Raw genomic sequence first — 56,536 nt, 5'->3', positions numbered from 1 at the left:
ACTTCCGGCCTGTCGTTGCGTTCCGCGCATGGTTGCTGGAAGAGGTCGCGCGTTACCAGGAAGGCATTATCGGCTGATAGCGGGAGCCGATGAAACCATACCTAAGACACCTTTGATAAATCTGGGATGTGCCAGGGGCTTCGCCATCTGTGCGCCTTTCGCTCCTGTTCGTTTGCGAGCGTCGCTTGACTCCTCGGTTAAATCCTGTCAATTTATGCTAACGTTAGCACAAGGAATGCGCATTTGCACCTTCAATTGCAGAAAGCAAGCATGCAGGCGAAACGCCTCACGACCAGCAAGGCTCTGGTGAAGGACGTTCGGCTGCTCGGCCGCCTGTTGTGCGAGGCTATTGAAGCAAGCGACGGCAAAGAAGCCCGTGAGGTCGTGGAACAGGTCCGCAGCCTCTCGGTTACCGGTCACAGAAGGACCGGCCCGCACCTGAACGACAAGCTCGCCCCGTTTTGTGCAACCATGCCTCCCCAAACCCTCAAGCGTGTGATCCGCGCGTTCAGCCAGTTTTCTCAACTCGTGAACATTGCCGAAGACGCACACCAAACCAGGATGCAGCGCTTCAGCATCGTCGATCGTGAACCTGCCATGCCGGGAACAATTGCCAGATCGCTTTCCGTTCTGGCTGCGGCCGGGGTAGAGGCGAAAGATATCCGCAGACTGCTTCTTGAAGCGGTCGTCTCGCCCGTTTTCACAGCGCACCCGACTGAGGTTCGGCGCAAGAGCGTTATCGAAATCGAGCAGGAGCTTGCACGATGCCTGACGCAGCTCGACCAAGCCGGCCTGATTGAGCAGGAGATAGGTCGGTATCAAGAGGACTTGGAAAGGGCGACGACGACGCTTTGGCAAACGAACAGCCTTCGGGGACGGCGACTTCAGGTCGTGGATGAAATCCTCAATGGCTTGTCCTATTACGACAGCACCATTTTCCGGGTGATCCCGGAGGTATACGAGATTCTCGAAGATCAGCTTCGAGACTCACCCTGGAGTATCGGCGAGGACACGCTGCCGCCATTCCTGCGCATGGGTTCCTGGATCGGTGGCGACCGGGATGGCAATCCCTATGTCAACGGCGAAACCCTGAGAGAGGCGCTCCGGTTGCAAAGTGAGAGAGTTTTCTCGTTCTATCTCGGCGAACTGCACAGCCTTGGCGCCGAACTTTCCTTGGATGACCGGTATGTGAAAGTCTCGCAGGAGCTTCAGCGCCTCGCGACCGACTCCCCCGACAGATCGGAGCGGCGCCGACACGAGCCATATCGCCTGGCGATCTCGGGCATGTATGCTTGCCTGGCGGCCACGGCGCGTAAGTTCGGCAGCACGGAACTGGTTCGCGAACCTGTGGCGGCCGCCCCTTCCTACCTGTGCCCTGCCGAATTCGCCAAAGACTTGGCGACGATCAGCAAATCCCTGACAGCCAATGGCGCAGAAAATATCGCAACTGGAAAACTGCGCAGACTCCAACGCGCCGTGGACGTCTTCGGTTTTCACCTTGCCAGTCTGGATTTAAGACAGAATTCCGAGGTTCATCAACGGGTTGTTCATGAGCTTTTCGAGAACGTGCGGCCTGGCACACGTTACGAGGCGTTGGCCGAGAGTGACAAGATCCGCTTGCTCACCGAGGAACTGCGGTCTTCCCAGCTGTTGATTACACCGCTCAGGACCTATTCGGCCGAGACGGTGTCGGAGCTTTCCGTTCTGCGTGAAGCTGCCCAAGCCCATAAGCGCTATGGCCGCGTCAGCGTCCCCAATTACATCATTTCGAAGGCCGGAAGCCCTTCCGACCTTCTGGAGGTCATGGTCCTGTTCCGTGAGACGGGGCTGTTCCGGCCCGATGAGCCCGAAGCGGCGTCAATGAACATCATACCTCTTTTCGAGACGATCTCGGATCTTCGAAGGTCGCATGACGTGATGCAAACAGTTTTGGCCGTCGAAGCCTATCGGACATATGTGGAAGCGCTCGGCGGCAAACAGGAAATTATGCTCGGCTATTCGGACAGCAACAAGGATGGCGGTTATCTGACTTCGGGATGGGAACTGTATAAGGCAGAAACGGCCTTCATCCAGCTCTTTGAGCGTGAAGGCGTTCGCCTCAGCCTGTTTCACGGTCGCGGCGGTTCCGTGGGCCGCGGTGGCGGCCCAAGCTATGAAGCCATCACCGCCCTGCCCTCTGGCGCGGTTGCCGGATCGATACGGCTGACGGAGCAAGGTGAAGTCATTGCGGCGAAATATTCCAATCCGGCACTGGGTCGTCGGAATCTCGAACTTCTTATAGCCGCGACGCTGGAAGCGTCCCTGCTGCCTTCCGACGCACAAGAGCCGGATCCCGAATATCTTGGCGCCATGGAGGAACTATCCGACCTGGCCTTTGGCGCCTATCGCCGTTTGGTTTACGAGACCGAGGGGTTTGAACGGTTCTTCTGGGAAGCAACGATCATCGGCGAAATCGCAAAACTGAACATTGGCAGCCGCCCAGCCTCACGCAGTTCCTCATGTCGCATCGAAGACCTGCGAGCGATACCCTGGGTGTTCGGCTGGTCGCAGAGCCGCATGATGTTGCCGGGTTGGTTTGGATTCGGTTCGGCCGTGCGACAATGGCTGGCCGGACACCCCGACGGATTGCAAATTCTTCAGGGAATGCACCGGGACTGGCCTTTCTTCCAGACACTGATTGCGAACATGGAGATGGTGTTGGCCAAGACCAACATGGCGATCGCGGCGCGGTATGTGGGCCTCACCCCTGATGCATCCACCCATGAGAAGATTTTTGCACGCATAAAAGACGAATGGGAAGCGACGACAACTGCGCTATTCGGCATAACGGATCAGGCCTCGCTGCTCGCGAATAATCCGGCACTCAAGCAGTCGATCCATCATCGCTTTCCCTGCCTCGACCCGCTTAACCACATGCAGATCGACCTTCTTCGTCGCCACCGTGCCGGAGAAGGCGATCAGGACACTGAAGAGGCGCTGCATCTGACCATCAACGGAATTGCAGCAGGGCTACGAAACAGCGGGTAAAGTGCGGCAATGTGGATGGCGTAAGCCTATTTTTCTTGACCTTGACAAAGCCGCTGCGCTAACGTTCGCATAAAATTGGGAGGAAATTCATGACACGAACCGTGCTGTTGACGGACTACGCCTGGCCGGATGACAAAGTGGAGCGGGAGGTAATCGAGCGGGCCGGGCTTACCCTCGTCAGCGGTCCGGCCGAGCCGTCTCCGCCTGCTGAGATCGACGCTTTGGCTGCAAAGCATCAGCCGGACGCGATTCTGACCTGCTGGGCTCAAGTTAGCGAGACGGCAATCGCTGCGTCTCCTAACCTCAAGATCGTTGCTCGTCTCGGAGTTGGCCTGGACAATATTGCAGTCGATGCAGCGACGGAGCGGGGGATATGGGTGACGAATGTTCCCGATTATTGCGTTGCAGAAGTGTCTGACCACGCCGTGGGTTTTGCGATTGCCTGGGCCCGCGGGCTGATCCACTTCGACCGCGAGGTTCGCTGCGGGCGCTGGGACCCGGCTTCGGCAAATCTCCGCAGGCTTTCGGAGCTGACCTGCGGCATCGTTGGGTTTGGTCGTATCGGCCGTGCGACGGCAGCAAAAATGCAGGCGCTCGGATGCCGGGTTAGAGCACATGATCCCCATGCCTCGAATGTTCCTGTGGATGTGGAGCTTGCCGACTTCGATAGACTTCTGGCCTCGAGCGATATCGTCATCGTCCATGCGCCGCTCTCGCCGGCGACGCGTCATCTGATCAACAGGGACGCCATCTCGAAGATGCGTCGCGGAAGCCTGCTGATCAACGTCAGCCGAGGCGGCGTTGTCGATACGGCCGCCGTGATCGAGGGTTTGGAATCCGGCATTCTGAGCGGCGTCGGCCTTGATGTCCTCGAGGATGAACCACGCGTTCCACAGGAGCTGATCGCTCATCCCGGCGCGATGATCACTCCGCACGTCGCCTTCTCCTCGGATGCTTCGCTGATCGAGCTGCGTCGCCGGGCGGCGGAGGAAGTCGTCAGGGTTCTCTGCGGAGAGAAGCCTGAACAACCCCGCAACAGCCCCCGCCGCTAATGCCGCAAGGACACTGGGTTCATGTCTGTAGATGAGATGACGATTTTCGATGAGTTCTTGCTGAAGAGCGGTTTGAGGAGCGCTTCCGAGGAGGCGGTCTACAAGCCTCTGACGGGTGGTGTTTCTTCAGATATCTACCGTGTGGAGCTTCCTGGCCGGCTCATCTGCGTGAAACGCGCACTTCCCAAGCTCAAGGTATCCGCCGATTGGCAGGCGCCGGTGTCGAGAAATGTGTACGAATGGAACTGGATATCCTTCGTAGCGCAACACTTCCCTTCTGCCGTTCCGACGCCTCTCGCACACGACGCGTCGTCTGGCATCTTCGCCATGGCGTTTCTTCCCGGCGATCAATATCCGCTGTGGAAGACCGACCTGCTCCACGGAAGCGTTGACCGAAAAGCGGCAGAGCTAACGGGCCGGCGAATTGGACAGATCCATTCCGTCAGCGCCCGCACATCGGGGTTGTCGGAAAAGTTTGATTCTGGACCGAATTTCTATGCTCTTCGGCTCGAGCCCTATCTGGTGGCGACCGCCGCCAAACATCCCTTCGTCAGCGATCGCCTGGCAGAGCTGGTTCAGCGCACGGCCGAAACAAAGCTGGCGCTCGTCCACGGCGACGTCAGCCCGAAGAACATCCTGCTGGGCAAGAACGGCCCTGTGTTCCTGGATGCCGAATGCGCCTGGTTTGGCGACCCGGCTTTCGACCTCGCCTTCTGCCTCAACCATCTATTGTTGAAGAAGGTCGTCGCCGGACAGGCAGCATCTGAGCTCGCATCGTCATTCGCGGCGTTGACGGCAGCCTACCTGGATCAGGTCGACTGGGAGGATCGGGACGCTCTCGAGGCTCGGGCTGCAAGCTTGTTGCCCGCTCTCTTCCTCGCCCGGGTCGACGGCAAATCGCCCGTCGAATACATAACCGACGAATGCCAGCGCGAAACGGTCCGCAAAGCCGCCATCCCGCTGATCGCATCGCCTCGGCAAAAGCTGGCTGACGTAGCGCAGGCCTGGTTTCCATAACGGAACCCCACTCCTCAGGCAGCGGCATTTTTCTTTGCCGCTGCACCGATAACCGCGCGGCCCTTGTGAAATGGTCAGAAGAGCGAAACAACGACTTTCGGGCAAGAATTCCCATCACCACGACAAAACCGACATGACACTCTCGAAGCGGCGCGCGCGTCACATCGGGCGGTCGAGTAGCATAGGCCGCTGAGGTTTCGCCTGCCAACTGAGGCTTCGCCCGTGAAAGCGGCGCATTCATTAAAAGAGAGTATAATAAGCCATCGCGCTGGTCCCGCGATGGCAGATAAAGACTTTACATCTGCTTCGGCTCAGAACCGAGCGACCCAGCTTTCGAAAGCAACCAGGAAGCTCTCGATGAACTTCTGGGTTCCTTCATTGAGGAAGACCCCGTGATCGCCCACTAATTTGTCGGCCGTGCTCAGGTAAACTTCAGGCTGGGGCATGGTCGGCACGTTGATGTTGGTCAGGATAACCCTGAGCTGAAGTGCCGCGGCTGCGCCGCCGATGAGACCGGGAGAAGCGCCAGTCACCGCACCGGGCTTGTGATCCCACACGCTTTTTCCGAAGGGGCGAGAACCGACTTCGATCGCATTCTTCAATGCCGCGGGTACGGATCTATTGTATTCAGGCGTCACGAAGATCGCGCCATCGCAAGCCTTGATGCGCTCGCGGAAGGATGTCCATTCCGTTGGCGGCGTCTCCGTCTCCAAGTCTTGGTTATAGAGCGGAAGCTCGCCGATCGGCACGATTTCCAGGTTCAGTCCGCCGGGCGCCACTTTCTGCATTGCACGGGCGAACTTCAGGTTGATCGAAGCCTGACGAAGGCTTCCGACCAGGACCGCGATATCTTTCTTGGACATGTTCTCTCTTCTCGCGCGAGGGATGCGCCGGCGATAGCCGGCGCCGGTGATTGTTACTGATAAGAGGCAGGGACCGGAGGAATGACCACATAGTTGCTGAAGCCGCCATCGCGTTCGCCAATGCCTGATATGGCTTCGTTCACCCGCTCAAGCGGATAGATCTTGTGCTCGAGATACGACAGGTCGAGCACACCGGTGCGGACCATGTCTGCCATTTCCTGCCCCTGCGCAGCGCTGAACCAGTTCGAGCCGATGAGTTGAACTTGCTCGTCCATCAGCCACTTCACGTCGACTGGAACATCTTCTGCGACGCCACCAACGACAACCACGCGGCCGCCCCGACGAACTCCGCGCATGGAGTCGACCACGGTCGCGGCGGGGGCTCTCGCGCCCAGCGCACTGATAACGAAGTCCACTCCCTCGCCACCGGTTTGGGCCTTCGCCCATTCTCCGGTCGAGCCTTCGCCGAGCACGATGGTGTCGATGCGGTCAGGGGCAATGGCTTTTACGCGGCCCAGCAATTCCCTGCTTCTGCCGGTGCCCAGTATTTTGGAGATCCCCATCGCAAGACCGAGCTTGGTTGCCGCGACACCAAGCGTACCGGTGATCCCGTCGATGAGGCAAACCTGACCAGGTCCAGCCTGTGCATTCTTCAGGGCGCCGTAGGATGTACCGAGGTAACCGAAGCGGCCGGCCTGCTCGAAGCTGAGGTTATCCGGCAGGCACACGAGCGAGTATTCCGGGGCGGTCATGAATTGGCTGAAGCCGCCGTACGGATAAAGATCAAAGATCCTTTGACCATCGCGGCTGGTGCTGAAGTACCCATTCAAGGTGTAGTAGCGGCATTGGCTGCGGTTGCCTGACCGGCACGCCTTGCAAGAACCGCAGGATCTGAGAGGGCTTACATAGACACGATCGCCAATCTTGACATTGGTGACCGCCTCGCCGACTTCGGCGACGACCCCGGCTGGGTCCAAACCAAACACAGCCGGAAACTTCGGCAGTGGCTGGTGGGGGAACCAGGTTGGCCAATTATTGATGACGTTGGCCATGTTGGGCACGATACCGCAGGCCCTGACCTGCACCAGCACGTCGTTGGGCCGGGGCGTGGGAATCGGAATCTCATCCAGCGACATCGGCTGATGCAGAGCATGCAGCCGAGCGGCGATCATAGTTTTAACCATTAACTCCTCCATAGGGACATCGGTCGGACCGTGCCCGACCGAATGCATTTTTTTGCAGTTTCAGACAGGTGCGCGGCACAGTGCCGAGCGGCATTCGTCAGGGGACCAGGAACTCCTTCCCAGCCGGTCGGAAATCCGCAGGCCAGACAGTCACCCAATCCTTTCCTTGAACTTGCTTGAGCTTCGTCGATGGCTTCCCGGCATTGAACTTGCCGTCGAAAGTCCTTGGTCCGACGACCGTCTCGACGGTATTCGAGCGCAACCACGCAGCCATCGCGGCGTCGTCCAATTTCCCCGCCCCTTCTGCTGCCGCTGCAAGGATTTGCCACGCAGCATATTCGACCGCAGCCTGATACTCCGTACGCGGATAGGGGAAACCCGCCGCCTTCGCCTTGCTGTCATAAGCGCTTACGAATTCCTGGGCGCCGTGATACGTGAGGAACGGCTCGTGCTCTTCAAACCAGGTCAGAGAGGTCAAGCCGTTCGCCTTGGGGTGAGCTGCGGTCGGGCCGGGCGCCGGGAACAGATAGAATTGGTTCCTGGGCTGGTAGTCGATCCGGCTCATTGCATCGAGAAGCTGCACAGCCTCCATGCCGATCGCACCGGACCACAGCAGGTCCGGATCAGCCGCTTTGATGCGGTTCGCGATTGCGCCGAAGTCCTTCGTGCCGAACTCGTATTCAAGGCCCAGCACGTTCTTGATGCCACGCTTCTCAGCAACTTGCTGGCCGCCCTTGGCGATCGTCAGGGCCGACGGGAATTTGCTCGTGACGAACGCGATCGTCTTGGGAGGGGTCGGCAGGCTCGCATAGGCATCGAGAACAACCTCGGTATCCGTCGATTGCGGCTCGGCCCCGATCGGAAGAGACGGGAACTGCAGAGGATATGGGGCGAGACTGGGGTCCCCCAGGCTGCTCTGAACCAGCATCTTCTTGAACCGGGCGGCAACGCCCATTGCTGCGATGATCGAAGACGTGCCATAGGGCCCCATCAGGAGATCGACCTTATCGGCGGTCACCAGCCGCTCATAGAGCGTTCGAGCATTGGCGGGCAGCGATTGGTCGTCGAGAAGGACAAACTCCACCTTTCGTCCGAGAATACCGCCTTTGGCGTTGATCTGCTCGACGAACACTTCTCCGGCGAGCTTGTGGATTGTGCCTACGCCCGCAAGCGGACCCGTTAACGGCAGCGTTCCGCCGACGCGGACCGGCTCTTCTTGGGCAAAAACTCTCGGCATCGAGCTGAAAGCTGCTACTGCGGCTGCAGACCCGAGGAATGCTCGTCTATTCAGTATCATGGAATTCGCACTCATCTCATCCTCCCAGATGCTTCCGGCATGTCATCATCAGTCTCTGCCGCCGGCGGCAGGTCTCAGCTCTTCGCCAGCCCCTCTGCGTAGCGTTCCAGCGTCATAGGGTTCGGCATTTTCTCGGGGTGCGCCAGCGGTACTCCCGTAAACTCGCTGGCCTCGAAGAACCACCTCGAGACGGCCGGCATTCCCCAATGGACATTGGTGCTAAGGGCTGCCGCGTCCCAACGAATGGGCTCCAATTCCGCGTCTATCGTGGTGTAGTGATTGTTGAAGAACTCCACCCGGTGTCCATCGGGATCGCGCAGGTAGACGAATAGGACTCCGGAAGGGCCATGGCGTCCAGGTCCGCGCTCAACGCTGTCCCCATATCCGTAACGACTGGCAAAATCGCACACGGCGAAGATGTCGCTGCTTTCGGGAACCGTATAAGCAAAATGATGCAGCTGCGGGCCGATGCCCGGCACCAACGCCAGATCGAGGCAGACACCTTTGCGATACATGAAGTTCGCAATGAGATTGTCGCCGGCCGCGATATATTCCGAAGTCCGGAAACCGAGTTCGCCGTAGAACGCGCTTAGACCCAACGGATCGGCGACCATGATCTGGCAATGATCGAGCCCCTGGGCTCGGGCGCCACGATGTTCATGCACCTCGAGGAACTTACGGGGATGGACACTCATGCTGGAGCAAAGCTCGATGCGAGCGCCCGACGGGTCGCTGACGAGCAAGGTCCGCCCTTGATTTCGAACGTCGACCCATTCCGCCGGAAGCCCCTTCTCATCAAAAAAGAACTTGGCCTTGTCGAGGTCCTCCTCCAGAAACACCCGATAACCGATCCGCCTGCACGTCGGCTTCCCGACGGCAGGTGCGAGCACGAGACTGTGATGGCAGGCCTCGGACAATCCGCGAAGGTATGAAACACCGTCCGCGAATTCTGTTTCAATCAGTCCGCCGACATTGAGGTAAAAATCTCGGCTACGCTCCACATCATTAACTTCAAGCACGACGTGGCTGAAGCGCGTGATGTTGAAGGGAGGTTTCAAATTAACAGCCGGAAGCATGTCATCCTCATCTATTTTTGCTAACGTTAGCATAAAAGGGCCGGCTCTTTTGTCAACGCCTGTCATTGAGCGCGACCGGCAACCGGCCCATCCAAAATCTAACCTGCAGCAGCAACCGCGGCTGGCTTTTCAGCCAAGTCTAGCGCCGACCAGCCAGCGAACGAAGCCTCTTTTCCAAGGGCCTCCTCGATACGGAGAACCTCGTTCCACTTGGCCATCCGCTCGGAGCGTGAGAACGATCCGACCTTGAGCTGCTTGGCATCCCAGCCGACCGACAGATGGGCGATCGTCACATCTTCCGTCTCACCGGACCTGGCCGAAACAATTGTTCGAAAACCCGCTTTCTTGGCAACAGAGAGCGCTTCGAACGTCTCTGTGATCGTGCCCGCTTGGTTCGGCTTGATCAGCACCGCATTGGCGCTTTTATCCTTGATCGCTTCGGTTACCCGCGCCGCGTTTGTCACGAAGAAGTCGTCGCCGATGATTTGGCATTTGGAGCCGTAGCGAGCGGTAAATTCCTTGAATCCAGCCGGATCGTCCTCAGCGAGCGGATCCTCGATAGAGACGATTGGATAGGCCTTCAACCAGCCGCCAAGCATGTCGATCATCTCGGCCGTATCGAGCTGCCGATCTTCCAATGCCAGCGAATACTTGCCCTCACGACCGAATTCGGAGGCCGCAATGTCGAGCGATATGGCGACTTCGCCGCCTGGCTTCAGACCGGCGGCCTCGATCGAACGCACCAAGGCGTCGAGAGCTTCTTCATTGCTGGTGAAGGCAGGCCAATAGCCTCCTTCGTCCGCCACGCCCTGGAGCTTTCCGGCACGTTTCATAATGTCGCCTGCCGCGCGGTAGACTTCAGCGGTCCACTCCAAAGCCTCCGCGAAAGTCGAGGCAGCAGGGCACATGACCATGAAATCCTGGACGTCTACCCGGCGTGCTGCATGCGCTCCACCTCCAAAAATCTGGATTTCCGGCAATGGCATCGTAATCCCCCTGTCGGAGCCCGCGAGATACCGCCAGATCGGTTGGCCGGCCGCAGCCGCTGCCGCGTGAAGCAACGCCATCGATGTTGCCACCGATGCATTTCCACCCAGTCTGCTCCGGTTCGGGGTGCCGTCCAGCTCGATGATGGCGTGGTCCAGATCGGCTTGATCATTGGCATTCCGGCCAACCAGCAACTTGGCGATTTCTCCATTGACGGCAGTCAGGGCCTTGTTGATCCCCAAGCCGGCAAGGGCGCTGCCGCCGTCACGAAGGTCGAGCGCCTCGCCAGTGCCGGTCGATGCACCAGCGGGTGCAATGGCCCGGCCGGTCGCACCAGAGGCCAGCTCGATCTCTACCTCAACGGTGGGCCTGCCACGGGAATCCCAGACGCGACGGCCCTGCACTTTTCGGATTTCGGTGTTGGTCATGTTCAGTTGGTCCACAAGGTCAGATTGAAATTGGATCATCGGGCCTCACAGGCCGTCATCATAGTCCGTCATATCGGGGGTCCGTGCGCCAACCAGCACCACGGCGATGGTTGCCGGTTTGTCGCTCTTGTTTCGCCAGGCGTGACGCGTTCCGTTCTGTACGAAGGCGTCGAATTGGCGCAAATGGGTCTCATTGCCACCGTCGAGTTCCATCCAGATCTCGCCGTCCAGAACAATTCCATAATCGACGGTGGGAGTTTGATGTTTGCCATCCGGCTCGAAGCGCTCGGCCAAACCTGGACTGACCGCCAGGTTCTCCGCGAGTGCCGCCGGACCATCAAAATCCGGAGACATAAAAACGGCATCTGGTGGGAACGTTAGCACTAGGAAGCGGGTTTCGCCGGGCTCCGGAACGAAGCTTGTGACCAGCGGAGTTGGATCGGTTCCGTTGAATGGAATGGCCGTGGACGTCGAAGTCGACCAGATCATCCGCGATACCAATCCAGGGATCGTCCTGAATATGTCTGTGCGGGGAACGGCGCCGTCCTGGGCGAACCGGGCAGCACCCTGACTGCCGTGTTCCGTCACGACGCGCCGGAGATGTAAGGGAACTCTCCCGTTCGAATTTTCAGATACCAAGATACGCCTCCCTGATGCTTGGATCATTGATAAGAACCTCCGGCGCTCCGGAGGCCGTTACGCGGCCTTGCTCGATCACGTAGGCCTGATGGGCAATTTCTAGCGCCTTGTTCACGTTCTGCTCGACGAGCAGCACCGCTACGCCTCGCTCATTGATCATCTGGATGATTTTGAACATTTCCCCGACGATCAAAGGCGACAGCCCGAGCGACGGCTCGTCCATGAGCAAGACGCGCGGCTTGGCCATCAGGCCACGGCCGATCGCAACCATTTGCTGCTGCCCACCCGACAAGGAGCCCGCCAACGAATCCTGGCGCTCTTTCAGAATAGGGAAAAGCTGAAACACCTCAGCGAGCGTGGCGTCGCGCTCCGCCCGAGCGACCGAGCGGTAGGCACCGAGCAACAGATTGTCGAGGACCGTCATCGCCGTGAAGAGACGGCGCCCTTCCGGGACCACTGCTATGCCGTAATCGCAGACCCGATGGCTCGGCACCTTGGAAACGTCGTTACCCTCGATAACGATCTTTCCTTTGTGCGGCCGGAGAATTCCGGCGATGGCATTGACCAGCGTGCTCTTCCCTGCCCCGTTCGGACCGACGACCGAAACGATCTCGCCTGGTTTTACACTGATAGACAGGTCCCACAGAGCAATCGCATCTCCGTAGCCGACCTCGATCTTATCGACCTCAAGCAGCATGACTGGCCCCCAAGTATACGCTGACCACAGCGGGATCTCTCATCGTTTCGCTTGGATGCCCAAGCGCCAGGACCTTGCCTTGATCCAGTACCGCGACGCGGTCCGCCAAAGCGACAACCGCCCGCATGAGGTGTTCAACGAAGATGATCGTCGTACCGCCAGCCTTGATCCGCTTGATCATTTCAACCGCGTGGTCGACCTCGGCCGGATTCAAGCCACAGAGCACCTCATCGAGCAGAAGCAGACGCGGTTTTGCGGCCAGCGCTCTCGCGAATTCGACAAACTTTCGGTCATGCAGGTTCAATGCTGCGGGGAGCACGCCGGCCTTCTCAGCCAGGCCGGTAAAGGCGAGCGCCTCCCTAGTAACTGCGTCGACCACAGCCGCGCCCATGCCATCTGCGCTACCAAATTTCGCGCAGAGCTGAACGTTTTCGAGGACAGTCAGATTATCGAACAAGCGCGGGATCTGGTATGTCCGCGCCACGCCCTGTTGCGCGATCAGATGTGGTGACCGACCGGAAATCTCCTCGCCTTCCAATGTGATCGTACCGGAGGTCATGGTGTAGTGGCCGCTGATCATGTTGATCAATGTGGACTTGCCGGAGCCATTCGGCCCAACCAGAGCCAGGATTTCACCCCGCCAAACGTCCAGCGTCACGCCAGTCAAGGCGCGGATACCACCGAACGATTTGGTGACATTCTCGCATTTGAGAAGCACCGGACCGGAACCTGCTGCGGCTAGAGGCGCGAACTGGGTAACGGCCTGAGCAGCCGTCTCCGGTGCGCCAGTTCCGCCGCGCCTGTCGGCAAACCTCCGAATAAGGCTGGGGACGATGCCGGACGGCAGCACCAGGATTACAACTATCAGCGCAAGAGCAACGCCGGCACGGCCGAATTCCGCATGAGCGCCGCTGACGATAGCGCTCTGCAACACGGTGATGATGACCGCGCCGATCGCAGGCCCAGCCCAATGGCGAGCGCCGCCGAGGATGCTCATGAGCACGACATAGAGAGGAACGGTCACCGCAAACGTCTCGCCAACCGTGACGTAGCCTACATATACGGCGTGAATCGCACCCATTCCGCCTGCAAGTGCCGACGAAATCGCAAACGAGATCAGCTTATAGCGAAATGTCGGAACGCCTTTCACCTCTGCAACGTCTTCATCGTCGTGGATTGCGAGCAAGCCCTGACCGAATTTACTGTGAAAGATGAAGTACGATGTCGCCAGCGAAGCAAGAACCGCGATAAGCCCGAACATGTAAAGGGAGCCGGACGCCGTCACACCGATCATCGGGATTTCGATCCCCGAGAGGAATACGCCTGTGCCCGAGTCCAGCGAGGTGTTTGACACAATGGCCGCGACAACGAACGTCACCGACAGCGTCAGCAGCGCGAAGAACTCACCGCGCAGAGCTGCGGAACGAAAGACAACCAAGCCAATCAGAGCGGCGATCGCGGCCGCCAGCAGCGCTGCAGCAGGTATCGTCGCGACGAAAGGCCACGACAACTGCGTCGTCAGCGTGGCGGTTGTGTAGACACCAATCCCGAAAAATGCTGCGTGACCAAAACTCCAGTAACCCGTGTAACCGCTCAGGATGCCCCAGCTCGTCGCCAGCACGACCCAGAAGAAGATGATGTACAGATAGGAAAGGTAGTAATCCGCCATTCCCAGGTAAGGCAGCAGGGCCAGGACCGCTACGATAGGCGCCGTGATTAGAAGCTTTTTCATAGTCAAATCACCGGTTTGCGCAAGAGGATGACGATGAGCACGCTGAATGCTACGAGCGGCGCCCAAGCGGGATTCACAACGGACATGGTAAGGCTTTCAGCCACGCCAATCAGCATTCCGGCGCCCAGTGCACCGATGGGGCTGCCCAATCCTCCAATGATGGCGACGGCAAATACGACCCCTATCCAGGCCTCGATTTGAGATGGTGCCAAAGTTCCGATCAGGGCGACGAAAACACCCGCGATGCCCGCTGTCGCAGAGCAAAGGCCAGCCAGAATATATGACACGCGAGCAGAATTGATGCCGAAGGCTGACGCTACGGGGGCGTCATGGGCGGCAGCACGCAGCGCCTTTCCGAGCATGGTCTTGTTCAACGCGTACCACGCCGCTCCAGCAAGCACCCCGGCGCAAACAAAGGCGGAAAGATCCAGCACGGGCACAAAGATCGGACCGAGCCGGATGGTGGTCTGGGCATAGGGTGTTTCATAACGAAGGAAGTCAGCCGACCAGATCCATTGGATCAGCGACTCGATCAGGATCGTGACGCCGAACGTCACCAGGAGAGACGCGAATTCCTTCACCTGAAAGCGTACGAACACACTGTGCAGCGCAACGCCGAGTGCGAAAAACAGCGGCGCGATCACCAGAACGCTCAAATATGCCGGGACGCCGTAAACGGTGCCAAACTGATAGGTCAGGTAAGCGCCAAGGAACGCCAGCGCGAAGTGACTGAGGTTCACCAGCTTCAACAAGCCCCAGCTCAGGCTGAGACCCATCGCCAGCAGGCCATAGATCCCACCCAGCAAGACGCCACCAACAGCGGATTGCAAGAAAAGAGCAAGGGTCATCAGCATCCACGTCCTTCTGTGGATACGATGATCGGTTCCAGGAATACCAGACCATCCATACGTTATGCCTCCTCCCATTTGCGCTAACGTTAGCACAAATATTCGTCCCACAACGAAGCCTCCGTGTCAACAGCATTCCGCAGGTTAATTCGTTGGCGGGTCCTTCTGCGAGCGCCGGGGACACCAGGTAAAATATCTAAAATTTTAGATCAACAGTTTGAAAATATAGAAATTTATAAACGCATCTTGATCATCGCACCGATGCATCAGGGGCGAAAATTCGAGCACGTCGATTTGGCATAATCGTTTGCGATTTCGGAGTTTGACAACCGGGGCGTCAATGCTATCGTTGGCGAAAGTGATCATTCGAGCCAAGCACAATGGTAACAATTAAAGATATCGCCGCCACACTGCAAGTTTCACCTTCAACCGTAGGTCGCGCTCTTGCCGACGATCGACGCATCAGCGTCGAGATGAAGCGAAAGGTGAACGAAGCGGCAACTCAAGCGGGGTACGTTGCCAATCGTTCCGCACGCATGATGCGTGGGGTTCAGAGCAATCTCGTTGGGCTGATCGTCCCAGATATCCGGAACAGCTTTTATTCAACTATTGCCCATGCTCTCTCGCGGTGCCTTCTTTCAGCGAATTACCAGCTGACCTTGTGTGAAACCGATGACGACAGAATGCACGAGCTTCGCCACATCAAGGAACTCACAAGCGTCAACGTCGCCGGGATCATTCTGGTCCCGAGCGCAAAACCTCATCCCGATTCTGCGCGAATCCTGAAGATGACGCCTCACATCCAACTACTGCGAAAGGCACCTCTGCTCGGCGAACAATGGTTTGGGATTGATGACAGACGGGCGCTTTACGAAAGCACTGAACATATCATCAATGAAGGTCACAAGCGGATCGCTTATATCGGCGGCACGGAAGAGCTTCCCACTGGCGCAGCCCGCGTGCAGGGTTTCCGGGATGCGGTGAAGAGCTCCGGCCACACGATCACCGTTCATGAGGAACTGGGCGCGCCTTCGTCACCCGAATTCGGACGGGAGGCCGTGCGTCGCCTTCTTTCCTTAAAGGATCGACCGACGGCGCTTGTGATCGGTGCGGTACAAAACACTTCCGGAGTCATTGATGAAATACAGGACCAGGCTTTGCGCGTTCCCCGCGACATTTCCGTCATCGGGTTTGGCGATGAACTTGGGTATCGGTGGTGGGGGCCGGGACTTACGACAGTCCAGTTGCCTGTTTCGGAGTTGGCAACGGCTTGTGGGCTTTGGTTCCTGCATCATCTTCAGAACAAGGGCGACCTAAGCAAGCCCTACAGCTTCATCTCTCCGCCCCAGCTGGTCATTCGCGGCAGCACGAGCGCTCCGTGATCTGCCGCAGCAAGCCGCCAAATCAGAGAGAGGCGCCCGTCCGGCGACGTGCACCTCTCTTTGATTGGCTGCGATTCATCTCATATCCCAAGGCCGGACGCTGAAAGCTCTGGAATGATCTTGATGAGACGCCGCCAAAACTATGCGGCAAGCCGAGGCGGACGCCGCTTCCACGCCGCCCGCTTGCTCACCGGTACCCTTCCTCAAGGTCGATTTTCAACGCGCCCATGAGACGAACACCGGAATTGTACCAGGCGACGTTGATTGCGAGTTCGACAAGCTGCTTCTCCGACAGGAACTTTGCAATCCCGTTCCACACTTCATCGGAAACATCGACGTGCAGCGTGGAGTCCTTGGCAAAGGCCATCACAGCCTTTTCCTGCTCGTTAAAAAGGCTCGAGGTCTCGAAGTCCGGAATTGCTTGAAACTGCTCTTCCGTCAGGCCTGCCTTGAGGCCATGAGAATGGTGATGCTTCACCTCGTACTCGGAATTTGTGCAGTATCCGACCGTAAGGATCGCCATCTCACGCAGCTTCGGGCTGAGGTCAGCAGCCCGGACCGCGTTTGCGTAGGTCAAGAAGTCGTCGAGGATCGCGGGAGCATTGGCGAGCGCAAGGAAAATGTTTCCGGTCGGAACCTTCCTCTCCTTCAGCAGGCGCTCATTGAGCGTGGGTTGCGTCTCGGCCAGTTCGGTATTCGGGATATATTTTACTCGTGCCATTTCTCCGCCCTCAGCTTGTCTTCGCAAATCTTCCTGCCCGAAGGCCTATGGTCAAAACCGGCCCTTGGACAAATGCTAACGTTAGCATTAATAACACTTGAAAACTTAAGGTCAACCCAAATTTTCGCCGTGTAAATGCAAAGTTTTTTGGGAAGAATCGCCGCTCGTGACTACTTAATGCGGCGCAGGAACCACGGGATTCTTCAAAACACCGATACCGGGGATTTCCACCTCAAGATCGTCGCCGGGAACGATCGGACCGACACCTGCAGGCGTACCGGTCATGATCACATCGCCGGCCAGCAGCGTCATGAAGCGACTCAAGTAAGCAACGATGTCAGCAACTGAGTAGACGAGGTCTCGCGTATTCCCCGCCTGTTTGACGGTGCCGTTCTGACGAAGGATGACGTCAAGGTTCGTCGGATCGAGATCTGTTGTAATAGCCGGACCCATCGGCGCAAAAGTATCATAGCCCTTACCCGCCAGCAGGCAACCGAACTTGCTTTCCTGCCGCTGTATAATGCGGTCACTGATATCATTGCCACATGTGTAGCCGAGGACGTGCTGCAAGGCATGTTCCTTGCGAATGTGGCGTCCGCCTTTGCCTATGATGGCGACCAGTTCCGCCTCGTAGTGGACGATTTCGCCATCACTTGGATATTCAATGGCATCTCCGTTGCCGCTGGCTGCCGTGCTTGGCTTCATGAACAGCACCGGGAGCGTCGGCTGCTCCTTTCCGGACTCGTCGGTGTGCTGCCGGTAATTGTACGCGACCCCAAATATGCGAGGCCGCTCTACCGGGCATAGTAGGCGGACGTCGTAAAGATAATCCATCTGCCCGGTTCGCTCGATTGCCTGGAAGGGATCGCCAATAATCCGCTCGATCCCGCCCTCGCTTTCGACCCCGTAGTGAATTCCATCGGCTGACTGGTAGCGTACAATCTTCATTGGGACCTCCATTTTTGCTAACGTTAGCGCAAGCACGGGGATTTCGTCAACATACTTGCCTTCCGTCTTCAGCCAGGTCTTCCGTAACAAGGCGGTTCGGGCAGCTGCGCCCGCGATCGCCGACCTCGAGAATGGGGCCGCCCGCTCCTGGTATCGATCTTCCACCGCAAATGGGCATACGCCTGCTCTGCGTCTCCCCGTCCTCTCTGCAGCGGTGGGCGACCGAGACGGACGCGGTACCGGTTTGATAACTGGCAACCGACGATGGACCGTGTGGGGTCAAGAAATGCGGCTCGTTGAGGTTCTATAGGGCGGGCGACAAACCCTGATGCGAGATTATGGGATATCCGCTGACAGGCTTTGATGCAGCCCCTGCCGAAGATCGTTGCTCAGAACGCCAACATGGCAATCAGCAATTGGACACTGCCTAACTCGGCGAGACGTCGGGCCCACCGGCGGCTCTTTGAATCAAGCGGGCAACCACTTCAGTGCGGTTCTGCGCCTGCAACTTGCGCATAATGTGTTGCAAATGCATCTTCACCGTATGCCCCGATAAATTGAGTTTTCCTGCAATTACCTTATTTGAACAGCCGCATTGCAACTCTGCGAGGACATCCGCTTCCCGGGGAGTGAAATCAGCAAACGCCAAGTACTGCGTCCTATCATCCAAGCTCTTTTCGGCATCATTTCGGGCCGGACTATGCTCGCTCGAGTCGTTTGTACCAGCTCCCAATAGCTGCGGGAAAAATGTTCCTCCTGCCAGAACGAGGCGAAGACCGGCAAGGGCAATGTCAATGGGAAGTGAAGTCGAGAAAAGGCCGCGGATGCCCATCTTGAGCGCCTGACGGGCTATGATGGCGTCATCCGTACCTGAGAGCAACGTGACAGGCGCCTCAGGAAAACGTGCAGCAATCGCCGCGAGATCATCCCGCAGGCTGGTGCTCTCAACACCTCTGCCGGCCAGACCTAATACAATCAAACGCACCTCAGCTCCAAGAGCTCGATCGAGACTCTCGGTCGAGATCAGATCTATAACGTTCCACCCGGTGAGTTCACGCTCAAGAAGCTTCACCACGGTGGTGCGCGCCAATGTAGAATGCTCAACGATGATCACAGTTGGTGCATTGCGCCCCGTACGGCGCCTAGTTCTATCAATGTCGGACACTTGCGTGCTCCCCAAGAGTATTTGCAACGCAACAGCTGATTATATTATTCCTGTTCTCACTACATGTCATGATAAAAAGTGAGTGTATTTCAGATATCAATAGTCTGATCTCTCATGATAATTCTTATAGTCTATAAGATTTCATCGATAGATAACTGGGCTTGCAGAGAACATTTAAGAGATTTTTCGTGTAGGCTTGCTGGTTCGACTTGTCGCTGCAGACTTTCCAGCCTTCGCCGAATTCACGTACGGCAAGGGGGGTCAACAAAGCTTTCAAAGCTACTGTAAATGCAACCGATCTGCGACAGACCCATTTAGGAAAGAGTCATTGGATAGAACGAACTGCCGATCGGCCGGGCTTTGTTTCCATATCTCAATTCAAAACAGTCGCAGACCCGGCAGCAAAATGACAAACGCGAAAAGAAACAAAAGCCTGAGATCGCTGATTACCCGTTATGATTAGTAAAACGGCGCTCTAATGACGCGTTAATACCAGTTGTTTCGCTCAGGCAGCACTGCGCCGGCACCGCCAGATGCCGGACAGGGTCAGGGCCCCTGGCGGCCGAAATCGGCGGCAATGCTGATGAGGTCATGGTGGAAGGTTCAGCATCTCAGGGAGCCCGCCGTTCAGTGCCATGGCGGCCAAGGAGGCGAATGCCGGGCGGCGGAAACAATATGGCTTGAAAGATCGCACGAAGAACGGATTCGTGCAGTTGAGCCTCCGCTACAGGTGGAGTCCATCTGCTAGCTGTGCATGAAGTCCAGAATGTCGTTTACGAGAGCCGAATGGGCGTCTGTGAGGTTGCCCTCTCCGCCGTGGCCCGCGATGCCGGCCAACTGGAGCGCGTGTTGGTCATAGAGAACATGATCGATCTGCTGGGCGTCCGCCGTCCCGCCGGCGGGAACGGCAATGTTGATGGGATGGAAATAGCCGAAATTGACATCGACCATGCTGCCGGTTGACGATCCGTCCCCACCACCGCCGCCCGCATGGTTGCCGGTGAAAATCGTGTCTGAAGACAGGTTGAAGCCACCGCCATTGCCGCCGATGCCTGCGATCTGCACAGCGCCCTGATCGAAAATGACATTGTTCGTCTGATGGGCCTCCGCCGAGCCGCCCGCAGCGCCCACGGCGATGTTGATCGGTGAGAAGATGGCGATACTCACGTCGACCATAGCGCCGACGAAATATCCATCGCCGCCGTGGCCCGCATAAAAGTCGCCGGTCAATGTGAGCGCAGTTCCCGGGCTCATCGACGGGCCATGGCCCGCGACGTTATGGTCTCCGCCCGAGCCGCCCATGCCGCCGATCTGGGTCGCGCCCTGCAGGAACAGGGCGTTGTTCGATTGGTCGGCGTGAGCCTCCGCGCCAGGGCCTGCAGCCACGGCGGTATTGACGGGGGCAAACAGCGCGACTTCGGTGCTGACCAGTCCACCGTAGAAGAGCCCGTTGCCGCCGGTGCCGGCATGATTGACGCCATCGCCGCTGCCGATGGCAACATTGCCGCTTCCACCATTCCCGCCTATCCCAGCCATTTCGGTGGGATGCTGATTGATGAGCGCATCGTTGCCTTGGAAAGCGTCGGCACCCGAATGAGGTCCTGCAATAGCGGCATTGGACGGCATGAAGACGGCCAATGAATTGCTGCTGATCACGCCTTCGCTTATTCCATCGCCACCGCTGCCGGCGGAATTATAGCTTGGACCGGAAGCGACATCCAATGGAAGCCAGGTCGGCATCAGCGCCAGATGCCCCGCGGCCAAGTTGGAGGCGAGGTGTTGATCGGTGCCCGCCTTGGGCAAGTCTTCCAATGAGGAACGAGTTTCCGCCATTACCGTCTCCATTCGCGGTCAACCGCACGGCCACCGAGCGTGCGGCGCTATGCAGCCTGAATTGTTCAGGCATTGTGCATCTGAACGCCGGAAAAGCAGAGCCTGCAATTCGTCTACATCTCATCGGCTAGTACTGTAGCCATTTGGCTGTCATGGCCGCGGCGCCCCCGTTGCGCGAGTTTGCAAGCACTCAATCCCCGTTTGGGTTAGAGGCCCTACATCTTGCACACTCGTTCTCGCGGCGGGTCATGAAAGCGTTTCACCTCCAAGCGGGGTCTCCTGCGCCAAGCGCAGCCTGATCAGAACCCCGGAATGCAGCCGGTTCGCTTGGGTGGCCGTTGCTCCGAAAAACGGCGTCGCTTCGACGAGGTCGCAGACATGATCATGACCATGCCATCCGGCCGCAAATCACTTCGTACTAATCCTAAATAATGTTCCGTCGCCTGCAAGTATATATCCGAATGGACATCACCGAATATCTAGATAGTTCACAGATTAAATCGCAGGCATTATTCGATTGCGGTTGTATTGGCTGGCGGTGACATGCTGGATACCCACGCCGTAAAAGTAACGTTGACGAAACGAAGTAGAAGGAGTGACATCAATGCCTATTCCACAGATATCTGACACGATTCAACTCCACAACCCGGATGCCGGTGACGCGAAAGCCGGCAACGGCGGTGATGGCCACAACGATGGGAACATCAACTACAACCCGGTTGCATATGTAGACCCCGTGCAAACGGTCTACGGGGCAGATACCCATCTGCACAATGGCGATCACGTTTGGCAGAAGGCAGATTGGGACGCCGGCAGTGGCGGAGACGGTGGCTTTGCTCAGGCCAAGAACGGCTTCCTGGCGAAGATCACGAACAGCGGCGACGGCGGCGCGGGGGGAGATTCCCACTCCAACGGCAGCCAAGGAAACTCGAGCGGCGGCGACACGGCCTCCGTGAATGCGGCTACGACCGCGACACAATATACGCAGCTCGTGGCCGATCAGCATGCCACCATCCTCGCCGGCGTCGGCGGCAACGGCGGTAATGGGAACAACGCTCTCGGCGGCGACATCTCGTCAGCATTGGTTCACTCGGATCCTGAAACGACGACGGTGAACAATTCTCTCGATCACTTCATAAACGCCTTCGGCCATATCGACGTCGACCATCTCGGCTCATGAACTCAAACTCTGAGGGTCGCCGGTTTCGGTTGGCGACCCTCCTGAATTGCTGAACCAGCACGCAGTCTTTTCTCGTCAGTATCAAATCCAGCGAGAGCTGATAATGACAACGATTTCCATAAAGCCATTGCGCCCGCAGACACAGCTCGTTGTCGCGCTCCGAGCCTGTGCCGGAGCCTTCGGGTTGGTCTTCCTCTATAGCTGCGGCTACAATCTCTTTCTTCTGGCGCCGTCCATCTATCTTCTGCAGATCTATGACAGGGTCCTGTCGAGCAGAAGCGCCGACACGCTCCTGATGCTGACGATGATCATCGCCATCGCCGTGCTGGTCGGGTCCACGCTGGATATCGTGCGCAGGGCAGCTCTTTCGCGCATCGGCAGCTGGCTGGACCACAGGCTGCGGCCCCTGGTGCTCACCGCATCATTCGAATATGCCACTCGCGCCGATACGGGAGCCGCCACGGAGTGCTACAGGGACCTGGCCGCATTACGCCAGTTTCTCGATTCACCGGCCAGCTCGCTTTTCTTTGACGTTCCCTGGGCGCCGGTCTTCCTGCTCCTGCTCTTTCTCGTTCATCCGCTGCTTGGGACCATCGGTCTTCTGAGCGCAGTTGCACTTCTGCTGTTTGCGTTCCTGACGGAACTGGCGACGCGAGAGCCGCTTGCCCACGCCAATCTTGCCCTTTCGATGAGCTATCTCAGATTTGCGACCGCCCTCAAAAACATCGAGGTCATCAGGGCAATGGGCATGCAGGATGGCGCAGCGCAGATCGTCTATCGCGATGCAGAAATGGCCAGAAGGGCGCAGGACATCGCGATGCATCGCACGGAGATCATTATTGGTTTCTCCAAATCGATCCGCACGCTCGCACAGATCCTCATGATGGGATCGGCGACATGGCTGGTGCTCATAAACAGCGGCAGTCCCGGGATCATCTTCGTTGCGAGCCTGCTGCTCGGGCGCGGGCTTGCACCAATCGAGGGGGCAATAGGTGCATGGCGCTCCTTTACGTTTGCGCGCAATGCCTTCCGTCGCTTGAACAGAATGCTGATAGCAGTTGCATCGGAACGCGACGGCCGAATGGTGCCGATACCGGAACCCAACGGCCTCGTTCTCGATAACGTCAGCTATATCAAGCCATTCGCCGATCGGCCGATATTGACAGGCATCACATTGCGCCTCGCGCCCGGCGATTGCATAGCGCTCATCGGTCCGTCGGGATCAGGGAAATCGACACTGGGTCGCGTCATAGCAGGCGTTGTGCAAGCAACGAGCGGATGCGCTCTTCTCGGCGGGGTAGATATCTCGGCTCTGCGCCTTTGCGGGGGGACTCGCCACGTCGGATATCTGCCGCAAGACATCGAACTTTTCGGAGGAGCGATCAAGGATGTGATCGGCCGGCTGGACGGAGGAGATCCCGGCAAAGCGATCGATGCCGCGAAGCTGGTTGGGTTGCACGACGCGATCATGCGGCTGCCCCAGGGCTACGAGACCGATATCGGTGAAGGTGGAAACCTGCTCCTTCGAGCGCAGCGCCAACAGCTGGGACTGGCACGGGCGGCCTATGGAAATCCGTCTCTGATCGTTCTCGACGATCCGAATTCGAGCCTGGATTATGACGGCGAACGGATGCTGTTTGCGGCAATCGAGCGCATGAAATCCAGGGGGATGACCGTCGTGATCATAACTCACCGGATGGGGATCCTGCCAGTCACCAACAAGATTGCCATCATGCGTAACGGGACTGTGGCTGCCGTCGGCGACAGTGAGCGAATTTATGAAACTTATCTTCAACCACCGTCTCGAACAGGAACGTAGGGAGAAACGCCGCCATGACCCTTGTTCAACTGGACGCAACGCCGGCGAAATTTTCAAATTCGCCAAGGACGGGTCGGCGGTTGGCCAAGCAACGGACGGCCTATTTGCCGGTGATCGAGGCGAAACAACGCGGACCCGCGCCCTCCTCGCCCATGCCGGGGCTCAGAGGCGTTGTCTGGACGGGCAACCTGTTGATCCTGGTCTTCATCGTCGGATTGGGGATCTGGTCGGTTCTGGCGCCGCTGAAAAGCGCTGCGGTCGCATCGGGCGTCATCGAACCGGAATCCAGCCGCAAGACCATTCAGCATCTGGAAGGCGGGATCGTGCGGCGGATCCTCGTCAAAAACGGCGATGCTGTCATGGCCGGGCAAATCGTAATCGAGATCGACGATACGAAGTCTCGCTCGGAGCGCGACAGCATTCAAGGGCAACTTTGGGAGGCCGAAGGAAGCCGCGCTCGCCTGCTTGCGGAGCAGACGGGCGGCGACCATGTCGCCTATCCTGGGAATCTCAGGGCAGCAATGGCCAAATATCCCTTGGTCGGCGCGATTCTGATTGGGCAACAGAAAATTTTCGAAGCCCGTCGCCGGGTCATGCAGGCGGAAATTCAGATCGCCAATGAAAAAATCGCGCAGGTGCGGCAGGAAATTGTCGGACTTGGCGCGCAGAAGGCGGCGCTGGCCGACAGAGCCGCGATCTCTCGGCAGGAACTGGATCAGGTTACGACCCTTAACGCCAAAGGACTGGAAACAAAAAGCAGGCTTCTCAACCTCCAGCGGGAAAGGGCAGACCTTGATGGCCAGCAGGGTGAAGTGGAGGCGCAGATCTCCCGCGCTTACCAGGTGATCAGCGGGTCACAGGCCGATCTCGCAAAGCTTGAGAGCGACCGGTTGAGCGAAGTCGCACAAGGCATGCGCGAGACGGAAAGCCGGATCATGCAACTGCGCGAGCGCTTGCGGGCGATCGACGACCAGCTTTCAAGGACCTATATCCGCGCTCCCGAAGATGGAACGATCATGAACCTGCGCGTCCACACCGCTGGTGGGGTGATCGGCGCGGGTGAACCGCTGGTCGATCTTCTGCCAGGCGCCGATCGCCTTGTCGTGTCTGCCCATGTCAGGCCGGAAGACATCAATCTCGTCCATGCGGGGCTCGAGGCACAGGTTCATCTCCTTCCATACAATCAGCGGCGCGTTCCACTCCTGAAAGGCCGGGTCGAGTATGTTTCAGCGGACCGGCTCATCGATACGCAGAACGGCCAGCCCTACTTTGCCGCGACGATCCGTGTAACGGACGAGCGGCTGGCGAAAATGAGAGATGTCGAACTGGTCGCGGGCATGCCCGCACAGACACTAATCGAAACGGGCGAAAGCAGCGTGGCGCTCTATGCCATCAGACCACTCCTCGACAGTTTCAACAGAGCATTTCGCGAGGACTGAGGCGGTGATGGGCAAGAGAAAATTCGACGACAACCAGATTACCGGTATTCTGAAGGAGCACCAAGCCGGGGTGACGGTGGCAGATGTTTGCCACAGGTACGGCATCAGCGAGCCGACCTTTTATCGGTGGCAATCCTTGCAGTCCGGAAATGTCGGTCTCCATGCCAAAAGATTGAGAGCACTGGAGGAAGAGAACCAGAAGCTCAAGAAGCTTTTGGCCGAATCCATGCTCTCGGCGGCAACACTGAGCGAGATGCTGGCGAAGACATCGAAAGGGCGACACTAACCTCTAAACAGAGGGGTTTGTTGGCCGCCTTCAGGCCCTGTACCAACGCGACTGGGGTCTATCTGTTGCCGTCGTCTACGGTCAGGTGATGCTAACATTTTGCTTCGACAGCATAAATCGTCGGCGCACCGAAGCAAACCTACCGCCTTGGACTGCGCATAGCGGATCGATAATGGAATCGATGGAACGCAAAAACTGACTGGAACGACATCGCCATCCCGCCGCGCTCAGTTAGCCGGAGCGCTCGTCAACCCAGTGATGCGTGCCACGTAGGCCGTCGTTTAATACCAGCGTCCTCGGCCGTACCAGCCGCCGCCGCCTAGCAAAAGAAGTATCACAACGATTATGAGAAGGGTTGTGAGATCCATGTGCGTTCTCCTCGGGGACCACCACCATCTCGTTCGCGCCTGACGGGCGTTGCTCATGGTGGGACTCCCTTGCTTACAACGGCAATGACCGGGATTGGTTCCATTCGATGACCCTACCCGGCCGGCGACGACCTGGGCGGAGTTTAAAAGAAGGATGCAACATTGGGCCGGGAGGGCACACTCAATCTCCACAGCCCCTCCGCCAGCGTACCGGCCGCAGCAAGGACGGAAAGCTGCGAGGGGTGAAACCCGGCAGCGCGTGGTATCAACGGCTATCTATCGCTTCGTGGCATCCGGCCACGGCTTGGCGATGACGAGGGCGCACCGTCAACCTGGTTCTGGCTGAGGCCTCAGACACACCCGTCGCAACCATTCTGCGCGAGATGGGCAAGGACTACGCAACGATCGCTGAGATGCTCGGGCAGAAAAGCACTATTCGCGTCTGGCTGACACATCCAAGAAGATGGCGAGACGGTCAGCGATCTCGATGCCGAGGTGTGCTTGTCGCCTATGTCGGCCTTCTTAGTTTGGATTAGCCGCTCGAGATAAGCGCTCTTCGCCGCCTGCAAAACATTTTCGTCAGTAATTCGGTCAATGCAGCCGAAACTATGAAAAAAGCCAATGGCCGTCGGCGAAAGAACCACAATCATCGCTAGAATAACAAATTTGAAGAGAGCGCTTCGCATTTGATCTATACCTATATCTAAAAGCAGCGAGATAGGGCGACCCCGCAGAGTTCTCGATGCCTTACGAGCGTTCGCCACAAGAATAACGGAATATCGGGTAAAGGCAGCTAATATCATCCCGGCATTCACCCAGCGATCCGTCAATTTGCTAACTTGCGGCAGGCTCCCAGAGCAGCGACTATTCAGGGGTTGTTAATGGGGGGGAACCTGCATGGCTTTGCGGTTCAGAAAATCGTTTAAACTCGCGCCGGGGCTCCGGCTCAACATAAGCAGAAAGGGCGCTAGCGTTCGGGTTGGTCCGAAGGTTGCTGGTTACACAGTGGCGACGTCGGGGCAGCGAGTCAGCGCTGGTATCCCCGGGACCGGGGTTAGCGCTTCCTCAAAGATCGGCAAACGAAAATCAGACAACCAGAACACCAGCCCGACCATGAGTTCATGGGCTACTGGATTAGTGGGGCTCTTTCTGATTGTGATGTTTCTAGGGTGGTTGTTCTAACCAACTGACGCAGCCGGCCGGTTTGATTCCCATCGCCAAGCGGCGGCTTGCCGATGAGTTTGACGCGGCCCAAAAGCGGGGCGAAGTCGCCGGGCAAAGACGGCGATAGCAGGCGTTCCGATAGGGAACGCCCGCCAATCTCGATATCGGACTAACCTGTAAAGACTTTTGTGAAGTCCGTGTCATTTCGCCGACGCCGCGTAGGGCACAGCGAAGTCGCAGCAATATCGGCTGCTACTCCCACGTTTTTTTGAATAGGCTAAAGTCGTCCACTTGGGGAAGAGCCAAGAGAAAATTTTGCTCCAGGTCGTAAATGTATTTCACAGTCCGTTGATCTGCTATCTGAAGCCTGAAACACCCAAAGACAGGTTCCGAATAGGAAAACCTCAAATAGTTCTGATCGTCGGGCCAGATACCATCCCATTCAATTGAGGAGTCTATGTCTGAGAGAACGATCTCGCCGTCATCGGTCCATCTAACGTATTTGTTCCAACGCGGGCTCGTGACAGTGACACAGTTATTCGGGAGCAATCCGGTGGTGATCACAAACGGCTCCGCGTAAATGCTAGCGCTATGGTCGCTCAGTAGAAACGTTGGTGGATCCTCGTTCCGGTTCGCGAGGTCGGTTGCCCAATACGCCCCACCACGCACTGCGGACTCGATAGGACCAGAGTGAGGTTCCGGTGCCCATCCGACCTGTTCTGTTACGTCGTCTGCGGGGACACGACCACGATCATTTACCGCGCTCTGCCCGTTTTGTTGATAAGTGGCTTCGCGCTCGCCACCAATCCCGCCGCTGGCAACATGAGGTGCCTCGGAGGGGACCGCTTCGGAAGGAGCGGCTTCGGTCCCGCCGCCAGGCTGCTCGGGAGGCTTTCCCCTACCAGACCAGGAATTGCTTTCGCCGGCGGCAGCGCCGTATTCCGGCGGGTCTTCAATTGTCTTGTTGGCGGGAGGAGTCTTAGAGTTATCGGTCATAACGATCTCCACTGTTGCGCGCTGTTGGATTGGTAAGGCAGACACGAAAACTATCAAATCGATCACTTTAAGACTACCCTAGGATTATACTGTGATTTTTACCGTCCCAGGTTGTATAAAGTTGGACCTAAGTTTCGAACGCCTAAACGGCGTCGATGCGACCGGCCTTTACAAAAATCGCGACAATCGTTGTAGTGCGGAAATGATAACCCGCTGCATTTGCATAACCCTTTTGGCTTCGCTCGTCGGCGGCTGCGCCCCTCCATATCCGCGGGCTTGGGCTGGCTGTCCTTTTGAAAAGCAGATCGTCGTAGATCATGATTTCCGCTGCGCCGACCGCGATACAGAACCACGCCGGGGTGAGACGCCATGACCTCGCCCGACACCACCACCCTCCTCGAAGACGCCGCCGACCGGATCGCGGATATCTCGCGCGCAGATCTTCAGATCATGCTTCGCCGTGCCGCTGCTGTAGCGCAACTCTGATCGATCGCGATTGGGCGATATGGAGAACTGCTATTCAAACACTTTTTTTGAAGGGGGCTGGTTTTTGATGCCGGCCGCGGCAATCAGCCAGAACAGTCCACCGGCGGCAATGCCGAATACAGCTATTTCTGTGAGCAATTCGACTGCTTCCAGCAATCCCCACCACGTCATCATCCCGTTTTGGTAGGTGATGTGATCGTTCGTGTAGGCCTTATCCGGGCCGAAAAATATAGTCAGGCAAAACCACGGGAAGGTAGCAACGGAGGCCCCGGCCATCGCACAATTTGCAAGGGACGCCCGAGCTCGTCCCCTGAAATAGACTATCAATGGTATTCCCAATACAACAGTTGGCGGATACGCCCCGAAGAACGCGACGACTGCAGTTGTTTGGACAACGCGCTCCATCATGTCCGGCAGGCCCTGATAGGCTGGGCTGTAAACCGCAAATGCGAAGGATGCCACGAAAGGCACTACAATAAGCGCAACGGCAATTCTCCACCATGGTGGAGATGCGAATGTTGTTACCGCCATGTGCGCCTTGCCTAAACAGCCTAGCGACAGAATTGCACGCGAAGGTGCATATGACAACGGTTCGGCTCCCACCTCTTCCTCGGATTAGTGACGTGTACGCTTTTGACGACCGGGGAGTAGGTTGGCATCTTCTGTAGGTGCCTTCGCCACTCTGATATGCTAATCGGCTCAGAAGGACCACAGGCGGCCGAGATACCATCACTATGCCCGATATGCCAACTCTCCGCGAAGACGCCGCCCGATCGAATCGCGGATATCTCGCGCGCAGATCTTCAGATCATGCAGCGCCGCGCCGCCCTGCTCGTGCGCAACTCCGGCTCGATCGCTCTCGATGACGATACTGAAGAAGCTCTGCGGAACATCTCAAGCGAATTGGTGCTGACGCGAGAGGACGCCATCAGGTATATCGTGCGGGAGTGGTTGGAGAAGAACACCTATCTGCCGGTCCACGACCTCGACGAAGACGGCGATGTTGATGGGAATGGTTGACGGTTATTATGCTTGACTGAAACTCCGCCACTTTCACTCCGAAGTGGTCTCCCTTTTGCCGATTGAGTTTTTCAGACATAATCTGGAAACAAAGGCTGAGAAGTAAATATGTTTAAAACTTTCGCCTGGGTTGACCTTTTCGTCCGCCTTCACAATCAGTCTTTTATCAAGAGATACGAGAGCCATATTAGCGGCCCACCGCTCGATCTGGCTATTTTGTCTATATCGATCTTGTTTCTTTGGCTGACCAGAGGAGGAGTACTGGATTACATCGCCCCGCACTTAAGATACTTTTTGGTTGTTCTACCGAAATATCACTATGAACTGCCATGGCTCGCGGAGAATCATTCCGAACAGATCGCCCTTTACACATGTCTTTCGTTTTCTCTGATCACATTCACGGTCGTGAAGACCCTATTGTTTTCGCTTTATATTGTTTCTTCCCCATTGGGCCGAGAAATTATAGTTACGGATTTAAAGAGCTTTGTGAAACCCGCCGCGGCATATTTGCTCACATTCCTTTCTCTTGCTTTTCTCATTCCTCTTCCGATCTACGGTGCAGGTGCTTCGACAACACTTCTCGGAAATGCGTATTCCCTCACGATTTTCAATATACTCTTTCTAAAGATGCTGAGCGGTGGAATCGCGGCAACCGTTTTGCTGGCCAAGAGAATCAAAAGACCGAATAGAAGGGATCCAGTGGAAGTTACTAGCAACGATTGAGGGGTAGTGGCTGGCCGCTGTTGGACCTTAGGAGTATTTCGCAGGCGCCTCTTTCAGGCGAATTCGCGGTATCTAGCTCTGCGACCCCAAAAAAAGAAGATTATTTCACGAGGCATTCATGAAAGGTTCGACTAAGCCGAAAAAATTGCGGGTGTTCTTCGCGGTTTTTGTTTGCTCCTGGTTGTTGCTTAGCTACGTTTCGTCGGCTGTGGTGATCGGTTCCAATTTCATTCCGTCTGCCGAGTGGTTGGCATGGACAAAGCCTATGCGTGTCATTGTAGGCTCCCTATCCGCCGCGCTTTCTGTCTGGATTATTTGGAAAGGCGCTGGAATGAGCAAACTGAAGCGCGTCCTCGGTGCCATAATCGGCCCGTTTGTGGGATACTTTATGGGAAGCAATATCCTGTTCATCTGGCCGTTGCTGCTCCCACTGATCGCAGGCGATGAAGTTGCGCTTCCCTTCACGGTACATGGACTTGCCGATCGCTTGGGAAAGAACTGCTACTCCGCAGTGAAGTTGGAGGACACGCCTTTTCTTGTCGGCCAAGTGTGCAACGTCCCTGATGACATCAGATCACGCCTGTCACCAGGCATCGGCGTCTTCGTACGCGGCTGGGGAACGCGTCTCGGGGTGTACGCGCATGACTTGAGCCTGAACTGAACGGACCTCGCTTCGCGAAGTTGGCCGCAGCTCGCCGGCCCCGGCCACCCTTGTGGAGAAGGAGGGTGGGCAGAATATGCGACTGCTGGGTGAAGTTGTTCCGTTTATCAGCGGCATCGATACGCCGGAGATAGGGAGCCATGCGAAGAGCCTCAAGGAACGGAAGCTGGCGCTGATCGCCAAGGGCCGGCTGCGTGAGCTACTGGCTGAGAAGGGCTTGCGGGTGATGTTCAGCGGCGCGGTGGACAAGACACAAACTCACCGCCGCTCGTCAACATTTATCGCACCAACGGGGAGGAGATTGGGAAGAAGCTGCAGGAAGGCTTCGCCAGGACCTGGAGTCCGCGACACCGCAACGATTGGTGCAACGGATAGTGTCCAACTACTGCTACTAATGCCAAACTACCAGCCTCAACTGCCAACACTGTTTTTCGCTTCGCCGGCAAACAGCAGCACCCAAATCCCTCGACTCACTCCAGCCAGTGCCGGAACGCCCAAGAGAACTCCAAAATAAACTGCGATTGGGAGGTCATGAATTCCGATAGCGAATTCCCGCCCAGCACACTTATCAGCCGTGTACCCGCTGAAATGTTCACACTTTCCGGCGTCGGGGAATAAAAAGAAAAGGCCGTCAATAACAAACACGAAGCTCAGTAAAATGCCCACGGCGCGAAACATATTCGCGTCGGGACGACGCATGAGAGACAGATCCGGTTTCGTTTTTTGAATGGACCACAACAGCCTGCCGAGCAGGAAGCACGCAGCCGTTCCGAGAAATTGAGCCGTGATCAGGGCAAGAGTCTGGTTGATAAAGGGCTTCACGAATTGCGCAGTTAGTGCTGCCATGATGCCACCAGCCCCAGTATTGAAACTAGTGACGCCCCCGTAACCCCATCGCGGGTTACAACTGCACGGTAGATACCATAAGACGCCCAGGCAGTCATGGCTATGGGAATGGGGCCGATGGGCCAAGGAAACGAGAGATCAAGCATGCCCTGACTATGCCTGAACACGTCCGTTACTCAACCGAAATGTGGAAACAAACCCGTCCTCCTCATGCGTCGTTCTTCGCCAATGACGCAATGATGGCGTCGAGCCGTCGGGTCGTTTCCTTTGACGTCTCACGGTGCTCTTCGCAAAGATCGATCTATGCCGGCCCAGTCTAACAGGTCCAGATAAGCCTTTTGGATAGATATGCGCCGTTCTACAGCGCGGTTACAATCTCCGCGCGAGATGACGGAGATGGGGCGTGCGTCACAATTATCGCAATCCGCAGAAAAAATCAGTGCTCTTCAGGGCGCCGGGTTTGCTAATCGGCGCGCTCGCGTTTGGTGCGGCCGGCGGCTGGACCGCGAGCGACTTGCTGGCCTCATGGAGCGCTTCTGGCGGCTCCAGACAATCGTGCAGGATCAAGGGCAATGTCTCCATCGACACGGGCGAGCGCATCTTCCACGTGCCTGGGCAGCGACGCTACGCAGAGACGAAGATCAGCCCAAAGTATGGGGAAAGATGGTTCTGCTCGGAATTTGAAGCCTGGGCGGCCGGCTGGCGGAAATCGAAATCGTGATGCTTTTTTCACGCCGTGCCCGGGGTATTCAAAACCCCGAGCGCACGCCCACCGTTGCCGAAGCCGAGATCGATAAGAACCTCGTCAAAGAGGCGGCCCTACACCGCCATTTCCTCGCGCCGCTACTTTCCCCCTGCTATGTCCGCGAACCGCGCTGTCGGGCTCCGCAGGCCGTAAATGGGGCATAGCTAACGGGGTTGGGTTTAGGTCCGATTTATATTCACGCGCATGTCGCATGCATGTCGCACGGAGCTGCCGGGAGCGTATGACAATCGTTGAAAACAAAGGGAAATTTATTGCAACACATGCAACATGCAATTAGCGACCAAGGGGAACAACGAGGCTAGTAACGCATTGTTATGGCTAGATTTTTGATGGTGCCCAGGACCGGAATCGAACCAGTGACACGCGGATTTTCAATCCGCTGCTCTACCAACTGAGCTACCTGGGCTAACCTGCCTCCGATGGTCCCTTTCAGAAAAGGAACCGCGGGGCCTTGGTTCACCCCGGAAGCGAGCGGGGTTATAGCATCTTGTTCGCCCATGGCAAGCGTCAAATGACTCTTTTTTGACGGTCTTGCCGGCTTTGCCGATTCATGAGGAAAAATAAGAGCTTCGCGGGCGGAATTCTCTGAAGAGCGGCGCGTCAAAGCGGACTCATATGACCCGCTTTTGATCTTTGATCGATGCATGTCTTTATCCCAAATCGCTGCGCACCGTTGTTGCGCCATGCACTAGCTTTCCTCATCGCGATAATCGGCCTTGGTCTCGTCGTCGGCAACCGGAATGGCATAGGCGCCGGTCAGCCAGCGGGAGAGGTCGGCCTCGCGGCAGCGGTTGCAGCAGAAGGGGTAATGTTCGCGGTGGGAGGGTTTGCCGCATTCGGGGCAAGGGCGCGTCTTGCGCAGCGGTTCGACCTTGGCGGCCGCTTTCTTCTCTTCAGGCATATCTGTCCGTCCTAAAGCATGTCGCGTAAAAGTGTGCAGCGGTTTTGCGACAACGACATGCGTAAAAACAAAGCCTTAAAGCGCGAGGGATCTGAAGGATCGTGACGCGCTTTAAGCATCGGCCGTCGGGCTCAGCCCTCGGGCCACCGGCTATGCACATCGAAGCCTTCGCCGGTCAAAAGCAGAATGGTTTCATAAAGCGGTAGGCCGACGACATTGGTGTAGGAGCCCACCATCTTCTGCACGAAGGTGCCGGCGAGGCCCTGGATGCCGTAGGCGCCTGCCTTGCCGCGCCACTGGCCGGAGGCCAGGTAGTTCTCGATCTCGAAGCCAGAGAGACGCTTGAAGCGTACCTTGGTCTCGACGATCTTCTGACGGATCTTGCGATCCGGCGTCACCAGGCAAACGCCGGTGTAGACCATATGGTTGCGTCCCGAGAGGAGATGCAGCGAACTCAACGCCTCGTCGGCGAACTCAGCCTTGCCGAGGATGCGCCGGCCAACGGCGACCACCGTATCGGCAGACAGGATATAACTGCCCTTCCAGGTGATATCGCCCTTGATGGCGGCAAGGGCAGCTTCCGCCTTCTCAGCCGAAAGCCTGCGGGCGAGCGAACGCGGATGCTCCGACTTCTTCGGCGCCTCGTCGATATCCATCGGCATCAGGCGCGAGGGCTCGATACCGGCCTGGTTGAGCAGGTCGACGCGCCGGGGCGAGCCTGAGGCCAGAATGAGCTTGTATTTCAGCGCCATGGAACCTCGACCATCGGCAGACGGGAGCAAAAACCCTTGCAGGACCTTCGGGCAAGCTTACTTGAAACGGTAGGTAATCCGGCCCTTGGTCAGATCGTAGGGCGTCATTTCCACAAGCACCTTGTCGCCGGCGAGAACGCGGATGCGGTTCTTGCGCATGCGGCCTGCGGTGTGGGCGATGATCTCGTGTTCGTTTTCGAGCTTCACGCGGAACGTCGCATTCGGCAGAAGTTCGGTGACGATTCCCGGGAATTCGAGGACTTCTTCTTTAGGCATATAAGTGTTTTCTTCCTGTGGGTTGAATAGGCAGCGCAGCGCGCGCCTTTAAAATTTGGGCGGAAACTACACAATCAACGCAGGTTTGTGAACCTTGTTGAACGGCCTTTCCTTTATTTGTTTTCATGCCGATTGCGCAGCAATGCCATTTCGTTTGAGTAGCCGGCTTTCGATGAGGCCGGCCAGATGATCGCGGACCTCGCGGTAGCTCTCCAGAATCTGCTCGCGCGTTCCGATTGCAACCGTCGGATCCATCGTCGGCCAGTAGACGACATCGACCGCATTCGACCGGGTCAGCTCAAGTGCCGCATGATGGGCCTGCGGCGACAGCGTGATGATCAGATCGAAGTAATCATCCTCGAGCTCTTCCAGCGTCTGCGGCTGGCGGCGCCCGAGGGAAAGACCGATCTCCTCGAGCACGACATCCACGAAGGGATCGCGCTCGCCGGCGCGAACGCCGGCGGACCTGATATAGGTATTGGCCGGCAGAATGCTACGGGCGATCGCTTCGGCTATCGGCGAGCGGATGGCATTCATCCCGCACATGAAGAGGATGGCGCCCGGCCTCTTTCCCTCCTCGACGTCGACGGGCCGCTCCATTGCCGTCATCCGCGCCAGTAGAGCACGCAGACCAGCGTGAAGAGGCGCCGGGCGGTGTCGAAATCGACCTCTATCTTGCCGGCCAGCCTATCCTTCAGCGTCTGCGAGCCTTCATTGTGGATGCCGCGCCGGCCCATGTCGATCGCCTCGATGCGGCTTGGCGTCGACGAACGGATCGCTTCGTAATAGCTCTCGCAGATCATGAAGTAATCCTTGACGATCCGCCGGAAGGGCGTGAGCGACAGGATATGGGTGGCGACGCCGCCACCCTCGTCGGTGGTGATGGCAAAAACCAGCTTCGAATCGACCAGCGAGATGTTCAACCGGTAAGGGCCGCCGACATGGCCGAGCGGCTCGAAGCTGTTCTCCTCGATCAGATCGAAGATGGCGACGGCGCGTTCATGCTCGACATCGGGCGTCGAACGGCCGATCGTATCGTCAAGCACGACGTCGCAAAGCCGGAATTCGCCCTTCGCCATGCGCCCTCACCTTTCGAGGTTGAGGCGGATCGCGACCGATCGCGCATGGGCATCGAGGCCTTCGGAAACGGCAAGGGCGATCGCCGCCGGGCCGAGGGTGCGCAGCTGCTGCGGGCCGAGGCGCAAGATCGAGGTGCGCTTGACGAAATCGAGCACCGAAAGACCGGACGAGAAACGCGCCGAACGCGCCGTCGGCAGCACATGGTTCGAACCGCCGACATAATCGCCGATGACTTCAGGCGTATGGGCGCCGATGAAGATCGCGCCGGCATTGCGGATGCCGTCGAGCAGCCGGTCCGGATCGACGACGGCGAGCTCCAGATGCTCGGCAGCGATGCGGTTTGCCAAGGGTATGGCCTGTTTCAGATCGGCAACCAGGATGATCGCGCCGAAATCGCGCCAGCTTGCTGCCGCCGTCTCAGCCCGGTTCAACGTCTTCAGCTGGCGTTCGACCGCCTGCTCCACCGCCTTGCCGAATGCGGCATCGTCGGTGATCAGGATCGCCTGGGAACTGACGTCGTGCTCGGCCTGCGCCAGGAGGTCGGCGGCGATCCAATCCGGATTGTTGTCCTTGTCTGCAATGACAAGCACTTCGGAGGGGCCGGCGATCATATCGATGCCGACGGTGCCGAAGACATGGCGCTTGGCAGCAGCGACATAGGCATTGCCGGGGCCGGTGATCTTGGCGACCGGGGCGATCGTCTCGGTGCCATAGGCAAGAGCCGCGATCGCCTGGGCGCCGCCGACACGGTAAATCTCCGTGACACCGACAAGCTTGGCCGCCGCAAGCACCGCCGGATTGACGGCGCCGCCAGTGGCAGGCACGGCGATGACGATGCGATCGACACCGGCGACCTTGGCCGGCACGGCGTTCATCAGCACCGAGCTCGGATAGCTCGCGGTGCCGCCCGGAACATAGAGCCCGACCGCTTCGATCGCCGTCCAGCGCGAGCCGAGACCGACGCCGAGGTCATCCTCGTAGATATCGTCCTTCGGCAGCTGCCGGCGATGGTGGGATTCGATGCGCAGTGCGGCGAGTTTCAACGCGCCCAGCACTTCCGAGGGCACCGCCTCGACTGCAGCGTCGATTTCCTCTGATGTGACGCGCATCGGGACGGTGGCGAAATCGATGCCGTCGAATTTCAGCGAATATTCGGCAAGCGCGACATCGCCACGGGCGCGCACGTCATCAATGATGGCGCGAACAACGATGTTCACATCCTCGGAGACTTCACGCTTCGTCGTCAGAAAGGCGGCAAAATGCTGCTCGAAACCTTTCGATGCCTGATCCAGCCAGATTGCCAAGGCCGATATTCCTTCTCAACTCGAAACTGCGATGTTCAAACTCAAGGCGTCAGGCCCTAGAGGTGGCGAGGCTTGGAAGACGCCTCCCAGGCGCCGCCGATATCGGCCAGCTGGACCTCGATGCATTCGACATCGAGCGCAATCGAGGCCGTGCCCGACAGCGACAGCTCGATCGTGCCCTCCGGCCCCTCGCCCTTCTTCTCGAAGCGCAACGCCAGCAGCGACAGCACCTCGTCCCGCTTCTGACGGTCGATGCCGAGCGAGCGGACGGCAAGCGCGCGCTTGAAGACCAGGGCAGCACGGCGGCGCTCGAAACCCCTGCGCTTGCGCTCGGCACCTTCCCAGACGAAACGATTGACGGCAAGCGCGAACTGCGCGTCGCGCGGCGACCAGTCGATGTCGCCGACCTTGAAGACGCTGTCCTGCATATGCGCGGAAATGATCGCAAGATCCTCGTCATCGAGCGCAACAAGCTTCAGGTCGGTCATTCAGTCTCAATCCCATTGCCGGCCGAAGCCGGGCACCGCCGGAATGGCGATGCGTCAGACAAGGGAAATAAGGCGCTGCGGCCAATTACGCAACCGGGATAAGGATCGCCTTAGATCCGGATTCCGATTTAAGGAGTTATGCTCCAGCGCCCGTTCCTCACTCGCTGATGCGCTCGACGATGGCGCCGCAGCGGGTCAGCTTCTCCTCGAGCCGCTCGAAACCGCGGTCGAGGTGATAGACGCGGGACACCGTGGTTTCGCCCTCGGCGGCAAGGCCGGCGATGACGAGCGAGACGGAAGCGCGCAGATCGGTCGCCATGACAGGCGCGCCGCGCAGCCGCTCGACACCCTCGATCTTCGCCGTCTGGCCGGACAGTGAGATCCTGGCGCCGAGGCGGGCAAGCTCCTGCACATGCATGAAACGGTTTTCGAAGATGGTCTCGGTGACATGCGAGACGCCTGAAGAGCGGGTCATCAGCGCCATGAACTGCGCCTGCAGATCGGTCGGGAAGCCCGGGAAAGGATCGGTGACGATATCGACCGGCTTGATGCCGGCGCCATTGCGCTTGATGCGCATGCCATTGTTGGTCGACGAGATTTCCGCACCGGCGCGGCGCAGCGTTTCCACCGCGGTTTCGAGCAGCGCCACATCGGTATTCTCAAGCACGACGTCACCGCCGGCCATGGCGACGGCCATGGCATAGGTGCCGGTCTCGATGCGATCCGGCAGGACGCGGTGGCGGGCGCCGGAGAGCGAGGTGACGCCTTCAATGGTGATCGTTGCCGTGCCGGCGCCTGTGATCTTGGCACCCATGGCGTTCAGGCAGTTGGCGAGATCGACGACCTCAGGCTCGCGGGCGGCATTGCCGATCACCGTCGTGCCGCGGGCAAGCGTCGCCGCCATCATCATCACATGGGTGGCGCCGACGGAGACCTTCGGGAAGGTGTAGCGCGCGCCGATCAGGCCGCCAGCCGGGGCCTTGGCGTTGATATAACCGGCATCGATCTCCATGCTCGCGCCGAGCGCCGTCAGGCCCTCGATGAAGAGATCAACGGGGCGCGTGCCGATGGCACAGCCGCCCGGCAGCGACACGCGGCAATGGCCTTCGCGCGCCAGCAGCGGGCCGATGACCCAGAAGGAGGCGCGCATCTTCGAGACCAGTTCATAAGATGCTGTGGTATCGACGATGGTGCGGCAGGTGAAATGGATCGTGCGCGAATAGGAATCTTCCTGGCGCTCGCGACGGCCGTTGACGGCGACATCGACGCCGTGATTGCCGAGGATGCGCATCAGCAATTCGACATCGGCCAGATGCGGCACGTTTTCGAGCGTCAGCGTATCGCTGGTCAGAAGCGAGGCGATCATCAGCGGCAGTGCGGCATTCTTGGCGCCGGAAATCGGAATGATGCCATTCAGCTCATTACCGCCGACGATTCTGATACGATCCATGTGCGCTTACGGGCAGCGCCCGCCTTTCCTGAAAGTTCTGCCTTGGAATAAGGAGTGAGGTGTTTAGGGGATTTCTCGAGACGCTTCAATTCGCGACGGACGGAACATTACGATTCGTCCATTTTTGCGGCGGGCAGCCCATTTGTTTCGTCGGCCTGGCCCGAACGGCGGGCGCGGACCTGCTGTTTGCGTCGCCCCAGATTTTCCCTGAGCTTGTCGGCGGCGCGCTCGCGGCGCAGTTTCGCCTGTGCCTCGATCGCCTCTTTGCGGCTCTGCTGGCCGGTTTCGGTCTTTTCGTTCATGGGAACAGGATTAGCTGAATTCGCGCCGATCCAAAAGGCCCTTCGCCGCAATCGACGCGAAGTTGGAATTTGCAGCTTGCGCTGGCCGCCAAGCTGTGGCAATAGCCCCCCGTTCTCGCGATTGAGCCACCCGGCTCGCGCGGTCTGGTCCTGCTGCCGTAGCTCAGTGGTAGAGCACACCCTTGGTAAGGGTGAGGTCGGTGGTTCAATCCCACTCGGCAGCACCAGTTTTCTTGAAAAGACAGTCAATCTCGGCTCCACCCTTCCCGGCGAAAACACCTTATAAGGTGGCGTTTCTCATCAGTTGGCGTCCATAGGCTTTCCTGTCATGGGTCGAGGCGAAACCATTCGTGGCGGCATCAGTGACGATCCGCCCATTTGCCGACGGTGAAAATCGCGCTAGAGTATTAGCTATCGCAGAGTCTCCCCGGAGGAACTGGGAGATGTTGCGCTCATTTCTGTCGAAAATCGTGGAGGAGCGTCGATGGCAACTGAAAGATGGAACAGCCCGGTCAAGGTTGGTTTCGAAAATGCCGATGCGCGAACGGTCAATGGTCCGTTCGATGCGCTAAAGTGCCTGGCGGATCTCTGGCCGAGTGTGCGCGGGCTTCGTTATATCAAGGCCCGCAGCACCTGCCGGGCAGCGCTCGACGGGCGCAAGAGCGTGGAAGAGGCGAGAGCCGAGTTTCTGGCGGCAGCCGAAGAGGCGAAGCTGAAGCTTCATTGAACTGGCGCATAATCCTTTCCGAAAATCGATTCCGATTTTCGGGGTTATGCGCTGCACTTCGGTCAGGATTTCCAGGCCGCTTCAGGTCGTTCGTAAACGGAACGTGCCGGAACGGGACAATGATTTAATTTTACTTAACCCTGCATCGAACTCGCGCCGGGTTTTGGTGCAACAGGCGTTGCGCCTGGTACAGGGGTCTACATAGAAGATGGCCAGCCATCATGATGATGGTTAGAGGATCGTCACCTCTGCGGAAACGCAGGCGAGCCTCGTCCGAGCAAAGCTGATGTTTCAGCAGTCCGCGCCGCCCTCATTCTCCACTTCGACATAACCGACACCAATGATCGTGCCATCCGCCGCGCGGATGAAGGACGGCAAATACTGAGGATCTGCCGGCGTGCAGGCGACGGTCCCGGTATATTCGTTGAGGGCGATCTGGTCCTTCGGCAAAGCGGAATAATTCGTGCCGGTTTCCAGCGAGGCATGGGCGGAGCCGGCAAAGACACCGCCTGTTATCAAGGTCATTGCAGAGATGCGAAGAAGCGACTGCATGGGGGTCTCCAGCGTTTAGGTCCGGCCTTTCAACCCGTGGGAGGGTGTTTTGGTTCCCTTCATGCATCGCAAAGACATGAGCGCGCAAACCGGCGCGGCAAGACTTCAGCGTCGCAGCAGGCGACCACGCACATAGCCTCGCCCGACGACGCCCTCGGCGATCTCGATCGCCCGCTCGACATCGCCCCGCCGGCGCACGAAACCCTCCAGGATGAGATAGGAGCCCGATATGCCGACGGTGATTTCGCCGGCTTCGAAATCGGCGGCCGCATGAAGGGCGCTTTCCACCGAGGCGCGCGTCGCGGCATCGCTGTGGCCCTGCCGGCCGGGCTCGTCATGCCCCGTGAATGCTGGAAAGCCGAGCACCGTGAACGTTTCCTGATGTTGGTTGATGTCTGTTAACGTCGCAGGTACGCATTTCGTTGCGTTCCCCGGAAAAGAAGAGCCTGCTCGACAGCGATACCTGCGCGGGCGGCATGGGCTACCCTTGGCGAAAGGTGCGGCGACTTCCATATCTGGCTGCAGTCGAAAGAGGGATGATGACGATGAAAGCGCTTCTGCCTGCCTTGTTTGCCGGGGCATTGCTTGCCGGCTGCTCCTCGGCCGATACGCCGGCGCTGGAACCCATTCCCGGCAGCATTACCTATGGCGGCCAGCCGCGAACGAAGCTCACCAAGTCGCCGGTCGGCAGCGCCGTCTACAACCAGTTCTACAACGGGACGGGACAGCGCGTGGAGGAAACCTATATCCTTCAGCCCGACCGCAGCCTGAAGCTGGTGCGGCGCGTAGTCGGTCCGGATTTCCCCGACTGAGATGTTGCTCGCGCGCCAGATCGCTTGACAGAGGCGGCAATCGCGAACATTCAAGGAACATCTAATCTTTCCCCAGTGATTCTGCGGGAGCCCGACCGGACGGCTGGATGTATCTCGAAAAGCTCAATCCGCAGCAGCGCATGGCCGTCGAGCACGGCACGCTCATCGACGGCAGCCATATTGCCGGGCCGCTGCTGGTCATTGCCGGCGCCGGCTCCGGCAAGACGAATACCTTGGCGCATCGGGTCGCCCATCTGATCGTCAAAGGCGCCGATCCCCGCCGCATCCTGCTGATGACCTTTTCGCGCCGGGCAGCCGCCGAGATGGCGCGGCGCGTCGAGCGCATCTGCCGCGATGTGCTTGGTGCGAATGCCGGCGTCATGGCGGATGCGCTTTCCTGGTCCGGCACCTTCCATGGCATCGGCGCGCGGCTGTTGCGCGATTATGCCCAGCAGATCGGCCTCGATGCCGATTTCACCATCCACGACCGCGAAGACAGCGCCGATCTGATGAACCTGATCCGGCACGACCTTGGTTTCTCGAAGACGGAAAGCCGCTTTCCCACAAAGGGCACCTGTCTTGCCATCTATTCCAGAGCGGTGAATTCGGAAACCGCGCTCGACCTCGTGCTACGCGACGTCTTTCCCTGGTGCGCGGCGTGGGAAAAACAGCTGCGCGAACTTTTCGCCAGCTATGTCGAGGCCAAGCAGAGCCAGAACGTGCTCGATTACGACGATCTGCTGCTCTACTGGGCGCAGATGGTCGGCGAGACTGTCATTGCCGAGGATATCGGCAGCCGCTTCGACCATGTGCTCGTTGATGAATATCAGGACACCAACCGGCTGCAGGCCTCGATCCTGCTGGCGCTGAAGCCCGGCGGCCAGGGGCTGACCGTCGTCGGTGACGATGCGCAGTCGATCTATTCCTTCCGCGCCGCGACGGTGCGCAATATCCTCGATTTTCCCGCCGCCTTCAGCCCGGCCGCCAATATCGTCACCCTCGACCGCAACTACCGCTCGACGCAGCCGATCCTCGCCGCCGCCAACGCCGTCATCGATCTCGCCTCGGAGCGCTTCACCAAGAACCTCTGGACCGAGCGGCAATCATCCGAGAGGCCGCGCCTCGTCACGGTGCGCGACGAGGCCGAGCAGGCGCGCTACGTCGCTGACATGGTGCTCGACAACCGCGAGGAAGGCCTCACGCTCAAGCAGCAGGCCGTGCTCTTCCGCGCCTCGCATCACAGCGGGCCGCTGGAGGTCGAGTTGACCCGGCGCAACATTCCCTTCGTCAAATTCGGCGGGCTGAAGTTTCTCGACAGCGCGCATGTGAAGGACATGCTGGCCGCCCTTCGCTTCGCGCAGAACCCGCGCGACCGGGTGGCGGGCTTCCGGCTGATGCAGATCCTGCCGGGCGTCGGGCCGTCGACGGCGCAGAAGGCGCTCGACCTGATGGCCGAGGATGCCAGCCCGATTTCTGCTCTCGCTGCCATGCCGGCGCCGCCGCGTTCCGGCGAAGACTGGACAATGTTCGTCTCGATGCTGCAGGAGCTGAAGACCGGCAAGGCCGGCTGGCCGGCGGAAATCGGCCTGGCGCGGCAATGGTACGCGCCGCATCTGGAACGGCTGCACGAGGATGCAGCGACGCGGCAGGCCGACCTGCTGCAGCTCGAGCAGATCGCCGGCGGTTATGCCTCGCGCGAGCGTTTCCTCACCGAACTCACCCTCGATCCGCCGGATGCGACCAGCGACCAGGCGGGCGTGCCGCTTCTCGACGAAGACTATCTCATCCTGTCGACCATCCATTCCGCCAAGGGCCAGGAATGGACGAAGGTCTTCATGCTGAACGTCGTCGACGGATGCATACCGAGCGATCTCGCCGTCGGCACCACCGCCGAAATCGAAGAGGAACGCCGGCTGCTTTACGTCGCCATGACGCGCGCCAGGGATGGTCTCGACCTTGTCGTGCCGCAACGCTTCTTCACCTATGGGCAGAACTCGCAGGGCGACCGGCACGTCTATGCCTCACGCAGCCGCTTCATTCCTGCGACCCTGCTGCAGTTCTTCGAGGCCTGCAGCTGGCCGCAGGTGAAATCGCAGACCGTCGCCCAACAGCAGGCGCGGCAGGTGCGCATCGATGTCGGCGCCCGCATGCGCGGCATGTGGCGATAACCGGATAGCGTTCAGAGTGAAAGCGGCGGTTCGGCCGGTTTCAGAAAATGCTCGACCGTTGATGCCTGCACGGCCTCGACTGACGCCGGCGACCATTGCGGATTGCGATCCTTGTCGATGACGGCGGCGCGGATGCCCTCGAAAAAATCGGGATTATCAAGCATCTGCAGACAGGCGCCGAGTTCGCGGCCGAGGCATTCGGCAAGCGAGGCGCTGCGGCGGCCGGCCCTGAGCAGCCGCAACGCGAGCTTCAGACTGGTCGGTGAACGCGTCAGCATCACCCGGCGCGTCTCGGCGGCGAATTCGCCTTCCTCCCCGGCAAGCGCTGCCAGGATTTCCTCGACGTTGTCGAAACGGAATGCGCGATCGATCATTGCTGCGTTCTGCCGCAGCCGGCTTTCTCCCTGAGGCTCCGAAAGCGCCTGCAGCACGGCATCCACGTCGCTGGATGAACTGCCACGCGGCAGGCCCGAGAGAGCATCGATCACCTCACCCAGCCGAGGCGACGCGATCTGAAGGTCGGCAAGCCCAGCGTGGATCGCGTCGGCAGCGCCGATATCGAGCCCTGTCAGGCCGATCCATGTTCCGGCTTCGCCCGGCGCGCGCGGCAGCAGCCAGGTGGCGCCGACATCCGGGACATAGCCGATGCCGGTTTCGGGCATGGCAAGCCGCGTGCGCTCGGTGACGATGCGGTGGCGGCCGTGCGACGACAGGCCGACGCCGCCGCCCATGGTGATGCCGTCCATCAGCGCAACATAGGGTTTGGGATAGGAGGCAATCAGATGGTTGAGGCGGAATTCCTCGCGCCAGAAGCTTGCCGCCAGGCCATCGCCGGCGCGAGCACTCTCATGCAGGACGCGGATATCGCCGCCGGCACAGAAGCCGCGTTCGCCCTCTCCCGTCGCCACGACGCTCGCCACCTCGGGATCCCCGGCAAAAGCGTGAAGCGCCCCAGTGATCGCCCGGATCATCGGCAGCGTCAGGCTGTTCAACGCCCGCGGCCGGTTGAGCCGGATCACCCCCGCGGTCTCCCGCCGTTCAACGATGACTTCGCCGTCTTGCATGGTTCACCTCATCCTGTTGAACCATGAATAGACGACGATGTAGCTTCGCTCCAGTCGATTTGCGGCGGATCGAGATCGATCATTCAGGCAGACAGCGAATTGCGGGCGGAGGCTGCGGCCTCGCACCGGGCGGCGTAATCGATGGCAAGTTCCAGCGGCAGCGGCCGCGAGAAATGATAGCCCTGCGCCAGACGAACGCCCATCGCCTTCAATCCCTCGGCGATCTCTTCGCTTTCGACGCCTTCGGCGACGGAGGCAATGCCGAGATTCTGGCAGAGATTGGCGACCGAGCGGGTGATGTTCATGCAACGGGCGTCACGATCGAAATTCATCACGAAGGACTTGTCGATCTTCAGCTTGTCGAAGCCGAGACGATGAATATGGCTGAGGCTCGAATAGCCGGTGCCGAAATCGTCAAGGGCAATCGAGATGCCGGCGGCGCGCAGCATAGTGATTACCTGGTCGGCGGTGTCGAAATCGGAGAGCAGTGCCGTCTCGGTGATCTCGAATTCGATGCGCCTGGGATCGATGCCGGAGCGGGTGATCATGGCAAGCAGCGCCATCGAGGTCTCGTGGTCGCAGATATCGCGTGCCGAGAGATTGAAGGACAGCCTGAGATGCCGTGGAATGATCGCCAGCGCTTCGAGCGCCTTGGCGAAGAGGATGCGAGTCATGCGGCCGATGACTGCCGTGCGCTCGGCAGCGGGAATAAAGGCTTCGGGACTGATCCGGCCGAAGCGGGCGCTGTCCCAGCGGGCGAGCGCCTCGTAAGCGACGACGCGGCCGCTCCTCAATTCGACGATCGGCTGATAGTCAAGTTTCAATTCCTTCGCGAAGTCGTTCGCCTGCAGCTCGAGTTCGATCAGGTGGCGCTGGGTCAGGATCTTCTCGTGCTCGGCCGAGAAGAATTCGACACCGCTGCTGCGCTTGCTCTTGACCTGATAGAGGGCGAAGTCTGCTTTCTCGTAGAGATCCTCGGCCGTGTACTCGCCGATATCGGGATAGACGATGCCGCAGGAACCGAAGACACGGACCGAGCCGTCGGGGATTTCGTAGGGATCGCGGACGGCAGCACAGAGCGCCTGACCAAGATCGGCGATCGCCTGGCGTGTCATCGAGCAGGGGAAGATGATACCGAACTCATCACCGCCGAGACGAGAGACGATGCCCTCTTCGCCGACCAGCGTGACGAAGCGGCGGGCCGTCTCCTTGAGCACGAGATCGCCGGCGGCATGGCCGAAGACGTCGTTGACAGGCTTGAAGCCATCGAGATCGAGAATGCCGAGGACGGGCGGCGTCGACGGATCCTTCTGCAGCCGTTTTTCCAGCGAGAGAAAGAAGCTGCGACGATTGGCAAGGCCGGTCAGTTGGTCATGCAGGGCGTTGCGGCTGTTGACGAGGTTCAGCTCCTCGGCTTCCGCCTGCTTCTGCTTCAGCTCCTCGGTCAATTGCACGAGACCGACGAAATTCTGGAAATAGCTGTTGATCACCCGGAGAAAGGGCAGGATCAGGAAGAGGCCGCTGACCGCAGTCGCGACGAAAACGGGATTGCCGGAGAACATGAAGGTCGCAACCATGGCCGAGAAGGTGATCACAGTGGTCAGCGCGGCCGCTATCGGCAGATGCATCAGGCAAAAGATGCAGGAAATGCCTGTCACGACAAGGAAATAGGCGATCTGACCCTGCTGGGAAGCGTCGCCATATTGGTAAAGCGCGATCGCCCAGCTGCCGAAAGCGACGGCAAGGATGGCGGCGCCTGATATAGTGATCTTCATCAGCCTGTAGGCCCGCTCGGCGGTCACGTCTTCCTTGCCCCTGATCTCCCACCAGCAGAGACGGAAGACGCAGACGACGCTCAAGGTGACGGGAATGTAGAGCGAGAGCCACAGGGGCGCGGATTTGAGGTGGGTGATCGCCACCGCAAGGGCGTTGATGATCAGCAGGACATAGAGAATGGGGATCTGCGACGACAGGGCCTGGAACTGCGCCAGCAGAAGCGTCGGATTGTCTTTTTGCAGCTGCAATGAGGCCAGAAAGTTCTTCATCTTCTCTTTTCCGTTGGCCAGAGCCAGCCAGAGAAAGCTTGATTTTTCCTTATTCACGTAACGGCATTGGGCCCCCGCAGACGCGGGGACCGTAAACAGGCTCCAGCATCAGAACGAAGCGGCGGCGAGTGCCCGGTGAATGCTGTGCAGGTCGTCGACGCTCTTGTTCGACAGGAACAGTTCCCAATCGAGCGAGCTCTGGACGATGGTTTCCAGCGAATCGTATCTGGGCTTCCAGTCGAGCACTTGCCGAGCGAGCGAAGCGTCTGCGACGACGCTTGCCGAATCGCCGACGCGCCGCGGCGCCATATGGATCTTGAAGGAATGCCCGTGCAGACGGGTGACCATGTTCAACACGTCGAGCACGGAATAGCCGCTGCCATAACCGCAATTGGCAACGAGCGAGCCCTTGCCTCTGCGCAGGTGCTGCAGCGCTTTCAGATGTGCATCCGTGAGATCGCTGACATGGATGTAGTCGCGCACGCCGGTGCCGTCATGGGTGGGATAATCGATGCCGTAGACATTGACGCTGTCGCGCCTGCCGAGTGCTGCCTCGCAGGCGACCTTGATGAGGTGCGTGGCGCCTGACGTCGACTGGCCGGCACGGTGGTGGGGGTCGGCGCCGGCGACATTGAAGTAGCGAAGCGCGACATAGTTGAAATCATAGGCGGCGGCGGCATCGCGCAGCATGAACTCGGTCATCAGCTTCGACTGGCCGTAAGGATTTTCCGGATTGAGGGGGGCGGTCTCCTTCACCGGCAGGTCGGTCTTTTGCTGACCATAGACGGCCGCCGTCGAGGAGAAGACGAAGTTGCGGATACCGGCCTTGACCGAAGCACTCAGAAGCGCCCGGGTCTTGCCGGAATTGTTGTCGTAATAGGAGAGCGGATCGGCGACCGAGACCGGGACGACGGCGGAGCCGGCGAAATGGATGATCGCCTCGATGTCGTTTTCAATGAAGACCTTTTTCAGTATGTCGGGGTCGGCAATGTCGCCGAGATAAAAACGCGCCGCCGGCGCCACGGCCCAGCGAAAGCCTGTGGAGAGGCGATCGAGCACGACCACATCCTCGCCCGCATCGAGCAACGCCCACACCATGTGACTGCCGATATATCCGGCGCCGCCCGTCACCAAAACCGCCATGTCCCGCATCCCTGCTTTCGTTTTTATAAGCAGGGGCATCAGGCGCCGGTTTTTCTTTCCAATTTTCTTATCGAATGGCCTTTCAAGGGGCTTTGAACGGGTATGTTTGGAGTTGTGGTTAGAGGCCGATTTCGGGCTTTGCTAGAGTTTTATCGATCCGGCGATTCCGGCACAAATTCGATCCGGCCACCCGCCACGATACCTGTTGCGGCCAGTGCTTCTCAGAGCTTGAGGATATAGTCGCAGAGACGCTCGGCCGCGGTCGCTACCTGCGTGGGGTCACGCAGGAAACAGGCGCGCAGGAAGAGTTCGCCGCCTCGGCCGAAGGCCGTTCCGGGTGCCAGGCCAACGCCTGTCTTGTCGACGATGTCGAGCGCTGCCCTGCGGCTGTCGGCGACGCCGTCGATCTTCAGGAAGGCGTAGATCGCGCCGTCCGGCTTCAACGTCTCGACCCGGTTGGTGGCGATCAGCGCATCGCAGAGAATATCGCGGGAGCGGGCCGCCTTGGCGATATTGGCAGCGACGAAATCGTCGCCTTGATCAAGGGCTGCAACGGCGCCCTTTTGCATGAACTGCGCCACGCCCGATGTCGAATATTGGATGAGGTTTTCGAGCACCTGTCCCATCTCCGGCGGTGCGACAATCCAGCCGACGCGCCAGCCGGTCATCGACCAGTTCTTCGAGAAGGAATTGACGAAGATGATCTTGTCATCAGGCTCGATCACATCGAGGAAAGAGGGCGCGCGGCCACCGGCAAAATAGTAGCGGGCATAGATTTCATCCGCCATGATCCAGAGGTCGTGCCTGCGGGCAAGCGCCAGGATGTCGACAAGGTCCTGTTTCGTGGCCGTCCAACCCGTCGGGTTCGACGGCGTATTGATGAAGATGCCCTTGGTCTTCGGCGTGATCGCGGTTTCGATGCGGTCAAGGTCGACCACCCATTTACCGCCTTCGAACTGCAGCTCAACACCGACGGAGCGCGCACCGGAGATTTCGAGAGCGGCGGCGATATTCGGCCAGGAAGGCGAGAGGCAAACCAGTTCGTCACCCGGCGAGGTCAGCGCCTGCACGGCGATCTGGATCGCCTGCATGCCGGAACCGGTGACGTAGAAATGCTCGATCGGAAGCCGGATTCCGAAATGTCTGGTGTAATAATCCGAAAGCGCCTGGCGAAGCTCCGGAATGCCGCGCTGCCAGGTGTAGAAGGTCTCGCCGGCGGCCAGCGCGTCCATCGCCGCCCTGCTGATGAAATCGGGCGTCGGCAGATCGCCTTCACCCACCCAGAGCGGCAGCAGACCTTCGCGGCCACGGGCATAATTGACGACTTCGACGATCCCGCTTTCGGGCGCCGCTACGGCGCGCGGGCTGAGGCTGCTCACGATCGACATGCATATCTCCGGTTTCCGCCTTCATAGCGGATTTGCGCCGGCAAATCCCATGACATCCAGTGATGGCATATCTATTTTCGTGATGATTGAGCCCGGCGGGAGCGGACGGGCTCCAGCCCGGATCAAGCCGTCGGGCGCGTGGCGAGAAGATCGCGGATTTCCGTCAGCAGCTGAACGTCTGCCGGCGGCGCTGGCAGCTCTTCCGGTGCCACCTTTTCCTGGCGCTCGACCTGGGCACGCAGGGTGTTTACGCCCTTGACCATCAGGAAGATGATCCAGGCGAGAATGAGGAAGTTGATGAGCACGGTGAGGAAACTGCCATAGGCAAACACCGCTCCCTGCTCGCGGGCGGCGGCGAGCGACTGTGCGTTGACGGCCGACGACAGTGGGAGAAAGTAATTCGAAAAATCGAAACCGCCGAAAATGGCGCCGACGATCGGCATAATGAGGTCATCCACCAAAGATTTGACGATGCCACCGAAGGCGCCGCCGATGATGACGCCGACTGCAAGATCCATGACATTGCCGCGGGCGATAAAGGCCTTGAACTCATTGAGCATCGGATCCGTCTCCCTTTGATACAATTGTTTTTATTAGCTACATCTTCATTGCAATTAATCAATCGGCAATCGCAATTATTCGGGGATACCCCGTGCGGTCTTTGACTTAAGGCCTAGACCGGCGGGATTTCTCAAAGTGTCTGAAATAACTTAAGCTGACCCACGTTGCGGGAGGTCCCGGCGGGTTTTCCGCCGGCGGAGGGTCAATGCTTCCAGGCTGGGTCATATTCGCGTCTGCCTTCGGCTATCTGCTCCTGCTTTTCGCCGTGGCGAGCTATGGCGACCGCAAGAACCGCAGCCCGGGTGCGCTCGACCGCGGCCGGGGCACGCTGGAAGGCGGATGGCCGGTGGTCTATGCGCTGAGCCTTGCGATCTACTGCACCTCCTGGACCTATTTCGGCAGCGTCGGGCTTGCGGCGCAGCGCGGCCTGGAATTTGCCGGCATCTATATCGGCCCCATCCTGGTCTTCACGCTCGGCATGCCGTTGCTTCGCCGCATCATCGAGCTCGCCAAGGCGGAGAAGCTCACCTCGGTCGCCGATTTTGTCGCCGCGCGCTACGGCAAGAACCCGACGGTTGCCACGATCGTCGCCCTGATCTCGCTGATCGGCGCCATTCCTTATATCGCGCTGCAGCTCAAGGCGATCTCGAGCACGGTCAGCGCCATGGTCAATCCGTCCGATTACGGCATCGGCAGCGGCAATCTCTATTTCCTCGACCTGCCGCTCGTCGCAACGCTGGTGCTTGCCTGCTTCGCCATCATGTTCGGCACGCGGCATACGGATGCGACGGAGCATCAGGATGGGCTGATCCTCGCCGTCTCGATGGAATCCGTCGTCAAGCTCGTCGCCTTCCTGACGGCGGGCGTCTGCGTCATCTGGTTTCTCTTCGATGGCCCGACTGATCTGTGGCGCAAGACCGTCGACAATGAGCTGGTCATGTCGGCGCTCAGCTACCATACGCCGATCAGCCGCTGGATCACCCTGATCATCTTGTCGGCTTTCGCGATCATCCTGCTGCCGCGGCAATTCCACGTGACGGTTGTCGAAAACCGAACCCCGAAACAGCTGAAACTCGCAGGCTTCCTGTTTCCCAGCTATCTCATCGCCATCAATCTCTTCGTGCTGCCGGTGGCGATCGGCGGGCTGCTGACCTTCGGCGGCACCGGGAATGCCGATTTCTACATGCTGTCACTGCCGCTTGCCGGCCAGATGCCCGTCATTTCGCTGATCATCTTCATCGGCGGTTTCTCCGCCGCAACGGCAATGGTCATCGTCGATTCCGTCGCGCTGTCGATCATGGTGTCGAACGATATCATCATGCCGATCTTCCTCAGGCGCAAACTCGCCGGCCGCGCCAGCCAGCGCGACGATTTTGCCAAGACGCTGCTCAACATCCGCCGCAGCGCCATTTTCGCCGTGCTGCTGTTCGGCTACGCCTATTACCGTTCGACCGACAGCACCGCCGGCCTTGCCTCGATCGGCCTTCTTTCCTTTGCCGCCATCGCGCAAATCGCCCCAGCGCTGTTCGGCGGACTGATCTGGCGACGGGCAAACGCGCGCGGCGCGATCCTCGGGCTGACCTCCGGCTTCGTCATCTGGGTCTACCTGCTGTTCCTGCCCTCGCTCGGCGGGCCTGATTATTCGTATGTGGCGAGCGCCGTGCTCGGCTTCATCTTTCCCGGGACCTCGCTGTTCACCGCAGCCGACGCCGATCCGCTGGTCAATGCGACGGCGATGAGCCTGCTCGTCAACACCGCCTTCTTCGTCGTCGGCTCGCTCACCCGCAACGCCAAGCCGCTGGAACGCATTCAGGCCGGCATCTTCGTCAAGCGGCATTCGCGCTCGCAATTTGCCACACGCGGCTGGAAGACCCGCATCAGCGTCGGCGATCTCAAGGCGGCGATCTCACGTTATCTCGGCGAGGAACGCATGCAGCGCTCGTTCACGACTTACGAACAAGGCTCCGGCCGCAAGCTGGAGGACGAGCAGCCGGCCGACATGGCGCTCATCCATTTCAGCGAACAGCTGCTCGGCAGCGCCATCGGCTCATCCTCGGCCCGGCTGGTGCTGTCGTTGATCCTGCAGAAGATCGAGGATGCCTCTTCCGACACGGCCTGGCTGCTCGATCAGGCGAGCGAGGCGCTGCAATATAACCAGGACATGCTGCAGACGGCGCTTTCGCAGATGGACCAGGGCATTGCCGTCTTCGACAGTTCCAACCGGCTGACGATCTGGAACCGGCGCTTCCGGCAATTGCTGGATCTGCCGGAAAGTGCCGGCCAGGTCGGTTTTCCCTTGTCCGATATCGTCACCACGCTCAGCCAGCGCGGCGACATCGCGCCCGGCGATCTCAGCCAGACGGTGCGGCATTTCCTGACGCTCGACAAACCCTTTTCACTGGTGCTCGGCGGCGGCGAGCGGATCATCGAGGTGCGCTCCAATGCCATGCCGGACAAGGGCATCGTCGCCACCTTCACCGATATCACCCAGCGCGTCAGCGCCGACCAGGCACTGAAACAGGCGAATGAGACGCTGGAACAGCGCGTCGCCGAACGCACGGCCGAGCTTACCCGGGTCAACCGCGAACTCGGCGAGGCACGCGCCGCCGCCGACGAGGCGAATATCGGCAAGACACGCTTTTTCGCCGCCGCCGGCCACGATATCCTGCAGCCGCTCAATGCCGCCAGGCTCTATTCCTCGGCACTGGTCGAACGCATGGCGCAATCCGAGAACAGCCCGATCGTGCGCAACATCGATTCCGCTTTGGAATCGGTCGAGACCATTCTCGGGGCCGTGCTCGATATCTCCAGGCTCGATACCGGCGCCATGCGGCCGCGGCTCGCTTCCGTCGCGCTCTCCGACCTGCTGGAGCGTATCCAGACCGATTTCGCCCCGATCGCCCGCGAAAAGCAGCTGAAGCTGGTGGTGATGCCGACGTCGCTCAGGGTCCGCTCCGACCCCAATCTTCTGCGCCGGCTGGTGCAAAACCTGGTTTCCAACGCCATCAAATACACGATCACCGGCAAGGTGCTGGTCGGGGCGCGGCGGCGCGGCAACCAGGTGATCATCCAGGTCATCGATTCCGGCATCGGCATCCCACCGTCGAAATTCCGCACCGTGTTCAAGGAATTCGCGCGGCTGGACGAAGGTGCGAAAACCGCCTCCGGCCTCGGGCTCGGCCTGTCGATTGTCGACCGCATCGCCCGCGTCCTCAACCATCCGGTCGAGCTGCAGTCGACACATGGCAAGGGCACGGAATTCCGTATCGCCATGCCGCTCGACGTCTCGCGCCCGGCCGCGGCCACAGCGGCAATCACGCCTGCCGACCGTCCGGGGCAGCCGCTGAGCGGGTTGACGATCCTCTGCATCGACAATGAGCCGAAGATCCTCGAAGGCATGCGGCTGTTGATCAGCGGCTGGGGCTGCGAGGTGGAGGCGCTGGATTGCCTCGCCGACGTCACCGCCGTCGATGGCCAGGAGGGAGCGCCTGATATCGTCATCGCCGATTATCATCTCGGCGACGGCACCGGCATTGCCGCAATCCTGCATCTGCGCCGGCAGTTCGGCGCCGATATCCCCGCTTTGCTGATCACGGCCGACCGCACGCCGGAGGTCCGCAGCGAGGCCGAGCGATACGGCATCGCCGTTCAGCACAAGCCGGTGCGGCCGGCGGCGCTGCGCGCCTATATCACCCAGATTTCCGGCCTCAAGCGCGCAGCTGCGGAGTAAGAGGCAGCCTACAGCGGCGCGCCCATGACGCGCGAGACGAGATCGCGCACGCGCGCTGCATCCGGCACATCGCCGAACAGGATGCGGTACATGATCGGCGCCACGACCTGATCCATGACGCGCTCGACATCCGGAAAGGCCTCGCCGCGGGCCTTCGCCCTCTCGGCGATGAGACCGACCTGCTGGCGGGTAAATTCAGCGCATTTACAGGCATTTGCGCTCGCTTGCGCCGCCAATACGTCGCGGATCATCTCGCGGCCCGGGCCGGAGGACATTTCCTCGGCATATTGCTCGGCCCAAGCTTCCAGATCGGCCTTGCCGCTGCCGGCATCGATCGGCTGCATATCCGGCCGCAGCCGATCGACGGCGACATCGGCGAGAAGCTGTTGCAGGTCGCCCCAGCGGCGATAGATGGTCGACGGCGTCACCCCCGCCTTGCCGGCGATCAGCGGGATCGTCACCTCGGCGCGGCTCATCTCCGCCAGCAGCTCACGGACTGCCTTGTGCACCGATGCCTGAACCCGGGCGCTTCTGCCGCCCGGACGGAGGTTCTCTTTGACTGTCATGCCTGCAACCCGACTTTCGCCCCTTGACACCGTTGGTTCAAAATCTTTGATAGAACTATTAACGCAAATAATTTGCTTTTATGAGGCGCCAGCTCTACATAAGCTAACGCAACGGCTTAGCTTTAAGGGGCTTATATATGTTCGCCGCAGCCAAATCCACCGAGAATTCGCCACGCCCCTCGATCGGCTTTCATGCGCTGACGCTCGCGACCTTCTTCGGCGCCTCCGCGGCGCCGACGCCGCTCTACCGGATCTATCAGGAAAACTTTTCCGTCTCGCCGGTGCTGATCACGGTGATCTTTGCGGTCTATGCCTTCGCGCTGCTGGCGGCGCTGCTGACCGCCGGTTCGATCTCGGATCATCTCGGCCGCAAGCCGGTGATCTTTTTCGCCCTCGTGCTCGAAATCGTCGCCATGGCGCTCTTCGTTGTCGCCAGCGGTCCCGGCTGGCTGATCGCAGCACGGATCGTACAGGGGCTGGCAACGGGAATCGCCGGCGCCTCGCTCGGAGCAGCGCTCGTCGATGTCGACCGGGCAAAGGGACAGATCGTCAACTCGATCGCGCCGCTTTCCGGCATGGCGGTGGGTGCGGTCGGCACCAGCGCCTTGATCCAATACGGCCCCTTCCCGATGCATCTGATCTATGCGCTGCTGCTCGTCGCCTTCACGCTGCAGGCGGCCGCCATCTGGCTGATAGGCGAGACCGGGGGCACGCGGCCGGGGGCGCTCGGCTCGCTGATACCGCGGGTCACCGTTCCGCCGCAGGTGAAGCGGCCGCTATCGCTGGTGACGCCGATCAACATCGCCAACTGGACGCTTGCCGGTTTCTATCTCTCGCTGGTCCCGTCCTTGGTCGCCACCACGACTGGCAGCCGGGCGCCGCTGACCGGCGGGGCCGTCGTCACCGCATTGATGGTAAGCGGGGCGATCGCCGTCTATCTCAGGCGCAGCAAGACGGCATCGGCCAATCTCGCTTTCGGCGTATCGGCCAAGACGCTCGGCATCCTGACGGTCGTTGCCGGCGTACATCTCGCCAATGTGCCGTTGCTGCTGATCGGCACAATTTTTACTGGCGCCGGTTTCGGCACCAATTTCCTCGGTTCGATCGGCACGATCATGCCGCTCGCCAAACCGGATGAGCGGGCCGGGCTGCTGTCGGCCTTCTACGTCCAGAGCTACCTCGCCTTCAGCCTGCCGGCGATCCTGGCCGGGTTCCTGGCAAAATCGGCCGGCTACGCGCTGACGACCGATATCTATGCGACGGCGATCCTGCTGTTGATGGGCGTCGGGATGATGAGCATTCGCGCCGACCGGCGCAGGGTGGCGGAGAGCGCTGTCTGAGGACGCAGTTCACGGCTTCAGATCAAGCAGCGCCCGGCCGCTGCCATCCATGGCGAAGGGCACCGAGGCGTGCTGGTGGGCAACCAGCCAGCGGCCGTCCTGCTTGACGAGACCGAGGGTCTGGCGGAACCAGAGATCGACTTCGGTGCCATCGGTCTTGGTCCCGGTCATGCGCATGAGGCCGCTCCAGAAAGCGACATCCTCTCCGGCCGTCAGTCTAGCATCGCGCACCTCGCCGCCGATCGGGCCTTCCCACGTATCGAACCAGGCTTGCAGACCCGCCTCGTCCTGGCCGTAATAGACGAGCGGCGGCGCCAGCGAAAATTCGACGGAATCCTCGGCCTCATAGGAAAGCGCGTCGCTGGCGTTCTTCTCACCCAGCGCCTTGGCCCGCATCATCAGCATGGCGATGATCGCCTCTTCCTCGATCCTGGCATTCGCTTCATCTTTCACGGTCGTTCTCCTTCTCCGTTATGGACAGAGGACGAACGGGAGGAGGACGATCCGACAGGGATGCATTTCCGTTTGCGCAATTCCAGCAGAACTGCTGCGCAGCTTTGCTGGAATTGCTTCAAAGATAACTCGTCACCGCCGGTTCGTTCCACCAGGCATCGTGCCTGCCGTCGGAGTAACGGACAGGCAGTGCTGCCAGTTCCTCAGGGGTGATATCGTCAAGGCAGGCGATGTTGATCGAGACATAGGCGCCACCGATCGCTTCGACATAACCGTCGCCATAGGCCGGCACACCGCAGGTGCGGCAGAAGCGGTGATGACCGCTCCTGGTGTTGAACTGATAGTCGGACGTTTCCGCCTGGTCGCACATCAGCCGGAAATCCTCCGGCTTGACGTTGGCGCCCCAATAGCGCCGTTTGGCGCAGATCGAGCAATTGCAGCGGCCGGTGCCCTCGTCGAGGTCCATGTCGACCTCGTAGTGCACTTTGCCGCAATGGCAGCTTCCTCTGTAAGTTTTCTTCACGGCGCTCTCCTCCTTCGGCGTTGTCTTCAGTCTCCGGATATGACAATATGTTGTCATTATGGATGAGATACAAAATCGACAACATGTTGTCAAACAAAATCGACCGGAGCGGACCATGGAGGGGGATGCCTTTTCCGCTTTCGCGATCACCGCCCTTCGCCTCGCCGGCCATCTGACGGCGGCGGGCGACCAGTTGGCAAAGCCGGCAGGACAGACGAGCGCGCGCTGGCAGGTGCTGGCGGCGGTACGACGCGGCGGCAT

The 56,536-nt window shown here is 59.2% G+C and carries 54 protein-coding genes, 2 tRNA genes and 3 pseudogenes (1 of these 59 cut by a window edge); 22 read left to right on the top strand and 37 right to left on the bottom strand.

What is annotated here, in order from left to right; genetic code table 11:
* From MOV76_RS15250 to MOV76_RS15235, 4 genes are all read left to right on the top strand, one after another.
* Positions 1-77 carry the final stretch of a LysR family transcriptional regulator gene (locus MOV76_RS15250; protein ID WP_018244733.1) on the top strand. 838 nt of this gene lie to the left of the window's left edge, so the window shows 77 of its 915 coding nt (coding positions 839-915); its start codon lies off the left edge, out of view; its stop codon occupies positions 75-77.
* A gap of 193 nt (positions 78-270) precedes the next feature.
* Positions 271-3,027, top strand: coding sequence for a phosphoenolpyruvate carboxylase (ppc, locus tag MOV76_RS15245; protein ID WP_247264798.1), 2,757 nt, complete (start codon positions 271-273; stop codon positions 3,025-3,027).
* 89 nt (positions 3,028-3,116) lie between these two features.
* Complete coding sequence (locus MOV76_RS15240) at positions 3,117-4,079, top strand: C-terminal binding protein (protein ID WP_018244731.1); 963 nt, start codon at positions 3,117-3,119, stop codon at positions 4,077-4,079.
* 21 nt (positions 4,080-4,100) lie between these two features.
* On the top strand, positions 4,101-5,096 hold the full coding sequence (locus MOV76_RS15235; protein ID WP_247264797.1) for a phosphotransferase family protein: 996 nt from the start codon (positions 4,101-4,103) through the stop codon (positions 5,094-5,096).
* A gap of 311 nt (positions 5,097-5,407) precedes the next feature.
* On the opposite strand, the gene MOV76_RS15230 is transcribed toward MOV76_RS15235, so the two are convergent.
* From MOV76_RS15230 to MOV76_RS15190, 9 genes are all read right to left on the bottom strand, one after another.
* On the bottom strand, positions 5,408-5,959 hold the full coding sequence (locus MOV76_RS15230) for an NADPH-dependent FMN reductase (RefSeq protein WP_018447581.1): 552 nt from the start codon (positions 5,957-5,959) through the stop codon (positions 5,408-5,410).
* A 53-nt stretch (positions 5,960-6,012) separates the two neighbouring features.
* Positions 6,013-7,131 carry an alcohol dehydrogenase catalytic domain-containing protein gene (locus MOV76_RS15225; RefSeq protein ID WP_018244728.1) on the bottom strand — a complete coding sequence of 373 codons (1,119 nt, stop codon included), beginning with the start codon at positions 7,129-7,131 and terminating at the stop codon, positions 6,013-6,015.
* A gap of 109 nt (positions 7,132-7,240) precedes the next feature.
* A complete protein-coding gene (locus MOV76_RS15220; protein WP_247264796.1) occupies positions 7,241-8,455 on the bottom strand; it encodes an amino acid ABC transporter substrate-binding protein in 1,215 nt (404 codons plus the stop codon).
* A 59-nt stretch (positions 8,456-8,514) separates the two neighbouring features.
* Entirely contained in the window at positions 8,515-9,516 is a 1,002-nt protein-coding gene (locus MOV76_RS15215; protein WP_065275882.1) for a VOC family protein, read from the bottom strand.
* 98 nt (positions 9,517-9,614) lie between these two features.
* Entirely contained in the window at positions 9,615-10,931 is a 1,317-nt protein-coding gene (eno, locus tag MOV76_RS15210; RefSeq protein WP_026188619.1) for a phosphopyruvate hydratase, read from the bottom strand.
* Between the two features lie 45 nt (positions 10,932-10,976).
* Positions 10,977-11,570 carry a cupin domain-containing protein gene (locus tag MOV76_RS15205; protein ID WP_047616998.1) on the bottom strand — a complete coding sequence of 198 codons (594 nt, stop codon included), beginning with the start codon at positions 11,568-11,570 and terminating at the stop codon, positions 10,977-10,979.
* Entirely contained in the window at positions 11,560-12,267 is a 708-nt protein-coding gene (locus MOV76_RS15200; protein WP_018244723.1) for an ABC transporter ATP-binding protein, read from the bottom strand. The genes MOV76_RS15205 and MOV76_RS15200 overlap by 11 nt, the downstream gene beginning before the upstream one ends.
* Positions 12,257-13,999: an ABC transporter permease subunit gene (locus tag MOV76_RS15195; RefSeq protein ID WP_047617001.1), complete on the bottom strand. Its 1,743-nt coding sequence runs from the start codon at positions 13,997-13,999 to the stop codon at positions 12,257-12,259. Before MOV76_RS15195 ends, MOV76_RS15200 begins: the two co-directional genes overlap by 11 nt.
* A 2-nt stretch (positions 14,000-14,001) precedes the next feature.
* Positions 14,002-14,853: a branched-chain amino acid ABC transporter permease gene (locus tag MOV76_RS15190; protein WP_247264795.1), complete on the bottom strand. Its 852-nt coding sequence runs from the start codon at positions 14,851-14,853 to the stop codon at positions 14,002-14,004.
* Between the two features lie 374 nt (positions 14,854-15,227).
* Between MOV76_RS15190 and MOV76_RS15185 the strand changes: the two genes are divergently transcribed.
* Positions 15,228-16,229 (top strand): LacI family DNA-binding transcriptional regulator, encoded by a 1,002-nt coding sequence (locus MOV76_RS15185; protein WP_047617004.1) that lies wholly within the window; start codon positions 15,228-15,230, stop codon positions 16,227-16,229.
* Between the two features lie 187 nt (positions 16,230-16,416).
* On the opposite strand, the gene MOV76_RS15180 is transcribed toward MOV76_RS15185, so the two are convergent.
* From MOV76_RS15180 to MOV76_RS15165, 4 genes are all read right to left on the bottom strand, one after another.
* Positions 16,417-16,950 (bottom strand): carboxymuconolactone decarboxylase family protein, encoded by a 534-nt coding sequence (locus tag MOV76_RS15180; RefSeq protein ID WP_018244718.1) that lies wholly within the window; start codon positions 16,948-16,950, stop codon positions 16,417-16,419.
* Positions 16,951-17,124: 174 nt separating this feature from the next.
* Positions 17,125-17,898, bottom strand: coding sequence for a fumarylacetoacetate hydrolase family protein (locus tag MOV76_RS15175; RefSeq protein ID WP_026230862.1), 774 nt, complete (start codon positions 17,896-17,898; stop codon positions 17,125-17,127).
* Between the two features lie 427 nt (positions 17,899-18,325).
* Positions 18,326-19,090: a response regulator transcription factor gene (locus MOV76_RS15170; RefSeq protein ID WP_018244716.1), complete on the bottom strand. Its 765-nt coding sequence runs from the start codon at positions 19,088-19,090 to the stop codon at positions 18,326-18,328.
* A gap of 717 nt (positions 19,091-19,807) precedes the next feature.
* Positions 19,808-20,896: a hypothetical protein gene (locus tag MOV76_RS15165; protein WP_247264794.1), complete on the bottom strand. Its 1,089-nt coding sequence runs from the start codon at positions 20,894-20,896 to the stop codon at positions 19,808-19,810.
* Between the two features lie 604 nt (positions 20,897-21,500).
* On the opposite strand from MOV76_RS15165, the gene MOV76_RS15160 reads away from it, so the two are divergent.
* From MOV76_RS15160 to MOV76_RS15145, 4 genes are all read left to right on the top strand, one after another.
* Positions 21,501-22,076, top strand: coding sequence for a hypothetical protein (locus tag MOV76_RS15160; RefSeq protein WP_018244714.1), 576 nt, complete (start codon positions 21,501-21,503; stop codon positions 22,074-22,076).
* A 103-nt stretch (positions 22,077-22,179) separates the two neighbouring features.
* Positions 22,180-23,895, top strand: a complete 1,716-nt coding sequence (locus MOV76_RS15155; RefSeq protein WP_028731523.1) for a type I secretion system permease/ATPase — start codon at positions 22,180-22,182, stop codon at positions 23,893-23,895.
* A 14-nt stretch (positions 23,896-23,909) separates the two neighbouring features.
* The gene (locus MOV76_RS15150) at positions 23,910-25,334 is read left to right on the top strand and encodes an HlyD family type I secretion periplasmic adaptor subunit (protein WP_113543504.1); all 1,425 of its coding nucleotides are present in this window, start codon (positions 23,910-23,912) and stop codon (positions 25,332-25,334) included.
* Positions 25,335-25,341: 7 nt separating this feature from the next.
* Complete coding sequence (locus tag MOV76_RS15145; RefSeq protein WP_018244711.1) at positions 25,342-25,620, top strand: IS3 family transposase; 279 nt, start codon at positions 25,342-25,344, stop codon at positions 25,618-25,620.
* Positions 25,621-26,338: 718 nt separating this feature from the next.
* Here the strand turns inward: MOV76_RS15145 and MOV76_RS15140 are convergent.
* Positions 26,339-26,818: a hypothetical protein gene (locus MOV76_RS15140; RefSeq protein WP_247264793.1), complete on the bottom strand. Its 480-nt coding sequence runs from the start codon at positions 26,816-26,818 to the stop codon at positions 26,339-26,341.
* Positions 26,819-26,885: 67 nt separating this feature from the next.
* Here MOV76_RS15140 and MOV76_RS15135 point away from each other — a divergent pair, with 67 nt between their 5' ends.
* Positions 26,886-27,170: a DUF4236 domain-containing protein gene (locus MOV76_RS15135; RefSeq protein ID WP_247264792.1), complete on the top strand. Its 285-nt coding sequence runs from the start codon at positions 26,886-26,888 to the stop codon at positions 27,168-27,170.
* A gap of 234 nt (positions 27,171-27,404) precedes the next feature.
* On the opposite strand, the gene MOV76_RS15130 is transcribed toward MOV76_RS15135, so the two are convergent.
* The gene (locus tag MOV76_RS15130; protein WP_168318756.1) at positions 27,405-28,148 is read right to left on the bottom strand and encodes a hypothetical protein; all 744 of its coding nucleotides are present in this window, start codon (positions 28,146-28,148) and stop codon (positions 27,405-27,407) included.
* Positions 28,149-28,517: 369 nt separating this feature from the next.
* Between MOV76_RS15130 and MOV76_RS15125 the strand changes: the two are divergent.
* A pseudogene (locus tag MOV76_RS15125) lies at positions 28,518-28,616 on the top strand (CopG family transcriptional regulator); the annotation flags it as partial.
* Positions 28,617-28,664: 48 nt separating this feature from the next.
* Here MOV76_RS15125 and MOV76_RS15120 read toward each other — a convergent pair.
* Positions 28,665-29,165, bottom strand: a complete 501-nt coding sequence (locus MOV76_RS15120; protein ID WP_247264791.1) for a hypothetical protein — start codon at positions 29,163-29,165, stop codon at positions 28,665-28,667.
* Between the two features lie 197 nt (positions 29,166-29,362).
* Here MOV76_RS15120 and MOV76_RS15115 point away from each other — a divergent pair.
* The 3 genes and pseudogenes from MOV76_RS15115 (at position 29,363) to MOV76_RS15105 (ending at position 31,038) form a co-directional block, all read left to right on the top strand.
* A pseudogene (locus tag MOV76_RS15115) lies at positions 29,363-29,654 on the top strand (CopG family transcriptional regulator).
* A gap of 108 nt (positions 29,655-29,762) precedes the next feature.
* Positions 29,763-30,377: a hypothetical protein gene (locus tag MOV76_RS15110; protein WP_205939073.1), complete on the top strand. Its 615-nt coding sequence runs from the start codon at positions 29,763-29,765 to the stop codon at positions 30,375-30,377.
* 118 nt (positions 30,378-30,495) lie between these two features.
* Complete coding sequence (locus MOV76_RS15105; protein WP_128410531.1) at positions 30,496-31,038, top strand: hypothetical protein; 543 nt, start codon at positions 30,496-30,498, stop codon at positions 31,036-31,038.
* A gap of 411 nt (positions 31,039-31,449) precedes the next feature.
* Here the strand turns inward: MOV76_RS15105 and MOV76_RS15100 are convergent, their stop codons facing one another.
* A complete protein-coding gene (locus MOV76_RS15100; protein ID WP_247264790.1) occupies positions 31,450-31,884 on the bottom strand; it encodes a hypothetical protein in 435 nt (144 codons plus the stop codon).
* A gap of 403 nt (positions 31,885-32,287) precedes the next feature.
* Here MOV76_RS15100 and MOV76_RS15095 point away from each other — a divergent pair, with 403 nt between their 5' ends.
* On the top strand, positions 32,288-32,605 hold the full coding sequence (locus MOV76_RS15095) for a succinoglycan biosynthesis protein exoi (protein ID WP_168318771.1): 318 nt from the start codon (positions 32,288-32,290) through the stop codon (positions 32,603-32,605).
* 375 nt (positions 32,606-32,980) lie between these two features.
* On the opposite strand, the gene MOV76_RS15090 is transcribed toward MOV76_RS15095, so the two are convergent.
* The 10 genes from MOV76_RS15090 to MOV76_RS15045 form a co-directional block, all read right to left on the bottom strand.
* Positions 32,981-33,056 (bottom strand) — tRNA-Phe (locus MOV76_RS15090).
* Between the two features lie 282 nt (positions 33,057-33,338).
* The gene (gene yacG, locus MOV76_RS15085; RefSeq protein ID WP_247264789.1) at positions 33,339-33,551 is read right to left on the bottom strand and encodes a DNA gyrase inhibitor YacG; all 213 of its coding nucleotides are present in this window, start codon (positions 33,549-33,551) and stop codon (positions 33,339-33,341) included.
* Between the two features lie 131 nt (positions 33,552-33,682).
* Positions 33,683-34,303, bottom strand: coding sequence for a Maf-like protein (locus tag MOV76_RS15080; RefSeq protein WP_012755992.1), 621 nt, complete (start codon positions 34,301-34,303; stop codon positions 33,683-33,685).
* A 57-nt stretch (positions 34,304-34,360) separates the two neighbouring features.
* On the bottom strand, positions 34,361-34,579 hold the full coding sequence (gene infA / locus MOV76_RS15075; RefSeq protein WP_003545338.1) for a translation initiation factor IF-1: 219 nt from the start codon (positions 34,577-34,579) through the stop codon (positions 34,361-34,363).
* Positions 34,580-34,702: 123 nt separating this feature from the next.
* Positions 34,703-35,188, bottom strand: coding sequence for a low molecular weight phosphatase family protein (locus tag MOV76_RS15070; protein WP_183619667.1), 486 nt, complete (start codon positions 35,186-35,188; stop codon positions 34,703-34,705).
* Positions 35,185-35,658, bottom strand: a complete 474-nt coding sequence (locus MOV76_RS15065) for a UPF0262 family protein (protein WP_018244707.1) — start codon at positions 35,656-35,658, stop codon at positions 35,185-35,187. The genes MOV76_RS15070 and MOV76_RS15065 overlap by 4 nt, the downstream gene beginning before the upstream one ends.
* 6 nt (positions 35,659-35,664) lie before the next feature.
* Positions 35,665-36,963: a histidinol dehydrogenase gene (hisD, locus tag MOV76_RS15060; RefSeq protein WP_168331446.1), complete on the bottom strand. Its 1,299-nt coding sequence runs from the start codon at positions 36,961-36,963 to the stop codon at positions 35,665-35,667.
* Positions 36,964-37,019: 56 nt separating this feature from the next.
* Entirely contained in the window at positions 37,020-37,451 is a 432-nt protein-coding gene (locus MOV76_RS15055; RefSeq protein WP_018244705.1) for a DUF2948 family protein, read from the bottom strand.
* Between the two features lie 157 nt (positions 37,452-37,608).
* On the bottom strand, positions 37,609-38,901 hold the full coding sequence (gene murA / locus MOV76_RS15050; RefSeq protein ID WP_018447597.1) for a UDP-N-acetylglucosamine 1-carboxyvinyltransferase: 1,293 nt from the start codon (positions 38,899-38,901) through the stop codon (positions 37,609-37,611).
* Positions 38,902-39,008: 107 nt separating this feature from the next.
* Entirely contained in the window at positions 39,009-39,203 is a 195-nt protein-coding gene (locus MOV76_RS15045) for a hypothetical protein (protein WP_018244703.1), read from the bottom strand.
* 152 nt (positions 39,204-39,355) lie between these two features.
* Here MOV76_RS15045 and MOV76_RS15040 point away from each other — a divergent pair.
* Both MOV76_RS15040 and MOV76_RS15035 read left to right on the top strand, forming a co-directional pair.
* Positions 39,356-39,430: transfer RNA gene (locus MOV76_RS15040), tRNA-Thr, on the top strand.
* A 257-nt stretch (positions 39,431-39,687) separates the two neighbouring features.
* Complete coding sequence (locus MOV76_RS15035; RefSeq protein ID WP_018244702.1) at positions 39,688-39,930, top strand: DUF982 domain-containing protein; 243 nt, start codon at positions 39,688-39,690, stop codon at positions 39,928-39,930.
* Positions 39,931-40,221: 291 nt separating this feature from the next.
* On the opposite strand, the gene MOV76_RS15030 is transcribed toward MOV76_RS15035, so the two are convergent.
* Positions 40,222-40,482 (bottom strand): hypothetical protein, encoded by a 261-nt coding sequence (locus tag MOV76_RS15030; protein WP_018244701.1) that lies wholly within the window; start codon positions 40,480-40,482, stop codon positions 40,222-40,224.
* Positions 40,483-40,587: 105 nt separating this feature from the next.
* Positions 40,588-40,848 (bottom strand): BON domain-containing protein, encoded by a 261-nt coding sequence (locus MOV76_RS15025; protein WP_247264788.1) that lies wholly within the window; start codon positions 40,846-40,848, stop codon positions 40,588-40,590.
* A gap of 179 nt (positions 40,849-41,027) precedes the next feature.
* Between MOV76_RS15025 and MOV76_RS15020 the strand changes: the two genes are divergently transcribed.
* Positions 41,028-41,294: a membrane protein gene (locus tag MOV76_RS15020; RefSeq protein WP_026230863.1), complete on the top strand. Its 267-nt coding sequence runs from the start codon at positions 41,028-41,030 to the stop codon at positions 41,292-41,294.
* Between the two features lie 107 nt (positions 41,295-41,401).
* Positions 41,402-43,462, top strand: coding sequence for an ATP-dependent helicase (locus MOV76_RS15015; protein WP_131607022.1), 2,061 nt, complete (start codon positions 41,402-41,404; stop codon positions 43,460-43,462).
* Positions 43,463-43,473: 11 nt separating this feature from the next.
* On the opposite strand, the gene MOV76_RS15010 is transcribed toward MOV76_RS15015, so the two are convergent.
* The 5 genes from MOV76_RS15010 to mscL form a co-directional block, all read right to left on the bottom strand.
* The gene (locus MOV76_RS15010) at positions 43,474-44,526 is read right to left on the bottom strand and encodes an enoyl-CoA hydratase/isomerase family protein (RefSeq protein ID WP_247264787.1); all 1,053 of its coding nucleotides are present in this window, start codon (positions 44,524-44,526) and stop codon (positions 43,474-43,476) included.
* An 83-nt stretch (positions 44,527-44,609) separates the two neighbouring features.
* Entirely contained in the window at positions 44,610-46,571 is a 1,962-nt protein-coding gene (locus MOV76_RS15005) for a bifunctional diguanylate cyclase/phosphodiesterase (protein WP_115157052.1), read from the bottom strand.
* 108 nt (positions 46,572-46,679) lie between these two features.
* Complete coding sequence (gene galE / locus MOV76_RS15000) at positions 46,680-47,714, bottom strand: UDP-glucose 4-epimerase GalE (RefSeq protein WP_247264786.1); 1,035 nt, start codon at positions 47,712-47,714, stop codon at positions 46,680-46,682.
* 221 nt (positions 47,715-47,935) lie between these two features.
* Complete coding sequence (locus tag MOV76_RS14995; RefSeq protein ID WP_247264785.1) at positions 47,936-49,102, bottom strand: pyridoxal phosphate-dependent aminotransferase; 1,167 nt, start codon at positions 49,100-49,102, stop codon at positions 47,936-47,938.
* 122 nt (positions 49,103-49,224) lie between these two features.
* Complete coding sequence (gene mscL / locus MOV76_RS14990) at positions 49,225-49,662, bottom strand: large conductance mechanosensitive channel protein MscL (RefSeq protein WP_012755977.1); 438 nt, start codon at positions 49,660-49,662, stop codon at positions 49,225-49,227.
* A gap of 206 nt (positions 49,663-49,868) precedes the next feature.
* Between mscL and MOV76_RS14985 the strand changes: the two genes are divergently transcribed.
* Positions 49,869-53,393, top strand: coding sequence for a hybrid sensor histidine kinase/response regulator (locus MOV76_RS14985; protein ID WP_247264784.1), 3,525 nt, complete (start codon positions 49,869-49,871; stop codon positions 53,391-53,393).
* Positions 53,394-53,401: 8 nt separating this feature from the next.
* On the opposite strand, the gene MOV76_RS14980 is transcribed toward MOV76_RS14985, so the two are convergent.
* Positions 53,402-53,959: a TetR/AcrR family transcriptional regulator gene (locus MOV76_RS14980; protein ID WP_018244692.1), complete on the bottom strand. Its 558-nt coding sequence runs from the start codon at positions 53,957-53,959 to the stop codon at positions 53,402-53,404.
* Positions 53,960-54,096: 137 nt separating this feature from the next.
* Between MOV76_RS14980 and MOV76_RS14975 the strand changes: the two genes are divergently transcribed.
* Positions 54,097-55,299 carry an MFS transporter gene (locus MOV76_RS14975; protein WP_166480621.1) on the top strand — a complete coding sequence of 401 codons (1,203 nt, stop codon included), beginning with the start codon at positions 54,097-54,099 and terminating at the stop codon, positions 55,297-55,299.
* Between the two features lie 9 nt (positions 55,300-55,308).
* Here the strand turns inward: MOV76_RS14975 and MOV76_RS14970 are convergent, their stop codons facing one another.
* Together MOV76_RS14970 and MOV76_RS14965 are read right to left on the bottom strand one after the other, a co-directional pair.
* Positions 55,309-55,752, bottom strand: a complete 444-nt coding sequence (locus MOV76_RS14970; RefSeq protein ID WP_130651692.1) for a nuclear transport factor 2 family protein — start codon at positions 55,750-55,752, stop codon at positions 55,309-55,311.
* Positions 55,753-55,870: 118 nt separating this feature from the next.
* Positions 55,871-56,275: a GFA family protein gene (locus MOV76_RS14965; RefSeq protein ID WP_247264783.1), complete on the bottom strand. Its 405-nt coding sequence runs from the start codon at positions 56,273-56,275 to the stop codon at positions 55,871-55,873.
* 58 nt (positions 56,276-56,333) lie between these two features.
* On the opposite strand from MOV76_RS14965, the pseudogene MOV76_RS14960 reads away from it, so the two are divergent.
* Positions 56,334-56,536: pseudogene (locus MOV76_RS14960) on the top strand (MarR family transcriptional regulator); the annotation flags it as partial.

Source organism: Rhizobium sp. PRIMUS64, from assembly GCF_023006465.1.
GTDB lineage: Bacteria > Pseudomonadota > Alphaproteobacteria > Rhizobiales > Rhizobiaceae > Rhizobium > Rhizobium leguminosarum.
This window is presented reverse-complemented; position numbering and strand designations above follow the sequence as displayed.

Bases quoted from the DNA above. Each gene is read 5' to 3' on its own strand.
- ppc (WP_247264798.1), top strand. From the start codon at position 271: ATGCAGGCGAAACGCCTCACGACCAGCAAGGCTCTGGTGAAGGACGTT.
- MOV76_RS15240 (WP_018244731.1), top strand. From the start codon at position 3,117: ATGACACGAACCGTGCTGTTGACGGACTACGCCTGGCCGGATGACAAA.
- MOV76_RS15235 (WP_247264797.1), top strand. From the start codon at position 4,101: ATGTCTGTAGATGAGATGACGATTTTCGATGAGTTCTTGCTGAAGAGC.
- MOV76_RS15230 (WP_018447581.1), bottom strand. From the start codon at position 5,959: ATGTCCAAGAAAGATATCGCGGTCCTGGTCGGAAGCCTTCGTCAGGCT.
- MOV76_RS15225 (WP_018244728.1), bottom strand. From the start codon at position 7,131: ATGATCGCCGCTCGGCTGCATGCTCTGCATCAGCCGATGTCGCTGGAT.
- MOV76_RS15220 (WP_247264796.1), bottom strand. From the start codon at position 8,455: ATGAGTGCGAATTCCATGATACTGAATAGACGAGCATTCCTCGGGTCT.
- MOV76_RS15215 (WP_065275882.1), bottom strand. From the start codon at position 9,516: ATGCTTCCGGCTGTTAATTTGAAACCTCCCTTCAACATCACGCGCTTC.
- eno (WP_026188619.1), bottom strand. From the start codon at position 10,931: ATGACCAACACCGAAATCCGAAAAGTGCAGGGCCGTCGCGTCTGGGAT.
- MOV76_RS15200 (WP_018244723.1), bottom strand. From the start codon at position 12,267: ATGCTGCTTGAGGTCGATAAGATCGAGGTCGGCTACGGAGATGCGATT.
- MOV76_RS15195 (WP_047617001.1), bottom strand. From the start codon at position 13,999: ATGAAAAAGCTTCTAATCACGGCGCCTATCGTAGCGGTCCTGGCCCTG.
- MOV76_RS15190 (WP_247264795.1), bottom strand. From the start codon at position 14,853: ATGCTGATGACCCTTGCTCTTTTCTTGCAATCCGCTGTTGGTGGCGTC.
- MOV76_RS15185 (WP_047617004.1), top strand. From the start codon at position 15,228: ATGGTAACAATTAAAGATATCGCCGCCACACTGCAAGTTTCACCTTCA.
- MOV76_RS15180 (WP_018244718.1), bottom strand. From the start codon at position 16,950: ATGGCACGAGTAAAATATATCCCGAATACCGAACTGGCCGAGACGCAA.
- MOV76_RS15175 (WP_026230862.1), bottom strand. From the start codon at position 17,898: ATGAAGATTGTACGCTACCAGTCAGCCGATGGAATTCACTACGGGGTC.
- MOV76_RS15165 (WP_247264794.1), bottom strand. From the start codon at position 20,896: ATGGCGGAAACTCGTTCCTCATTGGAAGACTTGCCCAAGGCGGGCACC.
- MOV76_RS15160 (WP_018244714.1), top strand. From the start codon at position 21,501: ATGCCTATTCCACAGATATCTGACACGATTCAACTCCACAACCCGGAT.
- MOV76_RS15155 (WP_028731523.1), top strand. From the start codon at position 22,180: ATGACAACGATTTCCATAAAGCCATTGCGCCCGCAGACACAGCTCGTT.
- MOV76_RS15150 (WP_113543504.1), top strand. From the start codon at position 23,910: ATGACCCTTGTTCAACTGGACGCAACGCCGGCGAAATTTTCAAATTCG.
- MOV76_RS15145 (WP_018244711.1), top strand. From the start codon at position 25,342: ATGGGCAAGAGAAAATTCGACGACAACCAGATTACCGGTATTCTGAAG.
- MOV76_RS15135 (WP_247264792.1), top strand. From the start codon at position 26,886: ATGGCTTTGCGGTTCAGAAAATCGTTTAAACTCGCGCCGGGGCTCCGG.
- MOV76_RS15130 (WP_168318756.1), bottom strand. From the start codon at position 28,148: ATGACCGATAACTCTAAGACTCCTCCCGCCAACAAGACAATTGAAGAC.
- MOV76_RS15120 (WP_247264791.1), bottom strand. From the start codon at position 29,165: ATGGCGGTAACAACATTCGCATCTCCACCATGGTGGAGAATTGCCGTT.
- MOV76_RS15110 (WP_205939073.1), top strand. From the start codon at position 29,763: ATGTTTAAAACTTTCGCCTGGGTTGACCTTTTCGTCCGCCTTCACAAT.
- MOV76_RS15105 (WP_128410531.1), top strand. From the start codon at position 30,496: ATGAAAGGTTCGACTAAGCCGAAAAAATTGCGGGTGTTCTTCGCGGTT.
- MOV76_RS15100 (WP_247264790.1), bottom strand. From the start codon at position 31,884: ATGGCAGCACTAACTGCGCAATTCGTGAAGCCCTTTATCAACCAGACT.
- yacG (WP_247264789.1), bottom strand. From the start codon at position 33,551: ATGCCTGAAGAGAAGAAAGCGGCCGCCAAGGTCGAACCGCTGCGCAAG.
- MOV76_RS15080 (WP_012755992.1), bottom strand. From the start codon at position 34,303: ATGGCGCTGAAATACAAGCTCATTCTGGCCTCAGGCTCGCCCCGGCGC.
- infA (WP_003545338.1), bottom strand. From the start codon at position 34,579: ATGCCTAAAGAAGAAGTCCTCGAATTCCCGGGAATCGTCACCGAACTT.
- MOV76_RS15070 (WP_183619667.1), bottom strand. From the start codon at position 35,188: ATGACGGCAATGGAGCGGCCCGTCGACGTCGAGGAGGGAAAGAGGCCG.
- MOV76_RS15065 (WP_018244707.1), bottom strand. From the start codon at position 35,658: ATGGCGAAGGGCGAATTCCGGCTTTGCGACGTCGTGCTTGACGATACG.
- MOV76_RS15055 (WP_018244705.1), bottom strand. From the start codon at position 37,451: ATGACCGACCTGAAGCTTGTTGCGCTCGATGACGAGGATCTTGCGATC.
- murA (WP_018447597.1), bottom strand. From the start codon at position 38,901: ATGGATCGTATCAGAATCGTCGGCGGTAATGAGCTGAATGGCATCATT.
- MOV76_RS15045 (WP_018244703.1), bottom strand. From the start codon at position 39,203: ATGAACGAAAAGACCGAAACCGGCCAGCAGAGCCGCAAAGAGGCGATC.
- MOV76_RS15035 (WP_018244702.1), top strand. From the start codon at position 39,688: ATGGCAACTGAAAGATGGAACAGCCCGGTCAAGGTTGGTTTCGAAAAT.
- MOV76_RS15030 (WP_018244701.1), bottom strand. From the start codon at position 40,482: ATGCAGTCGCTTCTTCGCATCTCTGCAATGACCTTGATAACAGGCGGT.
- MOV76_RS15020 (WP_026230863.1), top strand. From the start codon at position 41,028: ATGAAAGCGCTTCTGCCTGCCTTGTTTGCCGGGGCATTGCTTGCCGGC.
- MOV76_RS15015 (WP_131607022.1), top strand. From the start codon at position 41,402: ATGTATCTCGAAAAGCTCAATCCGCAGCAGCGCATGGCCGTCGAGCAC.
- MOV76_RS15010 (WP_247264787.1), bottom strand. From the start codon at position 44,526: ATGCAAGACGGCGAAGTCATCGTTGAACGGCGGGAGACCGCGGGGGTG.
- MOV76_RS15005 (WP_115157052.1), bottom strand. From the start codon at position 46,571: ATGAAGAACTTTCTGGCCTCATTGCAGCTGCAAAAAGACAATCCGACG.
- galE (WP_247264786.1), bottom strand. From the start codon at position 47,714: ATGGCGGTTTTGGTGACGGGCGGCGCCGGATATATCGGCAGTCACATG.
- MOV76_RS14995 (WP_247264785.1), bottom strand. From the start codon at position 49,102: ATGTCGATCGTGAGCAGCCTCAGCCCGCGCGCCGTAGCGGCGCCCGAA.
- mscL (WP_012755977.1), bottom strand. From the start codon at position 49,662: ATGCTCAATGAGTTCAAGGCCTTTATCGCCCGCGGCAATGTCATGGAT.
- MOV76_RS14985 (WP_247264784.1), top strand. From the start codon at position 49,869: ATGCTTCCAGGCTGGGTCATATTCGCGTCTGCCTTCGGCTATCTGCTC.
- MOV76_RS14980 (WP_018244692.1), bottom strand. From the start codon at position 53,959: ATGACAGTCAAAGAGAACCTCCGTCCGGGCGGCAGAAGCGCCCGGGTT.
- MOV76_RS14975 (WP_166480621.1), top strand. From the start codon at position 54,097: ATGTTCGCCGCAGCCAAATCCACCGAGAATTCGCCACGCCCCTCGATC.